38 protein-coding genes (1 of these 38 running past the window's edge) are annotated in these 57,671 nt (G+C 61.1%); 17 read left to right on the forward strand and 21 right to left on the reverse strand.

The features are described 5' to 3' along the window. Positions 1-1,366 precede the first annotated feature (1,366 nt). The 3 genes from JNK74_20130 to JNK74_20140 all read right to left on the reverse strand — a co-directional run bounded on the left by JNK74_20130 (position 1,367) and on the right by JNK74_20140 (position 6,657). Positions 1,367-3,247 (reverse strand): ATP-dependent helicase, encoded by a 1,881-nt coding sequence (locus JNK74_20130; protein ID MBL7648494.1) that lies wholly within the window; start codon positions 3,245-3,247, stop codon positions 1,367-1,369. Further along, positions 3,247-5,307 carry an AAA family ATPase gene (locus JNK74_20135; GenBank protein MBL7648495.1) on the reverse strand — a complete coding sequence of 687 codons (2,061 nt, stop codon included), beginning with the start codon at positions 5,305-5,307 and terminating at the stop codon, positions 3,247-3,249. The genes JNK74_20130 and JNK74_20135 overlap by 1 nt, the downstream gene beginning before the upstream one ends. Before the next feature lie 303 nt (positions 5,308-5,610). Then, positions 5,611-6,657 carry a Gfo/Idh/MocA family oxidoreductase gene (locus tag JNK74_20140; protein ID MBL7648496.1) on the reverse strand — a complete coding sequence of 349 codons (1,047 nt, stop codon included), beginning with the start codon at positions 6,655-6,657 and terminating at the stop codon, positions 5,611-5,613. A gap of 644 nt (positions 6,658-7,301) precedes the next feature. Here JNK74_20140 and eboE point away from each other — a divergent pair. The 4 genes from eboE to JNK74_20160 all read left to right on the forward strand — a co-directional run bounded on the left by eboE (position 7,302) and on the right by JNK74_20160 (position 12,366). Next, complete coding sequence (gene eboE / locus JNK74_20145; GenBank protein ID MBL7648497.1) at positions 7,302-8,474, forward strand: metabolite traffic protein EboE; 1,173 nt, start codon at positions 7,302-7,304, stop codon at positions 8,472-8,474. 128 nt (positions 8,475-8,602) lie between these two features. Continuing rightward, positions 8,603-9,517, forward strand: a complete 915-nt coding sequence (locus JNK74_20150; protein MBL7648498.1) for a UbiA family prenyltransferase — start codon at positions 8,603-8,605, stop codon at positions 9,515-9,517. Next, a complete protein-coding gene (locus JNK74_20155; GenBank protein ID MBL7648499.1) occupies positions 9,514-10,899 on the forward strand; it encodes an alkaline phosphatase family protein in 1,386 nt (461 codons plus the stop codon). The genes JNK74_20150 and JNK74_20155 overlap by 4 nt, the downstream gene beginning before the upstream one ends. Positions 10,900-11,139: 240 nt before the next feature. After that, entirely contained in the window at positions 11,140-12,366 is a 1,227-nt protein-coding gene (locus tag JNK74_20160) for a GGDEF domain-containing protein (GenBank protein ID MBL7648500.1), read from the forward strand. A 29-nt stretch (positions 12,367-12,395) separates the two neighbouring features. Here JNK74_20160 and JNK74_20165 read toward each other — a convergent pair whose 3' ends face one another. From JNK74_20165 to JNK74_20180, 4 genes are all read right to left on the reverse strand, one after another. Then, complete coding sequence (locus JNK74_20165; protein MBL7648501.1) at positions 12,396-12,998, reverse strand: response regulator; 603 nt, start codon at positions 12,996-12,998, stop codon at positions 12,396-12,398. A gap of 52 nt (positions 12,999-13,050) precedes the next feature. After that, a complete protein-coding gene (locus JNK74_20170; protein ID MBL7648502.1) occupies positions 13,051-13,479 on the reverse strand; it encodes a response regulator in 429 nt (142 codons plus the stop codon). A gap of 5 nt (positions 13,480-13,484) precedes the next feature. After that, entirely contained in the window at positions 13,485-16,601 is a 3,117-nt protein-coding gene (locus JNK74_20175; protein ID MBL7648503.1) for a CHASE domain-containing protein, read from the reverse strand. Positions 16,602-16,856: 255 nt separating this feature from the next. Continuing rightward, the gene (locus JNK74_20180; GenBank protein MBL7648504.1) at positions 16,857-17,198 is read right to left on the reverse strand and encodes a DMT family protein; all 342 of its coding nucleotides are present in this window, start codon (positions 17,196-17,198) and stop codon (positions 16,857-16,859) included. Positions 17,199-17,416: 218 nt separating this feature from the next. Here JNK74_20180 and JNK74_20185 point away from each other — a divergent pair, with 218 nt between their 5' ends. From JNK74_20185 to JNK74_20205, 5 genes are all read left to right on the forward strand, one after another. Next, positions 17,417-18,646 carry a GGDEF domain-containing protein gene (locus tag JNK74_20185; GenBank protein MBL7648505.1) on the forward strand — a complete coding sequence of 410 codons (1,230 nt, stop codon included), beginning with the start codon at positions 17,417-17,419 and terminating at the stop codon, positions 18,644-18,646. 41 nt (positions 18,647-18,687) lie between these two features. Further along, on the forward strand, positions 18,688-20,013 hold the full coding sequence (locus JNK74_20190; GenBank protein MBL7648506.1) for a hypothetical protein: 1,326 nt from the start codon (positions 18,688-18,690) through the stop codon (positions 20,011-20,013). A gap of 378 nt (positions 20,014-20,391) precedes the next feature. After that, on the forward strand, positions 20,392-21,750 hold the full coding sequence (locus tag JNK74_20195) for a hypothetical protein (GenBank protein MBL7648507.1): 1,359 nt from the start codon (positions 20,392-20,394) through the stop codon (positions 21,748-21,750). Positions 21,751-21,872: 122 nt separating this feature from the next. After that, on the forward strand, positions 21,873-23,897 hold the full coding sequence (locus JNK74_20200) for a potassium/proton antiporter (GenBank protein ID MBL7648508.1): 2,025 nt from the start codon (positions 21,873-21,875) through the stop codon (positions 23,895-23,897). A 38-nt stretch (positions 23,898-23,935) separates the two neighbouring features. Beyond that, entirely contained in the window at positions 23,936-25,744 is a 1,809-nt protein-coding gene (locus JNK74_20205; protein MBL7648509.1) for an acyl-CoA dehydrogenase, read from the forward strand. Between the two features lie 259 nt (positions 25,745-26,003). Here JNK74_20205 and JNK74_20210 read toward each other — a convergent pair whose 3' ends face one another. The 7 genes from JNK74_20210 to JNK74_20240 all read right to left on the reverse strand — a co-directional run bounded on the left by JNK74_20210 (position 26,004) and on the right by JNK74_20240 (position 34,229). Further along, a complete protein-coding gene (locus tag JNK74_20210) occupies positions 26,004-27,521 on the reverse strand; it encodes a metallophosphoesterase (protein ID MBL7648510.1) in 1,518 nt (505 codons plus the stop codon). A gap of 81 nt (positions 27,522-27,602) precedes the next feature. Then, complete coding sequence (locus tag JNK74_20215; GenBank protein MBL7648511.1) at positions 27,603-29,654, reverse strand: protein kinase; 2,052 nt, start codon at positions 29,652-29,654, stop codon at positions 27,603-27,605. Positions 29,655-29,794: 140 nt separating this feature from the next. After that, a complete protein-coding gene (locus tag JNK74_20220; protein ID MBL7648512.1) occupies positions 29,795-30,526 on the reverse strand; it encodes a prolipoprotein diacylglyceryl transferase in 732 nt (243 codons plus the stop codon). Next, positions 30,519-31,850 (reverse strand): radical SAM protein, encoded by a 1,332-nt coding sequence (locus tag JNK74_20225; protein MBL7648513.1) that lies wholly within the window; start codon positions 31,848-31,850, stop codon positions 30,519-30,521. The genes JNK74_20220 and JNK74_20225 overlap by 8 nt, the downstream gene beginning before the upstream one ends. Positions 31,851-32,060: 210 nt before the next feature. Further along, entirely contained in the window at positions 32,061-32,420 is a 360-nt protein-coding gene (locus JNK74_20230; GenBank protein MBL7648514.1) for a hypothetical protein, read from the reverse strand. 74 nt (positions 32,421-32,494) lie between these two features. Beyond that, positions 32,495-32,893 carry a hypothetical protein gene (locus JNK74_20235; GenBank protein MBL7648515.1) on the reverse strand — a complete coding sequence of 133 codons (399 nt, stop codon included), beginning with the start codon at positions 32,891-32,893 and terminating at the stop codon, positions 32,495-32,497. A gap of 4 nt (positions 32,894-32,897) precedes the next feature. Then, a complete protein-coding gene (locus JNK74_20240; GenBank protein ID MBL7648516.1) occupies positions 32,898-34,229 on the reverse strand; it encodes an SGNH/GDSL hydrolase family protein in 1,332 nt (443 codons plus the stop codon). 195 nt (positions 34,230-34,424) lie between these two features. On the opposite strand from JNK74_20240, the gene JNK74_20245 reads away from it, so the two are divergent. From JNK74_20245 to JNK74_20260, 4 genes are all read left to right on the forward strand, one after another. After that, positions 34,425-35,459, forward strand: a complete 1,035-nt coding sequence (locus JNK74_20245; GenBank protein MBL7648517.1) for an exo-alpha-sialidase — start codon at positions 34,425-34,427, stop codon at positions 35,457-35,459. 86 nt (positions 35,460-35,545) lie between these two features. Next, on the forward strand, positions 35,546-35,818 hold the full coding sequence (locus tag JNK74_20250; protein MBL7648518.1) for a CopG family ribbon-helix-helix protein: 273 nt from the start codon (positions 35,546-35,548) through the stop codon (positions 35,816-35,818). Further along, positions 35,806-36,102 (forward strand): type II toxin-antitoxin system RelE/ParE family toxin, encoded by a 297-nt coding sequence (locus JNK74_20255; protein ID MBL7648519.1) that lies wholly within the window; start codon positions 35,806-35,808, stop codon positions 36,100-36,102. Before JNK74_20250 ends, JNK74_20255 begins: the two co-directional genes overlap by 13 nt. A gap of 147 nt (positions 36,103-36,249) precedes the next feature. Continuing rightward, positions 36,250-36,729 (forward strand): cupin domain-containing protein, encoded by a 480-nt coding sequence (locus JNK74_20260; protein ID MBL7648520.1) that lies wholly within the window; start codon positions 36,250-36,252, stop codon positions 36,727-36,729. Positions 36,730-36,848: 119 nt separating this feature from the next. Here the strand turns inward: JNK74_20260 and JNK74_20265 are convergent, their stop codons facing one another. From JNK74_20265 to JNK74_20275, 3 genes are all read right to left on the reverse strand, one after another. Beyond that, on the reverse strand, positions 36,849-37,586 hold the full coding sequence (locus tag JNK74_20265; protein ID MBL7648521.1) for a DUF1080 domain-containing protein: 738 nt from the start codon (positions 37,584-37,586) through the stop codon (positions 36,849-36,851). A gap of 269 nt (positions 37,587-37,855) precedes the next feature. Further along, positions 37,856-38,239, reverse strand: coding sequence for a GxxExxY protein (locus JNK74_20270; protein MBL7648522.1), 384 nt, complete (start codon positions 38,237-38,239; stop codon positions 37,856-37,858). A gap of 394 nt (positions 38,240-38,633) precedes the next feature. Beyond that, positions 38,634-39,971, reverse strand: coding sequence for a Gfo/Idh/MocA family oxidoreductase (locus tag JNK74_20275; GenBank protein ID MBL7648523.1), 1,338 nt, complete (start codon positions 39,969-39,971; stop codon positions 38,634-38,636). 307 nt (positions 39,972-40,278) lie between these two features. Between JNK74_20275 and JNK74_20280 the strand changes: the two genes are divergently transcribed. The 3 genes from JNK74_20280 to JNK74_20290 all read left to right on the forward strand — a co-directional run bounded on the left by JNK74_20280 (position 40,279) and on the right by JNK74_20290 (position 48,212). Continuing rightward, positions 40,279-41,835, forward strand: coding sequence for a hypothetical protein (locus JNK74_20280; protein ID MBL7648524.1), 1,557 nt, complete (start codon positions 40,279-40,281; stop codon positions 41,833-41,835). Positions 41,836-42,066: 231 nt separating this feature from the next. Then, a complete protein-coding gene (locus JNK74_20285; protein ID MBL7648525.1) occupies positions 42,067-45,921 on the forward strand; it encodes a transporter substrate-binding domain-containing protein in 3,855 nt (1,284 codons plus the stop codon). Next, positions 45,918-48,212, forward strand: a complete 2,295-nt coding sequence (locus JNK74_20290) for a response regulator (GenBank protein MBL7648526.1) — start codon at positions 45,918-45,920, stop codon at positions 48,210-48,212. The genes JNK74_20285 and JNK74_20290 overlap by 4 nt, the downstream gene beginning before the upstream one ends. Positions 48,213-48,217: 5 nt before the next feature. Here JNK74_20290 and JNK74_20295 read toward each other — a convergent pair whose 3' ends face one another. The 4 genes from JNK74_20295 to JNK74_20310 form a co-directional block, all read right to left on the reverse strand. Beyond that, positions 48,218-49,663, reverse strand: coding sequence for a DUF1501 domain-containing protein (locus JNK74_20295; protein MBL7648527.1), 1,446 nt, complete (start codon positions 49,661-49,663; stop codon positions 48,218-48,220). A 176-nt stretch (positions 49,664-49,839) separates the two neighbouring features. Beyond that, the gene (locus tag JNK74_20300) at positions 49,840-52,293 is read right to left on the reverse strand and encodes a DUF1553 domain-containing protein (protein MBL7648528.1); all 2,454 of its coding nucleotides are present in this window, start codon (positions 52,291-52,293) and stop codon (positions 49,840-49,842) included. A 636-nt stretch (positions 52,294-52,929) separates the two neighbouring features. Then, complete coding sequence (gene fdhA / locus JNK74_20305) at positions 52,930-54,117, reverse strand: formaldehyde dehydrogenase, glutathione-independent (protein ID MBL7648529.1); 1,188 nt, start codon at positions 54,115-54,117, stop codon at positions 52,930-52,932. Positions 54,118-54,302: 185 nt separating this feature from the next. After that, positions 54,303-54,986 (reverse strand): aquaporin, encoded by a 684-nt coding sequence (locus JNK74_20310; GenBank protein ID MBL7648530.1) that lies wholly within the window; start codon positions 54,984-54,986, stop codon positions 54,303-54,305. A 131-nt stretch (positions 54,987-55,117) separates the two neighbouring features. On the opposite strand from JNK74_20310, the gene JNK74_20315 reads away from it, so the two are divergent. Next, on the forward strand, positions 55,118-57,671 hold the 5' portion of the coding sequence (locus tag JNK74_20315) for a DUF1553 domain-containing protein (protein ID MBL7648531.1). Its footprint extends 302 nt past the window's final position; only the first 2,554 of its 2,856 coding nucleotides appear in the window; it begins with the start codon at positions 55,118-55,120; its stop codon lies off the right edge, out of view.

The raw sequence follows: 57,671 nt of genomic DNA on the forward strand, positions 1-57,671 counted from the left end.
CTTACGTCCCTTACGTCCCTCCCGTCCCTGCCGCCCCGGTGAACACCACAACCGCCCAAAACCAACCACGCTCACCACGGGTGCCACCCATACGCGTAGGAGCCTGCGACGAAGCTTATGGGTGATGGGACGCCTGCGCGGAGAATGCCGTCCCCGGAACGCCGCTCCGACGCCATCCCCGACCAAATTCGACCAAACCGACCCAACCCGCAACTCTTAGCCACGAAGTGGCGACATAGCGTAGTCCGCCGTAGGCGGGTCGCAGACGCGCGCAGGCGGGTCGCAGACGCGCGCAGGCGGGTCGCAGACGCGCGCAGGCGGGTCGCAGACGCGCCGCAGGCGGGTCGCAGACGCGCCGCAGGCGGGTCGCAGATCCGCCTGGGCGGAAAATGCAGTCCCCGGAGCTCCGCTCCGACGCCCTCCCCGGCCAATCCGACCCGCTACTCGGGATTGTTGTGGTCCTCTGCGTTATCACCGTGGTCTTTTGCCTGTGGCTGCTGTGGAGGTGATAACGAGGAAATCGCTTCCTCGGCCTCCTTCTTCCGAAGTGCCACACGAGCGTTCGCTCTGATATATGTAACGTACTTCTCAGGCACGTTCCACGTTCGGTCATTTCCGTCGCAAAGTCGAATGGATTCTATTTCAGCGATTCCCTCATAGCCGAGAGGTGCACTCCATCGGCCTCTCGGCCCTCCCGATTCGAGAGTGTACTCCGGCCTACTGGGTGAGCCATCTTCAGGATCGTGTCTAAGAGCAAACACGTGTTTCTTTGGGAGTACCGCTTCAACCCTAGAAATCGTAATATCTTCGCCTCCCTTATTCGAGGCTACTACCGTGAGAACGATATGATTCCTCATTGGTCCACCAAGCTCAACGGAATTGGAAGCACTCCGCATCGCTCTTTGGGGGTTGGTTTCGTCAGACAATGCTGCCTTGATACTGAGCGCGCTTCGAATCGACCACCAACGATCCAGACGGTTGGCGACCACACTCACAAACGCACTCACCATGGTGACCCAGAGAAAAGTCATGATCAAATCCCCACCGTATATCCGATTCACACTCTTCGAGGCGCATGACCTCAAGCGGAAGCTGTGTCCGCGCACCCAAAGAATACGCCCCAACGGCACCCCAAACAACCAGGCAACCCTTCACCCCTCACCTCCAGAAAATGCAGCCCCCCCGGAGCCCCGCTTCTACATCATCGCGACCAACCCACCGCAATCCGCAAGTCCCAGTCCCGAAGTGACGGCACAGCGAACCTGGAAACCACTAGAATCAATTGGCGTGAATCTATGTAATGTCGGTTACGGCAGGTTTGAAAGTCGTCCCAATTGATGAATGTATCCTCTAGAATGGAAGTCCATCACCTACAGTCCACTGTAGGAACCCCAGCTCGTCTAAGAATTTCGTAAAGTTCATTAATACTGCTATTTCCCTGCGGCCTTCGTCCCCAGCGTTCATCTCGCACATCAGAGTAAGTGAAATACACTCGTTCAATGGCACGGGAGAACGCGACGAAAAAGCCCCGTTTCTCTTCGTCAGGTTGATTTCTGAAAGACCACCATTGACTGTCCTCCAATCCGAGGAAGATGACCGTGTGAAATTCCAGCCCCTTGCTCTTGTGAATGGTCATTGCCGGAACCACGTCAACGCCAACCAAATCATCGACAGCCTCACGAGCCGAAGCAAAAGCTCCCATCGAGACCTGCAATTCATCGGCAAAATTGTTGATTGTGGAATTCAGAAATGCACCCGTTCGATATTGTCCGTATACAGCTCGAAAGTGGGCTTCACCCACCATTTCAATCAATTTTGTCAGTAGCCCCTCGACATATTGCCCAGACGTCAAAGTTTCCCTGGCATGCTGTACGAGCGCCACGCATCTCTTCTCAATCTGCGCCGTGTCGGCATTTTCATCCAGACCAAGGAGCATTGAAATAGTACTTGTTAGGATGTCCCAGGCTTCTGCGTCCCGGTTTCTGGTGCTCAACCGGAGTACTGCAAGAAGGAAATGGACTACCGGTTCAATCAACAGATCTTGTAGTTGAGACTCATCACGAAGTCGAATATCACGTTTGGACAGCGCTTTCTTTAGCGTCTCAACCATTTCCCCTGTTCGTTGACGAACAATAATACAGAAATCCCGTGGTTTCATATCTTCATCGCGCAAGCCTGAAGCGATCAACTCAGCCACATATTCAGCCTCAGCCTTGGGGTTCTTAAACTCAAGGATAGAACAACTTCCACTCGCGTCCACTTTTGCAGCCTGAGCTTGGGGCGCATCCGCCTCTATTGCCATTGCTATGACTTGCTGCATCTGGACTAACTCAGGCGCAGACCTGTAGTTTCTAACCAATTCATGAGAAACCGCCTCAAAGTCAGTCATGTAAGTATCGAACACCTCTGTCATCGCCCCCGCCCATACCATGATGCGCTGCTTGCTATCCCCGACGGCGGTCAATACCGATTCCGACCCGAGAAAGGCAGCACGAACTAAGTCATACTGTGAAGCGGTGGTATCCTGAAACTCGTCAAGAAAAACATGCGTGTAGGTTGTCCGGAGAGCCTGCGTCAGCTTTGGGTTGCTCCTCAGAAGGTACGCCGCCAAACGATTCAACATCGGAAACATCAGGCTCTCTTGACCTGCGGGCCTAGTCAGTTGCTCTTGCCACCACAAGCGCCCGAAATGCGCGTCTAACGGATCCACATCGGGGCTGTCGTAAGGAAGCCTCGAACCGTAGGTAAAGGTCTCGAATCTACGTTTTAGCTCACCGTCAGGCAGATGACTTATGTCGGGTCCAGAATGGCCTGTGGGCAATCCGACGTTCTTCAGCCACGCGCGAATTCGGTTAACATCCGGCGAGCGGACCATTACCTCGTAATCGGCTTTCGGACGCCACTCCTTGGGCAAGGATAGCCTGAACCGGTCAACCAGGCCTTTGGCAAAGGCATCAAGAGTGAACGAATCAAAACGCTGGGCCCTGTCGCCGCACCGTGTTCGCACACGCTCGCTAAGGTTTTTTGCGGCATCTCGCTTGAAGGATATAGCAAGAATTCGATAAGGAGACTTGCAGGTACCCGTATCAAGCAGAAAACACGCCCGCTGGGCAAGAAGTTCCGTCTTTCCAGCGCCTGGCCCAGCCGTTACAAGGGCATTCTGGCATGATTGAACCACTCGACTGGCCGCTGGCTCTAAGGAATCAACGCCAGCGGGAACCCAGAGTTCAGGCTGAATGAGCGCCATCAGCCATCACCGTTGTTCTGGGCGACAAGAACCCGCGCCCGAGCGACAAGATTCTTCAGGGCGGCGGGCATCTTTTCTCGAAGTTCATGCTCCTTAATCTTTACGAGGGCTTGCATGTGGGTCACGGGCTTTGAGCCATCTATGAACAAATACTTGTACCACGCGAATAGCTTCTGCTGTTCCGGGCTATAAGTCTCACCGAGAGAATCTGGAGCTTTGTCGGCATCTGCCGAAAGAACCTGTTTCATCCTACGGTTGATGGCAACTTGGTATTCTGGGTCCTCTTTTTCGGGAAGTCGTGGCCCCCTACGAGCGGGAGCCAAGCTCACGTAAGCTTTGGTGAAAGCCTCCAGCATGGCGAAGTCCAAATCGAGTGGAGACGAGAAGAATATATCGAAGTGCTCTGCGAACATTCTGAGGCATTTTTCAAGATTATCGATTTCATTGGAAGGACGATCGGAAACCTTTTTCCACGTTTCATCCTCAAGATTTACTGTTTTTCCTTTTGCATTCGTATAGCGTAGGCGTTCGTGCCCCATGCCAAACTGCGCCACCAGTTGGTCACGAACGTACTGAATTCGCCCCCAACCGGCCCCCTCCTTTTCACGATCCAAGTCAAGTAAAGTCAGGAACGGAATATCCAGCCCATGCAGAAGCCTCCAAAAATGGTTGACGTGTTTCCCGCCGAGGGGAACCACCGAAATGAAATGCGTGTCAAGAGGTGATCCGCTCACCTCAAACAGCTTTTTAAGAACGATTTCTTCCGATGGTCCTTCGCCCAGAATGACGAGTCTGGCAAAGTAGAGTTCTGGAAAGCCGCGAACTGCTTCACGAACGTACTTGAAAGACTCATCAGATTTATCTGTCGGTAGTGGAATGGACATTACCCGTGTCGAACGGGACTGCTCATGCCCAAGGAAATACCGAACATCATCGGGTTCAATACGCCCAAGAATGGAAGGTGAATGGCTCGTTATGATTACCTGCGCTGAGTCTCCGGCACCGGTTTTCATCAACTCCGACACGATACGGCCCAGGTAGTGCGGTGATAGGTGATTTTCTGGCTCCTCGACGGCGAACAACGTTAGGACGGGTAGCTTTTCTGCCAATTCTGGGCTGAAGCCCTTTGTCTCCGCGTCAGTTCTTAATAACTCCTCTATACGGAAGAGTCCAAGTGATAGGGAGAGGGCAAACAACGACCGTAGGCCGTCGCTCAAGTCATCCGCCCCCATGGTTTGACCGTCTTCACCAGGATTGAAAACAGGAATCAAATGCCGAATTAGGGCGGCGGGAGTTTCCTCCAATATCTGAAACGACAGGCTCCGGGCAACACGGCCATCATAGAATCCCCGCCAAGATTTTTGGATCTCGGAATTCATAGTCTGGATGCCGAGAACTTCCCCTAGTTCTTCCTGAATATCTACGAGCTTGTTCTTCAGGGACTCCTCAGCCCCGTTCCAATCCAAAGCGTCAAGCAGTCTTCCGAACGTTGTTGCGGTTGTTGTCCGCATCAGCTGTTTAGGGTCACGAGCAGCCGGAACGTACACTACCCGCACCTTGCCACGATCTCCAGCCTGGACTCTACAACGGTTCTCGTCTTTCATCGTCACTGGGTCGTCCGAGTCGGTCAGAATCCACCAGATGGACTGCTCCACATCACCTTCTGCCGTACCGTCGTCTGTCCATGTCGCCTCCAGCCGAACGCGGCAATAGGGCGTGCCACCGATCTCTCCCACAATCATTTGATTGAACGTTTCGGGTACTGCCGTAGACGCCGTCACTCGGTCCTCTTCAAGTTCGGGGAACGCAAGGCGGCACTCTATGCTCAGGGCGCGGGACGGCTTGTCCTTGAGGCTTTCGCCAGACGAAAGGTGGAAGTCGGATGGAACAACTTGGCGCTGTCCCGTCGACTCGCCGAATAGCCGTGCCAAGGCCATCATTGCGGCTGTTTTTCCAGATGCATTCGGCCCAACGAAGCAAGTCAGGTTATCTAGGTGGATCGTCTGGCCCCCTTGGTCAAAGCACCGAAAACCGTTCATCGTTAGAGACTCTATTTTCATCGGACCTCTTTTTCGGCTCACCAAATGGTCGAACCCTCTTGTTGGACATACACCACGATGAGTATGACACGCCGTTCATTTCGACATCCCCATAACGGTTGAGTCATTCACTCGCTGCTCGAAATTATGGTCCCCGAAAATTCGTCCTCGTTGGCAGGTAGGGACTTACGACACGGTGGTTTCTGCCAGCTTCGGCACACGATTCCGCCCATCTTCCAACCTTGGCAGCACCGGATCTGGAACGAGAGAGCCCTTCGGGGCGGATTTCGATGCCCCGTTCTCCCACCGATTGCCATACCCCCCCTACACCGCCACCACCCCACATCCCCCCTCCGCCGATGCGAACAATGCCGCCATAACCCGGTGACACGCCAAAGTCCGCTCGGGCCATTGCCCATCAACCTTCCCGTTCAGCACGATCCCCGAATAGGTCTCCACCAACTTCACCACATGATCGCAGGGTTCGACCTTCACTTCCACATCCTTGCCCATGACATCGCCGAGGAAATAGTGTCCGCTGCCCACAAAGCGCCCTTCGTAGGCGGCGAAGTTGCCACTTCTTCCCTGGCCGCCGACCTGATCGTCCACGCGGATGAGCCCGGTCTCGCCGACGACTTCAAACTGGGAGCGGTGGGGCAAAATACAGCCGCTGTCGAAGGTGGCCATGCGCCCGTCGGAGAACCAGAGGGTGCCGCCGCAGCCGACGATAGTGTCCACGGTGTTTTTGGAGATGTAGTTCATCTGCACGCGCTCGGGCAGGGCGTAGCCATAGGCCCATAGAATGGCGCCGATGGGATACCAGCCCTGATCGCCGAAGCAACCCATGGGCTCGCGGGTTTTGTCGGTGCGGCCGTTGCCCCCTTCAAGCCAGGCTTTGTCGGGATACTTGAAGGTAAATGCGGCAGTGACGCGCCGCACCGCGCCAATGTCGCCCGCCGCGATGCGCCGCTCGATGTCGTGGGTGCGCGTGCTGTGGACCCACATGGTGCCGTCCATGAATTGCACGCCCTTGTCGCGACACACCGCAATGGCCTCTTCAATACCGTCGGCAAAGGGCTTCTCGGCGTAGACGTGCTTCCCCGCTTCGGCGACCTTCTTGATCCATTCATTGCGCAGGGCGCTGGGCAGGGGAATGTAGACGGCGTCGATGCTGTCGTCGGCCAGCAACTCATCGTAGGACCCATAGGCCTTGGGCACGCCGTGGGCCGTTGCCCAGGCCTGGGCCTTGTCCAAAGAGCGACTGGCCACAGCCACGACTTCGGCGTTGGCCGCGTCGTGAAAACCCGCGACGACTTTCGTGGCGATTTCGGCGGTGCTGAGGATGCCCCAGCGAACCTTGCGACTTTCCATGATTCAGTCCTCTTCCCCAACGAGTTAAATACCCGGTTGATTCCGCTCCGCAACCTGGTGAGCCTCGTCCCAAGTTGTTCAAAGAGAGTAACATCCCGCTCGCCCGCCACCCAAATAAGTGCAACGCGCCATTCATATATATAGAAGCAGTGGGTGGTGAGGTTCCGATCGGACACTCGCCCCTTCCACGCGTCCAACGCTCCTGCGGGAAGTGCGCTGGCGGACTCCACGGACAGGCATACCGGTTACCCTGTCCAGACACCGCCAGACACCCCGCAGCCGGTGAACGCACAAAGGGAAACCACCCATTGCTGGAAATAGTCCGGCGCCGGACGTGCATGTAGTACACCCCTCCCCCCGCAAGCGGGGGATTTCTCTCGCTCGGGTGGCCCCTCGGAACCCCAGAGCTTACGAGGCCGTCTTCACTCGCTGGAGCGAACTTCTTGGTCCCCCCCGCTTGCGGGGGGGCAGGGGGGGTAAGCCCGCTTACGGGGGGGCAGGGGGTAATCCCATAGCTGCCCTCCATCGCATCATCGCGCGACCCACTGCAAACCAAATCTCCCCGCCCACTTCGTGCAACGCACGGCCCCGCCCCACTATAATGGCCTACACATTTCATTTCCCGTCACCCCAGTCGAGATCACATGTTTACCAACGACAATCCCCTCAGCTACTGCACGAACATCCACGCGGGCACGGACTACGCCACCACGCTCGAAAACCTGGAGCGCTACGCCGTCGCCGTGAAGGCGCGCGTGTCGCCCGATAAGCCCATGGGCGTGGGGTTGTGGCTGCCCGCCTCGGCCGCGCGCGAGGTCGTGCAGCACGACCGCGCGGGCGCCCTGGCGGACTGGCTCGCGGAGCGCGGTCTGTGCGTGAATACGATGAACGGCTTCCCCTACGGCGATTTTCACCAGGCGGTGGTGAAGCATGCGGTCTACAAGCCCACCTGGGCCGACCTGGAGCGGCTGGACTATACGAAGGACTTGGTGCGCATTCTCGGGCGGCTGCTGCCGAAGGAGGCGGAGGGGAGCATTTCGAGCCTGCCCATCGGCTGGCCGGGCGAGGACGACGAACTAACCCTGCGCACGGCCGCGCGCCATCTGCTGGAGCTGGTGGATCACCTGGCGCGGGAAGAAGCCGCCACCGGCCACTGCATCCACCTCGACATCGAGCCCGAGCCCGGCTGCATGCTGGATACGAGCGAGGACATCATCCGCTTTTTTCACGAGCACCTGTTTAGTCACGGGAACGAGGCCCACATTACCCGCTACCTCCGCGTGTGCCACGACGTGTGCCATGCGGCCGTCATGGGCGAGGATCAGCTCGATGTTCTCCTGGCCTATCAGCATGCCGGCCTGCGTGTGGGCAAGGTGCAGATTTCATCCGCGGTGGAAGCGGATTTCTCCCGATTGGATTCGAGCCGAAATTCGGAGGCCCTTGCACAGCTCGCGGGCTTCCAGGAGCCGCGCTACCTCCACCAGACCGCCGTCACCAATGCGCTGCACCCCGGCGAAATGACGCTCTACGAAGACCTCCCCGAAGCGCTGGACGCTATCACCGGCGAATCCCTCGCGGAGCTGACCCTGCGCACCCACTTCCACGTGCCCCTCTTCCTCGAGCGCTTCGGCCACCTCCGCGCCACGCAGGACGAGGTGCGCAAGTGCCTCCAGCACGTGGCGGAGTTCACCGACTGCAAACACTTCGAAGTCGAGACCTACGCCTGGAACGTGCTGCCAGTGGAACTGCGCGTGGACGATCTCGCCGAGGGAATCGCGAAGGAAATGCAGTGGGTGATGGATACGACAGCGAAATGAAGATCTTTAACCACAAAGAACGCAAAGAGCACAAAGGATTTCTTTCTCTGTGTTCTTTGTGTTCTTTGTGGTTAAAAGCTGCACTCTCTGATGTCTTTCAGCGTTGCCCATGCACAGGGACCGTCTAAATGCCTCCGAAGTTCAAGGCCTATCTGCAACTTGCGCGGATCTCCAACCTCCCCACGGTGTTCTCAAATGTTCTGGTGGGTGCGGCGCTGGCAGTTGGGCCGACATCGCTGGATTGGGCGCTCGTATTCGCGGCCATATTCGCCGTGTCGCTTTTTTACATCGCCGGAATGGCCCTAAACGATTTACTGGATCGAAGTATTGACCGCGTCGAGCGCCCCCAGCGCCCCATACCATCGGGTACACTCAGTGTAGGTGACGTAAGGAGCTTCACCGCAATATGTTTTTCCGGCGGAATGCTGATCCTAATTCTATGGGTTCCATGGGCAATTCTGCCGGGGCTAGCGTTAATTGCATCAATCACACTTTATAACTACTTCCACAAGCGATGGTCTGGCTCCCTCGTGTTCATGGGCTTGTGTCGCGCCCTGGTTTACATTGCCGGTGCAGCCGCAGTAACGGCAACATCAAATGAGTACCTGAATGAAACCGAAAACTATGAAGTGATCTTTACAATAGGTTGGGCGTTGATGAATTGCGCCGCCCTCCTCGCCATCTACATCATCGCCCTAACCCTCGTCGCACAAAAGGAAGTCTCTGGCGGCCTGGGTTTCCGTCGCTGGCTCGCTGCGACGTTGGTGCTAATCCCCCTTCCCGCGCTGTGGTTCATGCCCACCCCCGACTGGCGCTGGACACTCCCCGCCATGCTTATCCTGAACCTGTGGCTCATTCGCTCCGCGCGCTTTATCTGGCAATCGCCGCCCCGGGTCGTCCCCGCCGTGCTGGGCTGGCTCGCGGGCATATCCCTGTTAGACGCTTTTTTCCTGACCTTGACCCCTTTTCCCTGGCTGTCGCTGGTTGCCCTCGCGTGCTTCGCCGTAACGGTCTGGGGACACCGGAGAATTGCCGGCACATGAACACGACCCACCACCCCACGGCGGTCATTCTGGCCGTCGGCCTGACCGAATCTCTCATCGGCGACGCCTGTCCGCGTATTCGCGATTTCGTGAAGGCGGGCGAGCTCCGACATTTGGAGCCCTCCTTCCCCGCCGTCACCACCACGGTGCAATCCTCCATGCTCACGGGCCTGCAACCGAATGAGCACGGTATCGTGGGCAATGGCTGGTACAACCGAGAGCTTTCGGAGGTCCAGTTCTGGAAGCAGTCCAATCCCCTCGTGCAAGGAAAGAAGGTCTGGGACATCGCCCGTGACCGCGATCCTTCCTGCACCACGCTGAACATGTTCTGGTGGTACAACATGTATTCCTCCGTGGACTATTCCGTCACGCCGCGCCCGATTTACAAGGCCGATGGACGCAAGATTCCCGATTGCTACTCGTCCCCGCAGAACCTGCGCGATGAACTCCAGGCGGAGCTGGGCACCTTCCCCCTCTTCAACTTCTGGGGCCCGGCCTCGTCCATCAAATCCACCCAGTGGATTGCCGACGCCACCATCTATTGCCACAAGAAGCAGCGCCCCGGTCTTACCCTGGTCTATCTCCCCCACTTGGACTATTGCCTGCAAAAGCTCGGGCCGGAGCACGCGGACATCCCGAAATACGTCCGCGAACTCGATGGCGTCGTGGGTCAGCTCCTGGACTACTTCCAGGGCGCGGGCGTGCGGCCCATCATCGTCAGCGAATATGGTATCGAGCCCGTGGACGACGCCGTCCACCCCAACCGCATCCTCCGCGAAGCGGGTGCTATCAGCATTCGCGAGGAAGAAGGTCTGGAACTCCTCGACGCGGGCGCGAGCGACGCCTTCGCGGTGTCGGATCACCAGCTCGCCCATGTCTACATCAAAGATCCGTCGCGCATCGGCTACTACCACGATCTCCTCCGCGCCGTCCCGGGCGTGGAGCAGGTGCTGGACCGCGCGGGCCAGGCCGCCATCCACCTCGACCACGAGCGCAGCGGCGATCTGGTGCTCGTCAGCGAGGCGCGGCGCTGGTTCAGTTACTACTATTGGCGGGACGACGCCCGCGCCCCCGATTTCGCCCGGTGCGTGGACATTCACCGCAAGCCGGGCTACGACCCCGTGGAGCTTTTCCTCGATCCAAAGCTGGCTTTTCCCCCCGCCCACATCGTCTGGCGTCTGCTCAAGAAAAAACTCGGCTTCCGCACGCTTATGGACGTGATCCCCCTGGATGCCTCCCTCGTGCGCGGCTCCCACGGCCGCGTGGGGCAAACCCGAAAGGAGATGCCCCTGCTGGTGTGCAAGTCTCCCGCGTCTGACCCGACACCGGTTCTTCCATGCACGGCAGTGCGGGACATCATACTAACGCATCTTTTCGATTAATCCAGTGGTTGGGCCCCGGTTTCGGCCGGGAGCGGCGTGCGCCCCCCTCGAAGACCGGGACTTTCCCGCACATAGCTTGCAAAGCTGCGGGATTTTCCCGTAGATTGTGCCCTTGACCGGGGTCAGGCATCTCAAACACGTATTCAAACAGTATCAGCGGGTGCCCTGCTGTCACTGTTGAGAAGAAACGGGACGTCCCAGGCCAGCCCTCCGGTGCATCCAGCGCAAGGGAAGAAAGTGATGACGGACAGCGACCAAAGCGACCCGAGGCTCAAAGAGTACAAAGAATACGTGCTCGCCATGCAGCGTCTCGAGTTCGGTGACCGAAATTTTGACGGTGGCGACGGGCCGCTGGGCGAGTTGGGGACCGCCCTGGTGGATCTCTCCCGCGTGATGGAGCGCCGCTACCACGAGCTTGCGCGGCTCCTGGAAATTGCGGAGCGGGTCAATCACGGTGTATTCATCGGGGAAGTGATGGACCACATTTACGATTCCTTCCGCCCGATCATTCCCTTCGATCGCATCGGACTGGCCCTCCTGGAGGAGGACGGCGCCGTTCTACGGTCACACTGGGCGCGCTCAGACTCCTCCGACGTGAAAATTGCAATCGGGTATGCCCAGAACATCGAGCACAGCAGCCTTCAGCAGATTCTTCAGAGCGGCAAGCCCCGTTTGCTCAACGATTTGGAGTCCTATTGCCGGGAGAATCCCTGCTCCGAGTCCAGCCGACTCGCCTATGCCGAGGGTATCCGTTCCAGCCTGACCTGTCCCCTGGTGGCCATGGGAAAGCCCGTTGGATTCCTCTTCTTCTCCAGCAGGAAGCCCCACACTTACGCAAACCTCCATCAGGACCTTTTCCTGCGCATCGCAACCCAGCTCAGCGTTATTCTGGAAAAGAGCCGGCTTTACGAAGAACTCTACCAGCTCAATGCGGAGCTGCGCGAGGCCCGGAACGCGCTGGAACATCAGGCGACCCACGATGTGTTGACCGGTCTGTGGAATCGGGGCACGATCCTCGAAATCCTGGACAAGGAACTTGCCCGATCGCAACGCGCAGGCCATCCCGCGGCGGCGTTGATGATCGACATTGACCACTTCAAGCAGGTCAACGACCGCCATGGTCACCTGGCGGGCGACGAAGTCCTCCGCGAGGTGTCGCGCAGGCTCGCCGAGGTTGTGCGCAAGGGCGATGCCCTGGGCCGCTACGGGGGAGAAGAGTTTCTGGTGGTCCTCGCGATGGACAACATCGCCGAAGCGGAAACCGCCGTGGATCGCCTTCGCCGGAGCATCGCGGCCGTGCCCGTTACGGCGGGGAACGAAGCCCTCAGCGTCTCGGTCAGCGTTGGCATGGGGATTGTGAAGTCGGGCGAATACGCGACGGGCGAAACGCTGCTGCGGCTGGCCGACGAGGCGCTCTACGCGGCCAAGGCATCAGGCCGCAACCGGGTGGTGGTTCACGCTCGCTGACCGGCCCCGGCGTGTCGGGCCGCCGCAGGCTAGCCGGATCGGGGATAGAGCGATTTCACGCACTCGGGACAGATGCCGTGGGAGAATTTCGTGTTTGAGTGGCGCGTGAAATATTCTTCCACCTGCTGCCAGTAGCCGTTGTCATTGCGGATGCGCTTGCAGGAGGAGCAAATGGGCAGGAGCCCCTGCAGAATCTGCACGTTCCTCAAGGCGTCCTGCAACTCACTTACCAGGCGATCCTTCTCCCGGAGCAGGCCGTGGCGCTGTATGGCGTAGCGTATGGTCTTCAGCATCAGCGGCGCGTTGATGGCGCTCTTCACCAGGTAGTCCTGCGCCCCCAGCTCCAGCGCGCGCATGCCGAGGGCCTCGTCGTCTTCCACGGTCTGGAGTACGATGGCCGGCGAGGTATCGGATTCCCGTTGCAGGGTCTCGATAAAGTCCATGCCGTCGCCATCGGGCAGGTGCAAATCCAGGAGAAGGCAATCGTAGGTATTGCAGGCGAGCTTGGCCATACCCTTCTGGAGTGAATCTGCCTCGTCGACCCGCGCCCAGGCCTCGGGCCCCTCGCTCAAATACCGCCGCACCCGAAGGCGGTCAACCTCGTCATCTTCAATCAATAGAATGCTCAGCATCGGCCGCCTCTGGTTCTAGTTCAACGCCTTATCGCCACTTCCGTAAAGATATTCAGGGTAATTCTACCACACGCCAGTAACACGCCAACATCTCCATGGCCTTGACGAACTCCCGCCCGGCCTCGTCTTTGAGCATGAACCCGGCCACGTTGTGCCGGTAGGCCTCCAGCCGGTCCTCGTCGTTCTTGGAGGTGGTCAGCACGAACACCACGGTGACCTTCAACGCTTCGTCCGCCCGAAGCGCCGCCAGAAACTCAAGCCCCGTCATCCGGGGGAGGTTGATGTCCAGCAGCACAAGAAAGGGGGTTTCAAGCCGGGCCTCGCTCCCCGCGCCGCGCAGGATTTCAAGCGCCTCGATGCCGTCCCGGGCGCGCACAATCTCATTGGCGATCCGCAACTGGTGGAAGCCGCGCTGGACCCGAATCACATCGACTTCGTCGTCCTCCACCAACAGAATCTTCACTTCTCTCGGTCTTGACATTGAAATCACGCTCCTTTGCCCGCTTTCGGCCAGGTGAATTCGACGGTCGTGCCCCGTCCCTCGGTTTCAAGCAATTGGACATGGCCGCCGTAGCGTTCCACAACTTTTCGGACCAGGGCCAGCCCCATGCCGCTGCCCTCCACCTCATCCCGCGGGCGAAGGGTCTGAAACATGCTGAACACCTTCTTGTGATACTGGCGCGGAATCCCGGGGCCGTCGTCCGCCACGCGGAATACATAAAACTCCCCCTGCTCGAAGGCGGCGATCTCGAGCACACATTCGTCCCCGTCATGGTGCTTGATCGCGTTCGAAATCAGATTGCGCAACACTTGATGGAGGGGCGTGCGGACCGTATCGAAAGCCGGCAGGCCCTGCGTCCGTATCGTCACGGGTGCGGCCCCCCGCACCAGATCGGTCACCTGGCTCACCATCTCGGCCGTGTCTACAAGCTCCGTCTCATTCGCCAGTCTGCCGGCGCGGGAGTAGTCGAGCAAGTCCTCCAGCAGCTTCCCCATGCGCACCACACGGTTTTTTATCAGCGCGAGATGCTTCGCGCTCCCCGGCGGGAGCAGGCCGGTGGTGTCCTCCTCGATCCAGTGCACGAGACTCGCGATGGCGGTCAGGGGGGCCCGAAGATCGTGGGAGGCCACATAGGCGAAGTCGTCCAAATCGCGGTTGGTGGACTCCAGTTCGCGCGTGTGGGCTTCGAGCTTGCGCCGCGCCTCATCCCGCTCGGTGGTATCGGTGACGAGCACCAGTACCTGGACCCCTTCTCGGGATTCAAAGGGCGCCAGGGCAATTTCCACGTGGAAGGTCTCGCCGTTCAGTTTGATGGCGGTTCGCTCCCGAACCTCGCCCGCAGGGCGAATCGCCCGGCCTGCCTCCTCCGGTCGGTCCTCCACCTGCGGCGCGGGCTCCATCGCGCCGGGAATAAAGCCGTGCAGGGGCCGTCCCACAATCGCTTCTCTTTCGCAGCCAAACTGCCCCAGGGCGACCGGATTCACATCGGAGATCGTCCCCGCCTGATCGACGGTGATCATCCCTGTGGGTGCGGAGTCGATAATCTGCCGGAGCCGCGTCTCGCTCCACTGAATTTCCTCATATTGCCGCTGAACAGCCTCCAATAGAAACAGGGCAATCGTCGTCGCCGCGGAAAGAAAAAGCCCGGAAAATAAAATCAGGATGGGGAGGTTCGAGCGCTGGCTGGCCAGCCATACCGGCTTGGGCAGCAGTTGAAGGGTCCACGCGCCGTCTCTCATGCTCGCCGTCACCGGCGTATCGCCACCGCCCCCCTCCGGCCAGGGCGCCTTTTCGCTCTCGAAGATGAGACTACTCCCTTCCCACACCCTGAACCGGTAGTTCTCCCGCGTGGCGGTGGAGAGCACATCGAAAAGACGGTCGAGCCGATAGAGTCCCACGAGATAACCCGCCGTCTCGCTTGCCCGATGCACCGGCGTAATCACGATGAAGCCCGGGCCAATCTGGGATACATTCAGGGTATCTGTGGAGGCGAGCTGTCCGGTTTCCCGTACCCGTTCGAGCACCGCCCGCCCCTGCGGGTGCGAGGCCAAATCAAAGCCGATAATCTCCTCGTTGCCTTCCAGTGGCTCCAGCCAGCGCAAGCGCGACGCTTCGTCGGCCCAGGCGATGGCGGCCACCGTCTGAAAATCGCGCAGGTGTGCGCGCGCATCCGAAGTCCAGGCGGCCTTGCTCGTGCCTCCGCTGATTTCCCAGCGGGCGGCCATGCGATTGAGCGCATGGTTGTGATAGGTGATTTCCATGCCGATGAGCCGCGTGATTTCTTCGGCCTGATTCCGCACGAGGTCGCGGATCTTGGTCTGTTCGTCGTGGTACACCGCCTGCCATACCCACAGCGAGGTGGCCGCCAGCGCCACCCCGGTTGGCAAGGGAGCGAGAGAAACCCGGCGGCGCAGTCCCTCCAACTGGACCACGTCGCGGGCGATCCCTCCCAGGCCGAGGACGAAGAACCCGGCCGCCGTATGGACGGCCATGGGGGTCATCTGGCCCCAACTGTAGGCGCTGTCGATTCCCGCAAGGTAGCTGACCAGGGTAACGAAGCCGAGCGAGGCCACGATCGAGCAGAGGGTGCTGGAGGTCGTTGCGCCCCAGCGGCCCAGGTGGGACTGGCAAAGGAAAACGCCAAAAAGGATGAAGCACAGGGCCGTGTTCGGGGCCATGCGGCCCGGAAAAGTGGTGTTCACCGTAATGAAGTGATCCACAAAAAGCTCGTCTATGCCCAGATTGACGCCGGTGAGATACTGGGAAAGGGTGAGGCACGCCGCCAGGAAAAGTATCAGTCCCAAGCCACTCGCGAGGCGCGGACAGCGGTTGATCAGCGCGAGGAGACCGCCACCGCAGAGGGTCAGGCACAAGGCGGTGTTGAACTGCATGGGCGTCAGCCCCGGTGCGACCTGAATCAGCACCGCATCTCGGGCGAACCATCCAAAAACGACCGCGCCGCCCAGGAGCACCGTGCCCGCGGCGGTCACCATGCTGAAGGGTATGAAAGGCCGGTGGGCGCGGCTGAGAAAGCCGAGGCAGAAGGTGGACAAGAGCAGTCCCGCGAATAGATCCAGCAACCACCAGGTCGCCCCGGCCATAACCACAAAGGGATAGGGCAGCCCAGAGCTTACGAGGGCCGACAACATGACCGGCGCCACGCCGACCGCGCTGCCGAAGGGGCCGGCGGCGAGAATAAACCGCGTGTAAACCCACGGCGCACCGGCGTCGAGCAGGGTCGGCGCAATGCGCGTTACCAGACCGTAGGTCGCCGCCGCCTGGAGCGAGGCGGCGAGGGGCAGTACCAGAAACCAGGTCGGGTGGACAAAGGCCGGCGGGTCCATCTCCGGGTATGCGCACCAGACGCCTGCGGCAACGGCCCCCAGAAGCACCCCGGGAAAGGCCCGCCACCCCAGGGCCATGAGCAACGACAGGGCGACACCGGAAGGAAGCAGGGGAAGCTGGGCCGCACCAATGCCGGGCGATATGGAAGCGAGCCAGGCGGCCGGAAGCCCGAAGGCGATCGCGGGAAGTATGAGGAGTAACGCTACCCCTCGTCCCCCCTTGATGGGAATCTCGAAGGCGGGCCCCAATCTCGTCATGGTATTCCATTCACCGGCGCACCACATCTCGCACGACCAATTGACCTCGGGGATCGGGCCCCACCGCACTCGTCACACCCTCCGGGGGCACGACACCGCTGCGATGAGAAGTCTACTCCGCACCCGGGCGGAAATCAATACATCCCCGTGATCGAGTGCGGGCAATGCGGTGATCGAAGGTAAGGCGGGGCCACGATCCCGACTCAATCCAGCTTCGCCCCACCAATTTTCGCCCGCGCGGTGAAATGCCCGGATTCACGACTGGCGGAACATGAAATAGACCGCGCCCACAAGACAGAAACCCGCCCAGAGGTAGTCCAGCGTAATTTTCTCTTTCATGTAGAGCATGCTGAAGGCCGCGAAGACGCACATGGTCACCACTTCTTGAATGATTTTGAGCTGGCCCAGGGAGTAGAACTGATGGCCGATTCGGTTGGCCGGGACCTGAAAACAATACTCCATGAAGGCCACGAGCCAGCTCGCGAGAATGGCCACGAGGATCGGTTTTCCCCGAAGATCCTTCAGGTGACCGTACCAGGCGTAGGTCATGAATACATTAGCTACAATCAAGAGCATGATAGGGAGAAACTTGTTCATAATCAGGGGTGGATACCACGGGGTTGAGGAATGGGCTCACGGAATAACGCGGGTCAAAGATTAACCTTGCATCGGGTGCCTCTGTCAAGAGAGAATAGCGCGCCTTACCAATACTGTTCCCTGCCCCGGCCCCGGCGGTTCGCCGCGGCCCATGTCCGGATTGTCCCGTGCCCGTAGCTAATTTTGTCAATAGTGAACGTTGAAATTGGGGAGGTTAGATGGAAGCTCGCAAGGAAGCCTGCGATCCCAGGGTGGAACGTTACACGGACTATGTGCAGTCCATGCAGCGCATGCAGTTCGAGACACGGGATTTCGGCGGCGCCGATGATCCGCTGGGAAGACTTGGCCGCGCTCTGGTGGAGCTCGCGGCGATCATGGAGCATTGCTACCAGGAGCAGGCGCACCTTCTGGAAATAACCGAGCGGGTCAATCAGGGCTATTTCATTGGCGAAGTGATGGACCACATCTACGCGACGTTTCGCCCCGTCATTCCTTATGACCGGATTGGCTTTGCCCTGCTGGAAGACGACGGGAAGGTGGTACGCGCCCATTGGGCGCGATCCGACGCCCGGAATATACGCCTCAAGAATGGATATGCCCAAAAGCTCGAAGGTAGTAGTCTGGTGCAGATCCTCCGGGATGGGAAGCCCCGTGTGCTTAACGATCTGGAAGCCCACTATGAGGCCAATCCCCACTCCCACTCCACCAAGCTGGTGCTCGAAGAGGGTATCCGTTCCAGTCTGACCTGCCCCCTGGTCGCCATGGGGAAGCCGGTGGGCTTTCTATTCTTTTCCAGCCGGGAAAAGCACACCTACGCGCATGCGCATTTGAACGTCTTCTCCCAGATAGCCAATCAACTCTCGGTGATCGTGGAGAAGAGCCGTCTCTACGAAGACCTCTATCAGCTCAACGCGGAGCTGGTGGACGCGCGGAACGCCCTGGAACACCAGGCGACCCATGACGGACTCACGGGCCTTTGGAATCGAAAGGCCATCGAAGAGTTGCTGGAGATCGAGATCGCCCGCGCAAAGCGCGCCAACCGCTCCGCCATGGCAATCATGATCGATATCGACAACTTCAAGCAGATCAACGACACCTATGGCCATCCCGTGGGCGATGCGGTGCTGCGCGAGGTCGCCCGGCGCCTCGAAGAGGTAGCCCGGCGCGGCGACATGGTGGGTCGCTACGGCGGCGAAGAGTTCCTGGTCGTACTCGCGCTGGACCACGTTCAAGGCGCGGAGATCGCGGCGGAACGGTACCGCAACCGGATCGACTCGGTGCCGGTCGATGCGGGTGCCCACCAGATCGTTGTCACCGTCAGTCTGGGCGTGGGCATCGGTCGCAACGCGGTGGAACTCGACGGCGAACGCCTGTTGAAACTGGCCGACGACGCACTCTACAAAGCCAAGGAAGCGGGGCGCAACCGGATCGAGGTGGGGCTGTATTAGCACCCCTTCCCGACGTGTTGCCGATTGAGGATTTACTTCGAATGGCCACAGGCTCGATAACGCGCCGTCAATTTGGCGCCCTGTCCGCAATCCTTGCGCTGCGCGGGGGGATCGCGGCCAACGCGGAAGCGCGCCACCGTCCCGAACTTATCGTCGATATCGATGTGAATGACGAAGTGTGGCTTCGCCCGGAGCCCATGACCGAAGCGGATGTGGACCGCCTCGTGGGCCAACTTCACCAGAATGGCTGCACGACGCTGCTGATTCGCGCGGGATGTCTGGGGCTGCTGCCCTATCGCACGGCGCTTTCGTACCCCATGACGTTCGACGCGAATCACGCCCGGGCCCACCCGTGCAACGATATACCGGACATGGAGGCCTATATCGCCCAGCGCGTGCCGTGGACCGAGAAGTATGCCGGCGTTATCGAGGCCTTTAATCCGCCGGAAGCTTTTATTCGCGCGGGTCACGCGCGGGGGATGAAGGTGCTGTGCTGGCTGGATATCTTTGATGATGGATTTCCGGGGTACCGCTCCAAGTTCCTGGAAGAAAATCCGCACTGTCAATGGACGGCGAAGGATGGTTCGTATTTTCATGGCCTGACGAGTTATGCCTGGCCAGAGGCGCGCGCCTTCCGCATCACCCAGGCGAGGGAGCTTCTGGACTGGGGCGCGGATGGCATCCACTGCTCTACGAGCGCCCACAGCCGCCACTTGCACATTCCAAAGAACGAGGATGGCTTTGGTTACGAGGCGCCGATTGCGGAAGCGTTTCTGGACAGACACGGCGTGGATATTCGCACGGCGCAGGAATTTGATCGAGACGCGTGGCACGATATTAAGGGCGATGCCATGGCAACGCTGTATCGCGAGTTGGCCGAGCTCTGTCACGGGCGCGAGAAGCTCCTTTGGATTGGCCTGCAACTGGGCCGTCACACGAACTTCGCCGTTGATCCCCACTTCGGCGCCAGCGTGGCCGCGCGCTATACCAACCACTGGGAAACGCTGGTGGACGAGGACATCGCGGACGCCTTCATCCTCGGCGATTTCGAGATTGTAGCGTCCCCGGATCACGAATACTGGTCGCCGAAGAAAGACATTAAGCGTAACGCGGGCGAAGACCTCTACGCCTGGGCGGCGCGGACCTATCAGCCCCACTGCAAGGACAAGACGAAGCTTTTTCTGTTTTCCGAATGGTTGCCAGGCGAGGCGAAGGGACTCGCCGAGCGCATGCGCTTCTTTGCCGATAAGACGCGTACCTATGGCTTCGATGGCATTGATGTACACGAAGCGTGGAACTTTGAGGCGGCGGAGGGTAATATGGCGGTGCTGGGTGAGTTTTCCCGGTGGCTGGCCGGTGAGGCTTGAACTTGCCGTCTCCGCACACGGGATACCATAGGGACTGACGCGCGCACGTCCACTGAGAGCGAGCGGCGCCCGCTCAGAACTTCTGGCACACCCGGAATCCGTTGAGACACTCCAGGGCGCGTGGCTGTCCCGTCGGCAGCGAAGCAGAGGTGATACGCCAATGGCGTAACCAGTCCACGACACTGACCCCGGATACGACTGTTTTGATTGTGTCGAGTATGCCTGGGCCGCGACGGGACAGCCACGGACCTTGACGACAAGGATGCTCGGTCACGGCACCATAGATTTGCTGGACAGGTGCGCGATCCTGGTTCGCTGGTCCGTGTCAGTCCCTATGCGAGCCTGCAAATCGTAGCTTGAACTAATGGAACAAGACTCATGACGCAGATTCTGAATCGGATCGCCCTGGTCACTATCTTTGCCTCCTCTGGCCTGGGTCAGAATGTGCCCGCAGAAGAAAAAGCCTTCGCGCTGTTTGATGTCGTGGACAATGGCCTGGCTGATCCCGCCGTGCCCGAGATTGCGCCGTGGAGAACGATCACGCTGGATCCCGAGTATGGCGGGCAGTGGGTCGTTGCGGGGGATGTAGACGGGGATGGCGCGGTGGAGATTGTCAGCGCGGAGAACTTCAACGAGGTCGATACCCATTACACGAGCGCCCTCGCCGTGCAGCGCCTGGATGGCACTGTCGTGTGGCGCTGGGGCAACCCTTCGATCGGACGGAAGAACTGGCACCACGACGTGGCCTGCCAGATCGTGGACTGGGATGGCGATGGGAAAAACGAGGTGGTGGTGAGCGATGAAACGGCCATTGTGGAGCTGGACGGTGCGACAGGCATGGAGAAGCGGCGCATCCCCATTGAGAAAGGGGCGGCGGACTGCCTGGTCTTCTGCGACTTGAGCGGCAAGGGACGACCTACCGATGTGCTGGCCAAAGATCGCTACGAGAACATCTGGGCCTACAACTACGCCGGCGAAATGCTCTGGCACGTGAATCGGCCCGGCGGCTACCGCACCGCCCACCAGCCCCGGCCCATGGATATCGACGGGGATGGCCGGGACGAACTCATGGCCGGGTTCGCCATGCTCAATCACGACGGAACGGTGCGCTGGATCTTTGAATCGAAGGCGACCGATCTCAGCCAGGGCCACCTGGACTGTGCCCGGGTGCTGAACGCGTCAGACAAGCTTGACGATGTGCGGATTGCCCTTACCTGTTGCGGGGCGAACAACATCGCCGTGGTCGATGGTCACGGCAAGGCCATCTGGGAACATGCCGGGCATCACTTTGAGTCGATTCAGTTGGCCGACATCGTGCCCGAGCATCCGGGACTGGAAATACTGGCCGACATCGATCACCGTCCACGCGGCGAAGGGCCGCTCTGGGTCTTTGGGGGTGACGGTGCGCGACTCGGCCAGGTCATGACGCCCTATGGCCGCCATCACCGCGTGGTGGACTGGACGGGCGACGGCTATGCCGAATTTTTGAACGGAGACAATCAGGCCCTCTATACTGGGACGGGGAAGCGTATCGGCACTTTCCTTATCCCCGGTTCTCAGGCGGGTGTTGAACGCCCCTTCGAAATGAGCATATTGAGCGGTGATTGCGACGGGGATGGACGGCAGGACGTGCTCCTCATCACGCTGGACGCGGTTTACCTCTACCGCAACGAGCGCGGCGCCCTTCCCCAGGTTCCCGTGGCTGCGGGCACCGGATTGAACGTCACGCTCTATTAGTCCGCAGGACAGCGGCTTACTCGCGACGCGATCATCCCGACGGGCCGCCCGGGCCATCGTGCGGAGCGCCGCGCAGGATGGGTTGTTCGTCCGCAGGCGCCGGATTACAGGAGTCGCCCCGAATGGACCAACCTTCACTCACCCTGCTCATCACGGGACTGCTCGTTTTTGCGAGTATTGTTGCCAGTCGTGTATCGGATCGGCTGGGTCTTCCGGCCCTCGTGGTGTTTCTGTGCATTGGCATGCTGGCCGGCTCGGACGGGCCCGGCGGCATTCACTTCGACAATGCGCAACTGGCCAACTTCGTCGGTACTATCGCGCTCGCGTTTATTCTGTTCTCGGGTGGCCTCGACACCAACTGGCGGCTGATCCGGCCCGTGCTTGGGCGGGGCATGGTCCTTTCCACGCTGGGGGTCATGGTCACCGCGCTGCTGGTGGGGCTCTTTGCGTGGCTGGCCCTGGGCTTTTCTCTGCCCGCTGGACTCCTGATGGGGGCGATTATCTCCTCTACAGATGCCGCGGCCGTATTCTCCGTCTTGCGCGGCAATGGCGTTGGGCTCAAGGGGAATCTGAAGCCCCTGCTGGAGTTTGAATCGGGCAGCAACGATCCGATGGCCATATTCCTGACCCTGGGGATGACGCAGATCCTCATGGTTCCCGACTTCTCGTGGACGAGCCTGCTGCCCGCTTTCGCCCTCAACATGGTGCTGGGTGTGGGTGTGGGGGTCGTGACTGGACGCTTAGCCGCAGTGGTGTTGAATCGAATCCGCATGGATTTTGAAGGGCTCTACCCCGTACTCAGCATGAGTCTGGTGCTGCTGACTTTCGGTGCGGCGGAATTCGTGAAAGGCAACGGATTCCTCGCGGTTTATGTCTGCGGGATCATCCTTAACGGCAGCGACTTTGCCCACAAACGCTACGTGGTCAAATTCCACGACGGGCTCGCGTGGCTGATGCAGATCGGCATGTTCCTGGTCCTCGGATTGCTGGTATTTCCGTCCCACTTACCGGGTGTGATCCTCACGGCCCTCGGGACTTCGGCCTTCCTCATGCTCGTGGCCCGGCCCGTCGCCGTCGCGGTGGGACTCTGGGGCAGCGGATTTTCGCGGGAAGAGCGCGTGCTGGTGGCCTGGACGGGGCTGCGCGGCGCGGTGCCCATCGTTCTCGCCACTTTTCCGCTCATGGCGGGCTATGAACACTCCATGCTGATCTTCAATGTGGTCTTTTTCATCGTACTCACGTCGGTGCTGATCCAGGGGACACTGCTCATGCCCGTTGCACGTTTCCTGAAGGTGGACGAGCCTTTGGCGTCTCGACCGGCCTTTTCGCTGGCGATCGAACGGCATGGCCAGGCCCAGGGCAACACGCGCGAAGTCGAGATACTGCCCAATATGGCCGCCGTAGGCCGCACCGTGGCCGATCTGGGCGTGCCGGCCGAAGTGCTGATCCTGCTCATCGGCCGCGGCGAGGGTTTCGTGGTGCCCCGAGGTCAGACCCGCATCGAGCCCTACGACACCCTGCTCATGCTGGGCGATGAAGACAAGCTGAAAGAGGCCAATGCCATCATTCTGTCGCCGCCCGCCGTTCCGAAACCCGTAAAAACGCCGACGGATCCCCTGGCGGCCCTGCCCTATACGACCAACGAAAAGTATCTCTCGAAGCAGGTCGTGCTGGTGGGTTACGGGCGCGTGGGGCGGCGCATCGCCGAGCAACTCGCACAAAAGGGTATTCCCTACGTGGTGACCGATCAGAACCGGGAGATCATTGAGCAACTGCGCGAATCGGGCGTGCCCGCCGTCGTGGGCGACGCCTCGGACGACATCGTGCTTGCGCAGGCCCACATCGCCAAAGCCGCCATGCTGATTGTGGCGACCCCCGACACGATGAAAGTTCGCAAGATGGTGGACACGGCCCGTAAGATCAATCCCGGCATTGATGTGGTCATCCGCACCCACAGCGAGATGGAGGCGAAATTGCTGGAGCAGGAGGAGACGGGCAAGATTTTCCTGGGCGAGCGGGAACTGGCGAACAGTATTTCCGCGTATGTGCTGGAACGGCTGCGGACGCCCGCCGAGAGTGTGGACAGCGTGGACGGAGCTGACGGAGTAGATGCAGCGGACGCACACGTGCCAATTCGTAATTCCTAATTCTTAATTCATAATTCTCTATTCACCGGAGTCCTTCGATGGCCGACATTTATTTCAGCATGCGCAATGTACAGTTTGTCCTTTACGAAGTCATGGAGGCCGAAGGTCTCTGCGCGTTGCCGCGCTTTGAGGAGCATTCGCGCGAGATCTTCGATATGGTGCTGGAGACCGGTAAGAAGCTTTGCGATGGCACGCTCTACCCTGCGCTGAAGGAGATGGATCAAATCGCGCCCGAGTTCAAAGATGGCCGGGTGACCGTTTCGCCCGTGGTGCGCGCGTTGATGCGGGAATGCGGGGAAGGTGGCTGGATTGGGGCCCATGCGGACTTCGAGCAGGGCGGCCAGCAACTGCCGGATACGGTGCTGGCGGCGCTGCGCTTCATGTTTTCCGCGTCGAACTACTCCGCAAGCGTCTATCCGTTCCTGAGCTCGGGTGCGGCCCAGTTGATCTTGTCTTTCGGTTCCCCCGAGCTCGCGGACACCTTTGTGCCGCCGATATTCGAAGGGCGCTGGCAGGGCACGATGGCCATGACCGAGCCCCACGCGGGCAGTTCGCTGGCCGACCTCCAGACGACGGCACGACGAACGGCGGAAGACTATTTCCTTCTCACGGGGCAGAAGATCTTCATTTCCTGTGGCGAACATGACGGCGTGGACAATATTGTTCACCTGATGCTGGCGCGCATCGAGGGGGCGCCCGCGGGTGTAAAAGGCATCTCCCTGTTTGTGGTGCCCAAGTTGCGTCCGGATGGGCAGGGCGGACTGGTCCCGAACGACGTAGTCTGCACGGGGATCTTCCACAAGCTCGGCTACCGGGGCTCCCCCATCACCCAATTGGAAATGGGCGAACATGGCGACTGCCGCGCCTGGCTCGTGGGCGAAGAACACCAGGGCCTGCGCTACATGTTTCAGATGATGAACGAGGCGCGGGTTGGCGTGGGCATGGGTGCAACGGCCATCGCGACCGCCGCGTACTACGCGTCACTGAAGTACTCGATGGAACGATGCCAAGGGCGCCCGATTGCGGGGAAAGACCTGAGCGCGCCGCAGGTGCCGATCATTGAGCATGCCGACGTGAGGCGCATGCTGCTCTTCCAGCGCTCGATTGTTGAAGGCTCTCTCTCGCTGATCGTTTACTGCTCCAAGTTGATCGATCTGATCCACGCCGGTCCTGTGGAGGAACGGGAGGGGCACGAACTACTCCTGGATTTCCTCACGCCCATTGCCAAGACCTATCCCTCGGAGATGGGTATTCTATCGGCCAGCGCGGGGCTTCAGTGCCTCGGCGGCTATGGCTATTGCGACGAGTTTCCGCTGGAGCAGTATTACCGGGACGCACGCATCCATCCGATCCACGAAGGCACCACGGGCATCCAGGGGCTGGACCTGCTGGGCCGCAAGGTGACGATGCGAAATGGAGTGGCCTATCGCGCGTTTATCGCGGCGGTGGAGGGTGCGCTGGCCGATGCGGAGGACGTGGAGGTGCTCGGGGAGGCCTGCGCGGCCCTGCGCGACGCGGTGGCTTTGTTGAACGAGGTAACGGAGGCGCTGCTGAAGGTCGCCGCGTCCGGCGAGACGGAGGCTTTTCTCGCGGATGCCACGCTCTATCTGGAGTTGACGTCGCTGGTGGCCATTGGCTGGCATTGGATACTCCAGGGAACGGTGGCGGAACGCGCCCTGGCCGCCGCGCCGGATTCACCGGACCGCCATTTCTACCTCGGCAAGCGAGACACGTGCACGTATTTCATGCGCTATGAATTGCCGAAGATGCATGGGCTCGCGGCACGGTTGAAGCAGTGCGATGGCTTCACAGCGCGGGTGGATGTGCGGAATTTTGAGGGCGCGTAGAAATGGGTTCCCACAGATCCACACAGATCTGCACAGATAATTTGGTTACATTCCGATACACAACGTTGTCGTTGATTGTTCGGAACTTACGTGCTCGTCCCATTCAACGCTGACCACGAAGCGCACGAAGGCACGGAGAAGAGATACAAGATAGTGAAATTGGAAAGACCTCTTTCGAACGTGTGCGGTATCCTGCCTCAGCACGGGTACTTTTGTACTCCTCTTTTTCTCCGCGTCTCCGTGGTCCACCCTTTTCTGGTCACCGTGCGAGGCGCAAATTGAAGTCTCGATCCAGCGAAGTTCCCCTCGGATCGCCGAGGCCCGATTCTCCATTCGACTTCGCTCGCGTCTTGGCGTCGCGGACGCCGAAGTCGATTTCCGCGAGGCGGTAGCTCTCGGCGGAATAGGTGGTGGGCGCTTCGGCGTGACTGAACATACGGCTTTCGATGCGAATGGCCGCGCCGTCGTCCGCGACGAAGCAATCGAGTATTCGGCCTTCCTGGGGATAGTCGATGATCGACCCGGTCTGAATTTCGATGTAGGGGAAGTCACCGGGGATGATTCGAGCGCGATTCCGATGGGTATGTCCCGTCAGGTGAAGGATGACGCCCGGATAGCGCGCGAGGGTGCGGCGGAATTCCGCGGTGGACACTTTGGGGCCGGGATAGGGAACGTTGAAGTCATCGGAGGGGTGGTGCGAGGCGACGATGACCCACTCCCCCGCTGCTTCGGCTGCTTCGAGTTCGGGGATGAGAAAGTCGTCAAAGTGCTCCCGGGTCAGCACGCCGTAGTAGAGGGGCAGTTTTTCGGGGCCTTCCGAGGCCACGGAGTTAAACACGATAAGCCGCAGCGGCACTTCGGGCAGGGGCCGCACGCTGTACCACACCTCTTCCCGCGCCAGCGAGCCCTCGGTGAAGCCATGGCCGCGTGGCGCGGAGCTGCTCTCCAGATGGCCCGCGACGAAGGACCTGCGGGAGAGGAAGCGCCTTCCGGCGTCGGGCTCGATGGGGCCGGCTTCCAGGGCGTCCAGATCGAGTATGGTCCCCTGCGCGAGGAGGGGTGGCCCGGCGCCGGTGATTCGTGCGGGGCTCTGATCGGCGGTGGGCAGCATGGCATTCCATGCCGGGTCGATATCGTGAAATCCGAGGGTATTCGCGACGAAGGGAAAGAGGGCCGCGAACCATTCGTCGGGATCGTCCGCGACGCGGTCAATCGGGAAGTTTCCCGTCGCGAGGCCGTCGTGGTTTCCATAGCAGGTGTACCATGGAATCTCGCTATCGAGGCCCTCGGCGGCATAGGGCAGTTTGGGATTGAGGGCATCCGGAACGTCGCGAAGGTCGCCATCCAGCGCGCCGGAATCGGCCGTGACATCGTTGCCGTCCATGGTATCCATGAACCACTGGAGTTCATTTTCCTGGGCCAGATCGCAGAGGTCGCCGGTCATGAGCACGAAATCCACGGGGCGGTCGAGGGGCTGGCCTGCCTCGTGAAGCCCGTTGATGCGCTGGAGCGTGGCGTCGAGGGTGTGAATCCCCAGGGCCTCCTGGGGCCGCCACGAGGGCGCGATGAGGGACTCGGTGCGGACGGCCCGGGCGGGACTCTCTTCGTCCACGATCTGGGGATCGGAGATGTGAATGAGACGAAGCAGGTGGGTGTCTGTGGCGTCGGGGCGGGGCACCAATTCGGGGTCGGCAGGTCGAGGACATCCGGCGAGGAGCACTCCACAGGCGATATAGATGGCCGGTTGGAGGACGCTGCGGAGGCTCCGACGTTTCATATCCCCTGACCCTCATGCCGGTACGCTCGAACAGCGTGGGGCAAACGGCAGACGGAGAGGCCTGGGAGCGGTCGCGCCACGTCAGTCGATCCACTCCTTAAACTTGTCCTTTGTCTTGCGTAGCAATTCCTTGGGCTTTGATTCCCGCTTGCCCATATCGAGGGCATTGGAATTTTCCACAATGGGCGGCAGCCCCGGACGTTCATAAAGATAGAGTACCTGGTCGGCCCGTAGATCATTGGGGTTGCTGATCTGGTTCCAGCGGGCCAGCTCCCCCACCGTGACCCCGAAACGGCGCGCAATAATGTCGAGGGTGTCGCCGGCCTGGACCGTGTAGGTCTTGGCAGGTGCGGGTGCTTCCGGCGCGGGGGCGGGCGCGGGTTCGGGAACCGCCGCCTTGGCGACCTCGACGGGTTCAAGCTCCACTTCCTCGTCGACGGGAGTGGTGGCGGGTTCGTCGAGCGTCACGACGTCGGTTGCTTCCATGGTGATGGGCAATTCAGCCGCTTCGAGGAGCACGCCCGTGCCCGCCTGGGGTTCCGGCGTCGAAGTGAGCTGGTAGGGGTCCTGAACTACAACCGACTCCAGCCCCGGAACGTTTTCTTCCGTCAGCGGGGCCACATCCACAACCGCTTCCGTCGTGGGAGGCACTGCGGGCGGGGTGATGGGTGGCGTAATCGGCGGGGTAATGGGCGGGGTAACGGGCGCTTCGGGCACAGGAGAACCCTCCACCGCAACGGGCGTCTCGACGGGCGCCTCCGGTGACCCCTGCGGTGCGACCTCCGCCACGGCTGGTGCGGGCGCGGGTGCAGGTGCGGGTGTAGCGGGTGCGGGTGCAGATGCAGCAGGAGACGCAGGAGCGGGTGCGGGCAACGGCGCGGGCTTCGTTGCGGGCTCGGCCTTTCGCGGGGTCGTTTTTGCCGGCTTAGGCACAATGCGATCCGGCTCACTCTCCTCGACCGACTCCGCCGTTTCGGCGGACTCGCCGCCTGGCACGGCAACCGGGGGTGTATTCTCGGACGCAGGGGCCGAGGCGATGCCATCGAGCATGTCCATCGCCAACTGAATGGGGACGTCGCGCAGCCCGACAAAGGCCACGGCGGCGATGGCCAGACCGGCAAGCCCGGCGATGGCCCAGCGCGTGAAGGAGCCGTGCCAGGCACTGGCCAGCATGGAGTCGTCTTCTTCACTCTCTTCGGTCATGTCGCCCGAAGTAATGAGGAAACGAATGGACTCCAGCTCGGCGGCAAACTCGGCGGCCGAGGCAAATCTCAGGTGTGAATGCTTCTCCAGTGCCCGGTCGATTGCATCGGTCAGCAGCGGATGGGGCACCCGCCCGCTGGGGCGGACGATGGGTTTCGGGTCCAGATTCAGATGCCCGTTAAATACATCGGTGAGGGAACCTGTGAAGGGCGTCTGCCCGGCCACGAGCTGATAAAGCATCACGCCGACCGCGTAAAGGTCGGAGGCGGGCACCACGGGGCCATAGGTGACGGAATCGATCTGCTCCGGCGCCATGTAGAGGGGCGTGCCGGGGCTGCGGCTTCCGGGATGGGTCAGGGTGGTGACATCGGGATCCTGCTCTTCCTGACGGGCCACACCGAAGTCCATGATCTTGGCGATGTAGCGCCCGGTACCGTCCTGCGTAAGAATAACGTTGGCCGGCTTGATGTCCCGATGGATAATCCCCCGGGCGTGGACATGGGCGAGGCCGTGGAGGCACTGGATGGCGATGTCCACGGCGTCGCCGATGGGAAAGCTTCTCGATTCCCGGCGATAGGCGGCGAGAACGTGATCGAGGGTATCACCATCGACGTACTCCATGACGAGGTGCAACTGATCGCCTTCGTCGTGGAGATCGAAGAGGGTTACGATGTGGGGATGGGCACCGATGCGGGCGTGGAGCAGACATTCGCGCTTGATGCGGCGCAGGATCTGGCCCGCGGCGGTGCGGTCCGCGCGGATCGACTTGATGGCGACGCGCCGGTGAAGCTTGGTGTCTTCGGCCAGATGCACCTCACCCATGGAGCCTGAGCCGAGCTTGCGGATGATCCGATAGCGGTGGCCTGGCAACTTGAGTGCGGGTGGCGGTGTGGCGCCCCCGACAAAATCTGTATCGATGTGATCCGACACGTGGAAACCTTGATAGCAGGGTCTTGACGGCGATCAGTAGCCGCGATCACGGAATGGATAACGGGACGAATTCGCTCGCGAGGCCTTTTGAAATTGTAGCATGGCGCGGGATCCCCGTCAAAGGACCGCTGCGCCGTAACTTAGACCAGGTTTCTACGGGGCGCCTGCGCGCGTTGCAGGTAACGCATGAGTCCTAACAAGAATATGCCCATGGCCAGGAGGTGGTACCCCGAGAGTCCGCCCACCAGACGGGGGGTATCCCTGAAATATTCATGGGCAAATCGAAAAATACCATAAAACATGAGATAAAGATGAAATAACTGTCCTTGAAAGCGGCCCAGCCGCCAGCACGCGAGGGCAAATCCCGCCATTATCAGGTTAAAGGCGCACTCCAGTGGCACGGCGGGCCAGCGCTCCATTCCCGAGCTGTCCGCAAGGGTGTACCACGCGGGGGCCATGGGCCGACCGAGGCAACAGCCACTCGCGAGGCACCCCACCCGGCCGAGGGCCAGTCCGAGGGGCGCGACCACGGCAAAGAGATCACCCGTTGCTTTGTTGTATCCCGTCAGGTGCTTCACAAGTTCCACGGCCCCATAGCCGCCGAGGAATGCGCCGGTGATGCTCTTGCCGGTCAGCCACTGGCGCCAGACCAGGGCGGGGTGCTCCGCGTAGTCCGGCCAGTGCATCCAGCCCTCCGCAAAGAGATAGGCCGCCTTTGCGCCGAGGAAGGCCCCGCCCAGCGCGGCGAGGTAGATGTAGACCATGCGGGGATCGCGGGCCTCGGGCTTGCGCCGGAGGAGTTGGCTCCAGATCAGGCTGGAGAGGAGGATCCCGACGATGGCGAGGACGGGATAGAGCCAAGCATTAGCCACAGCAGCTTCCACCGCCGCAACAGGCCTCCGCCGGGGCGTTCCACGTGCCGGGGAACTGGGAATAGTAGCGGCAAAAGGAATCGAGCTGGCCGTCGGGCCGGATCACGTGGGTGCAGCAACGGTCGATGCGATCCTGATCCCAGGTCCACGCGTCCATGAAGGGTTTAATGAAGAGTCGGAAGGTCTGGGACTCGTCGAGCTCGAAGTTCTTGAGCAGATCGCCCAGGGGCTCGGATTCGCAGCCGCAATGGGCCAGGTCGTCCAGGTTGTAGTTCATGCGGTTGGCGAGGAAGCTCTGGAACTGGGAGAAGTCGATGAAGTCGCTCACGGCGCGGATGCCTTCGGGCGTCTTGAGGAGATAGCCGATGGTGGCGCAGTTGGGATCGCCGCAGGGCAGGGGCGTGAAGTCCTCGGCCTTGAGTTGGCCTGCGGATTGATCGATTAGGCCGAGAATCACATCGGCGGTGTTAAGACGCTGGGTACGGCCTCGGTCCTCCCCCGCTGTGACCGACTGACGGCCCGAGAAGGTCATGGGCTGAAAAGCGACGCCACGGATATGGGGATATTGCAGGCCGAAGGCCACGGCCTCCCATACGTGATTCAGGTTGCCGGGCGTGACCGTCATCGCGAGGGTGATGGGCAGTCCGCCCCTCGTCATGGCGCCCGCCACTTCAATGGCGCGCTGGCGCGTCTTGCGGAGGTCCGCGCCGCGCAGGGCCTTCTGCTCCGCCTCTTGCGGACCATCAAACTGGAGATAGAGTTGGAGGCCGCCGCGACGGTACATGGCGTCGAGTTCGCGGGCGAAGTCGGGGTCGTTGGCGAGGCGCACGCCGTTGGTGTTCAGGAGCACGTAGTCGATGCGCGGGTGCGCCTGCGCCCAGGCGAGGAGGCGGAAGAACTCAGGGTGGAGCGTGGGCTCGCCGCCGGAGAGCTGGAGGATCTCTATCTTGCCCTTCCGCGCGATGACGCCATCGACGCGCTGCTGGAAGTCTTCGAAGGTGATGGCGTCGACTTCTTTGGATTGGGGCGAATTGGCGTAGCAGGCCGGACAGGCCAGGTTGCAGCTATCCACGATCTCGATGAGGGCCAGGCAGGTGGAAAGGGTCTCAAAGGGGTCGTTGCCGCAGCAGGCTCCGCCGTTGCAGCAGGAGGATGCGCCGCTGGAGACATTGTAGAAGCGTTCGTCGCTGCTGATGCAGAGGCTGTGATCGCCGTGGGTCGGGCAGGTGCGTTCGAGGTAGACCTTGCCTTCGGATGCGACGACCTGGCCGGGAACGGGATCGAGGCAGATGGGGCAGCGGGTGGTGGTTGATTTTAGAATCATCTTCGTCGAATCCAACTGAAGTCTCTCCGCACTGAGTATCGACCCATCGCCCTGTCAGCGAAATGCATCGGCGTGGGTTGGGCATCTTGCCTGACCGCTCGACCTCGGCGTTTTCCGGGGCGCGCGCTTTCCACCTGATTCCTGGGATGGTCAGGCTGGAAGCCTAACCCACGTTGGCGCGCCTCGCATGGACCGAATGCGCGCAATTCATCAAAAATATGATCCGACTTCATTTGCGAGGCTGACCACCGCGCAGCCACCAATGGCCAGGAACGTGTTCGACACCAATACGACGAGTGCGAGTGGAATGGCTAACAGCACTCTGTTGAGCGCGCGCTCGCCAAGCTCACCGACGAGCAAAACGCTCCACGGATAGAGTATGAGGAAGGACAGGGCAAGGATGCCTTTGAGTTGAGGGCCTGGAAAATCCACGCTGTCCAACCCGGGAATCCCCGATTGCCCCAGCCACAGCCCGGTCCCTGCGAGCAAGATGGCCGGACTCAGACCCCACGCGATGAAGAGCGGAAGTCCTATACGCTGAAATGGCTTCTGTGCCTCAAGGTCGCTCATGAGCACAATCTCCCTCATTGATGTCTGCCGAATGCTATCACACCAAAACACTTCTATCAATTGGCGTCGGGCGCCTACTGAATATGAAAGGGCGGGTCGATCACGGCGCAGGCGCCGAAAGCCAGGAAGAGGTTTACGGCGCACATGACGCCGAAGATGGGCAACACGGCGATGACTTTGGCGGGGGTGGTCCAGTTGGCCGGGTAGACCATCCAGATGCTCCAGGCGAAGAGGACGGGGATGCCGCCCATCACGCCGGTGAAGAGGAGGAGGCTTGGAAAGGCGTCGTCCATTTTGAGTTCCATGCAGAGGCCCGCGAGGATCATGAGCACGGCGGGCGCGAGAGCCCAGGCGATGACCAGGGGGAGGGGACGACGGCTCGGCACTGAGACCCCCGCTGTTTCGGCCGCTTCGACTGCTTCGGGGGCCTGTTCGGCTTGCGTCTCATTCACTTCGGGTTCTTGATCGCTCATGGGTTCACTCCTCGGGGAAAAGGGCCATCAGGGCATCGGCGAAGATGACCTGGCCACGTACATCGGGGTGGTTGATGGAATTGGCGAGCAGGGTCGTGTAGGGGATGCCCTTGCGCCAGAGACCGCACCAGGTGCGGGAGGCGTCGGCGACAGCGACGCCGTTGGCCTCGGCGAAGGTGTAGAGCCCTTGAACGTAGGGACGCGGATCTTCGTCGAACTTGACCGAGGTCATCTTCATCCAGTCGAGGCGGACGAGATGGGGCGTGATAATGACGGGCTCCGCGCCTGCGCCGCGGAGTTTGTCCATGATGAGCGTGTAGTGGGTGTTGAGCGCCTCGCCCTGGAGGTAGGCGTCGTTCACCCATTCCATGGTGACCAGATCGGGCTTGCGATCCAGTACGTCACGCTGAAAGTCGTGCTCTCCGCCCGCGGGCGCTTCGAGGTAGTTCTTGCTGCCGTAACCGGGCCAGGCGGCGGTGTGGAGGGTGATTTCCGACTTGGGATAGCGCTTGCGCAGTCGCTCCGCGAACTGGTTCTGATACCAGAGGGTGGTGTCCCCCCCCACGCCGCCGCCGGCCGTGCAACTGTCGCCCCAGGCCACGATGGTGACGGGTTCACCCGCTTCCAGCTTGGCCAGGGTCTTCGGGAGGAATTGCTCGGCCGGGTAGTACTCCGGCGGGGTGGCTTCCACGGCGATCTGCTCGACGGGAAGGAGGTTTTCCTCGGTGAGGGCGGCGAGGTTGCCGGGATTCCACACGGAGCCGACGTGGTGCTCGCCTTTTGCCAACGCGGGCGGCAGATCCACGCCGAGGCCGGCGGTGCCCACGACGAGCCGCACCTGGCCCGCTTCATTCATGGCGATGCTGTCGAGGCGCGCGGGGCCGTAGGTGTAATCGATGAGGACCTTTTCATCCGCAGCGATGGCGCCGAGTTCCAAGCGGCCGATGGAGCCCCAGAGGGGATCGAGGGCGTAGTCCTTGCCCAGCGCGCAGACGGTGCCGTCGATTTTTCGGACCACGACCGTTTCGGGGCGCAGCAGCCCGGTGGCGGTGCACTCCTGGGTAACGAGGGCCCTGAGGTTTACGCCCTTGGTCCAGCCGCTGGCCTTTTCATTGAAGAGGGGCAGGGCGTATTCCTCCCCTTTCACACTGATCGGTTCCGGCTCGGGAACGACCAGGCGGACTGGATCGGCCAGGGCGATTTCGACGCCGTCGATGGTGACGGAACCGGGCCCAACGTCCACGTGCCAGCCTTCGGCGGCGTGGAGGGGCATGGCGTTGAGTAGGTCGGGGTCTGCGGTGAGAAACGAAGCTGCAACGAGTAGCAGAGAGAGCATGGGGCAATTCCTATGGGTTCGAGTGGCGTAGTATAAGGGACGGCGACGGGCTTTTCGCAATGTTACGGGACGGGTGTGGTGGATGATCGGGCCGATCGGGCGGATCGGACCGATCTTAGTGTAGAGAAGTTGCAGCGTGTTGGGCGAATGTCCCATGATCGCGGTTGAACAATCACCAACGAGGAAATAGACCCCATGCGAATTCCCGGACCTTCTGTTGCCCTTCTGGCGCAAATCATGATCGCTTTTGCTACCTTCGCCGAGGCCCCCTTCCACCTCACAGTAGTCCCTTCGGGCCCGGAGAATCCGCGCAACAGCGAGGCGGCGATTATTCCCTTGAAGGATGGTTCACTGCTTCTGGGCTGGTCGGAGTTTTATGGTGCGAATGGCGAAGACCATGCGCCGGCGCGTCTTTCGGGAAAGGTGTCGAAGGACGGCGGCCGCACCTGGGGGGAGAAATACACGCTGGTGGAGAATGATGGTGGCTGCAATGTGATGGAGGTGAATTTCCTCCGGAGCACGACTGGCGGGATTCACCTGTTTTACTGTCAGAAGAACAGTGAGAGCACGGATTGCCGGGTGATGCTGCGTACTTCGGAAGATGAAGGCAAGACGTGGATCAACCCGGTGCAGATCAGCCCGGACGGCAAGTACACGGGCCTGACGAATGGGCGTTCCTTTCGCCTGGCTTCGGGGCGCATCGTGCTGGAGGCGTGGGAAGGGAATGACGGCTACTGTTATCTTTCCGACGACGACGGCAAGACCTGGCGCGAGTCGCAGCGCGTGCGGCCGGGGGATGGCTGCTGGGAGCCGGCGGCCATCGAGTTGAAGGACGGGCGGGTGCTGATGATGATGCGCACGGGCCTGGGCGGCCAGTATCAGAGCTTTTCCAGCGACGGCGGCGAGACGTGGAGTACGCCGGAGCCGTCGGCCTTGAAGGGCTCGGCCGCGCCGGTGTCCTTGAGTCGGATTCCTGGAACGGGCGAGATTCTGGCGGCTTGGAATCACAATCCGGGGCGCGACCTGCGGAATCCCTTTACGGCGGCGATCTCGAAGGACGAAGGCGCGACGTGGGAGAATTTCAAGAACATCGAAGAGAACGACACGGGCGCGTGGGCCTATCCGGCGGTGACGTGGGTGGGCGACGAGGCGCTGCTGACCTATTTCAGCTACGGGAGCGGGTTGTCTCTGGAGTTGAAGATTTTGCCGAAGGGCTGGTTTACCGGGTGAGAATACAGGGACAACGGTATGCAAGATCGCGTAGTTTGTGTTAAGGTATCCATAGGTACTACCTGTTAATATCGAGGTGTCTTGCCATGGCAACGTCGATTAAAATCGATGATGATCTCAAGTTCCGCATCCAGCAGCTTGCGGAACTTCGGCGACGTTCTCCTCACTGGATCATGCAGGAGGCTATTCGTGAATACGTTGCACGTGAAGAAAGCAGGGAAAGCTTTAAACAGGAAGCACTGGAATCCTGGGCAAGGTACCAGGAAACCGGACTTCACCTGACCGGCGAAGAGGCGCGCGAATGGTTGAGCCGTTGGGGTACCGACGATGAATCGGAAATCCCGGCGTGCCACGAGTAATAATCACTGCGGGTGCCGCCCGTGGCTTAGAGCGCTGTCGCCTGTTCCTGGCGGAAAAAAATTCTCAAGCCTCCCGACGGGCGGGCCAATCCATCGCGCAGAAATTTGAACTTCTTGAGACCACGCCCGAAATCGGAAGACCCTGGGAGGATTTGCCTGAACTGCGCGAACTAATCATCCCCTTTGGCAGCACCGGTTACGTTGCACTCTATCGCCACGACCGCGGCGCGGATACCGTATATATTCTCGCCTTTCGCCACCAGAAGGAAGCGGGCTATCAGTGAGTGTGGAATCGCCCGTCGAGAATGACTAGTCTCTGGGAATGTGATTCCTCAATATGATTTCTTACGGGTGCCGGAGTGTGCCCATTCGTGGTTCGATTGCTCCCTATTCTCCGACCTACCGCATCAAGCATGAGAGGACTTACTTTTATGGAATCCACAGCAAAAATGGGCGTCGTTGGAAAAGGTCAGGGCGAGGCCTATTGGGTCATGGGCGCGAAGTATACCTTCAAGGCCAACGGCGTGGACAATGGCGGGGCCTACATGATGTTTGAGGCCGAAGTGCCGCCCGCGCCGGGTCCCCCGCCCCATGTTCACACACGTGAGGACGAGATGTTTTATGTGATGGAGGGCGAACTGACGGTCATGCTGGATGGCCAGGTGTCGAAGGCCACGGCGGGCACGACGATCATCTTGCCGCGCAACATCAAGCACACCTTCTGGAACGAATCGGATGGCGTGGCCCGTGCGCTGGTGCTTGCGTCGCCCGCACCGATTGAGGAATTCTTCAAGGAAATCGGGCAGCGGGTGGTGAGCGAAGACGAGACGCCGCCGCCGGTGACGCCGGAGATGATCGCCCATGTTTATGCGACTGCGGAGCGCTACGGGATGGTGCTGGATCGCCCGTGAGGGACTGCCTCGCGGGGGGCCGTTGTCGGCGCGCGTGAATTTGGTGTGATAGGACCGATAGGGTGCATGTCCAATCCATCGGTCCTATCCGTCTTATTCGTCGAATAGCCCACGGCCATCTACTCTTTCTTCGCCGCCTCCACGACCGGCGCGGATTGCTCTGGCGTGGTCACTCCTGGGGGCAGTTCCATGATCTGGATTTTGCGGAAGTGGATTTCCGCGCCTTCGGATTCGAGGCAGAGGTAGCCTTTTTTCACGGAGGCTTTGCTGATGCCGTTCACGAATTTTCCGTTGACGGAGAGCTTCACGGTGCCATCCACCGCCACCACGTCGTAGTAGTTCCATTCGCCTTTGGGCAGGCAGCGGTTTTCGATGGACTTGCTGCGCTCGCCACGGGGATTGTCGGGCACGGTGGTCATGCCGTTGGCCCCGAAGAGTTCGCCGTGGACGTAGGCGATGGGCCGGGGCTCGCCGTTCTCTTCGCGGTTGAGGAAGGGCCATTCGAGTTCGAGCATCTGCACTTCCATGCCTTTGGGAAGCTGACGGCCCTCGGGGACGGTGCCCTCGCTCCAGAGAAAGACGCCGGAGTTACCGCCGGGCTCCATATGCCGCCATTCAACGTGGAGGATGAAGTTCTCGTACTGCTTCTCGCTGCGCATGACGCCGATGGGCAGGCCGGTGCAGATGAGGAGGCCATCCTCCACGCGCCAGGTTTCGGGGCTCGTGTTGACGTCGACCCAGCCCGTGAGATCTTTGCCGTTGAAGAGATCGACGAAGGCGCCGGCCTGGGTGGGCTCGGCGTGGGAACTCAGACAGATATTAAGAGTACACAGGACAATCGTTGCTAAACGCTTCATGGCTCGACTCCAGCATCAAGAAACATGGGTTGGGTGCGATTCACAGGCTTTCAGGTCGCGGCACCAATTCCGAGAAAATAAATTCTCACACAGATCTTCACAGATTTTCACGGATCTTACCAGCCCGAGATTATGCGAATTCGAACGAGTTAGGATTTACGCCCCGGCCCCGGCACCGCGACGTCCAAGTCTTATCTGTGCGGATCTGTGAAGATCTTCGAGGGGAAATATTAGTCTCCATCCAATATCGACATACTTTGCGTTGTCCTTCAGAGCACCACCCGCTTGTATTCCAACTCTGGGCGCTTAAAGTTCAAAATAAGCCCCACGGGCAACCGGGTAATCCGAAGATAGTTCAACATCTGGGCTATCTCGTTCTGACCAATCCTTTCGATCACTTTGAGGTCCACGATTACCTGCCCATAGGCGATCAGATCCGGCACGTATTTGCCAACATCAACGCCCTTGTAGTGGACGCGATAGGATGGTTGCTGCTGGAAGGGAATGCCTCTCAATTTAAACTCCACGATCATGGCGTTCTCGTAGGGTTTTTCCAGTAGACCGGACTTCAACTCACTCAGCACTTCCATGCCGCAACCGATTAGCTCATAGGTCTCTTTCCCGAGGGGAAATCGCTTGAAATCTTCGTGCATGTGAACAACCCCTTCTATCACCGTTCACCAATCCCATATCGAACCAAATCTCGGGCCAATACTGCCACGGAGTGTTCCAGAACTTCCATCCGACTACCCTGACGCATATAGGCAGGCCGATCAAATACTTGAGGCGAATGGACTTCCCACAGATCTTCACAGATGCGCACAGATCAAAATGGTCAAAGCTCACCTTGTGTTGCCAGGACAAGGCTCTACTCCGGGATCGGCCGAATATCCTTCTGTCCGGCTGCAGGATTGGACCGTAAAGAGCGGCCTGTGCCCTCTTTATCTGTGAGAATCTGTGAAGATCTGTGGGAAAATGAAAACCCCGAAGAGAAGTTCGCCGATCATGCCGGCCTTTCTTCCCTTCGGGGCATTTCTTTTCAGAGTACTATAATCCCTTTACCTCGAAGCCTTCGCGGTATTTGCGGCGGAGGAGTTTGTTGGCGTCGGCGTTGCCGTTGAATTTGCAGCGCTTGGCGTTCCATTCGAGGGTCTGGCCGGGCATGCGGTTGGCGATGTTGCCGAGGAGCACGGCTTCGGCCAAGGGGCCGGCGAAGTCGAAGTTGGAGCCGCAGATCACGCCCTCTTTGCCGAGGCACGCGTCCACGAATTCGTGGTAGTGGTTGCCGTCGGGCTGGTTGGGGACTTCGTACTTCTCATAGGCCGCGACGGGGTGGAGCTGGGGCCGGCCCACGTGGGGGATGATGAGCGTGCCGACTTCACCGACGAGCATGGAGCCGCTCGGGGGCAGTTCGTAGTCTTCGGCGAGGTGGGGCGACAGCTTGGTCTCGGGCTTGAGGTAGCCGTCGCGCCAGGTGCCGATGATGGTGTCGTAGGCGGTCATTTCCGTGCCGGGGAAGAGGTAGGTGGACACGGTCCATCCGGGGTGGACGATGTCGCTGTAGCTTTCGGCGTAGGCGCTGATGGAGATGGGGTTCGTCAGGCCGAGCGCGGAATAGATGGGATCAAAGATGTGGCAGCCAAAGTCGCCGACCGCGCCACCGCCATAGTCGCGGTAGCGGCGCCACCAGAAGGGGTGGTATTCCTTGTCCTTATAGGGAATGAGGGGCGCGGTGCCGCACCAGAGGTTCCAATCCACGTTGGGGGGAATGGGATCGCTGCCGGCGGGGAATTTCTTATCGGGCGTCGTGAAGATGGTGCCGACCCAGGAGTGCCATTCCTTGACCTTGCCAATGGCGCCGGTTTTCACGAGCTCGACGGCGGTGCGGTAGAACTCGTGGGAGTGGATCTGGTTGCCCATCTGGGTGACGACGCCGGCCTTGCGGGCGGCCTCGGTGACTTTGCGAGCTTCGTAGACTTCGTGGGTCAGGGGCTTTTCGCAGAAGACGTGGAGACCCTGGCGAATGGCGGAAATGGACGCCGGCGCGTGGGTGTGGTCGGGGGTGGAGACGTTGACGGAATCGATCTTGCCCTCTTCCTGGACCAGCATCTCGCGCCAGTCGCGGTAGAGGCGGGCCTTGGGATAGAGCTCGGCGGCGCGCTTGAGGTTGACCTCGTCAATGTCGCAGAGGGCCACGACGTCCACCATTTCATGGCTGGCGATGTTGCCGAGGTCGTGGGCGCCCTGGGCGGCGACACCGATACCGGCGTGCTGCAGCTTGCTGTTGGCGGGCTGGGCGAAGCTCAGCCGGGGCAGGATGAGGGGCGCCGCGCTCGCGAAAGCGGCCTGCTTGAGAAATGTTCTACGCGATTGGGGTTGTTTCATGGGCGTTGCTCCGCGTCTTGACGCTGTAGTGTCCGGGCCGCACCGGTATGGGAATCACCGATTGCCAGCGGCCCGCAGGAATGTCGGCGTGTAGTGTAACGAGCGGACGGGCGGAACGCAATCTTGGCGGCACTCGGCGTTTCGAACTGGAAATCGCCGTATCGGATTCATCCAAAGGGTGGGGTTAAACCCACAAGTCGGATCCGGCGCTTTAGTCCATACTGGAAGCTGGTCCTGTGGGCAGGGCCTGGTTGTCCACGCAAACATCGCGCTGCCGCGCCAGGGGCGGGCGAGGAGGAGCCCGGAAATGGAATCGATCAATCGTCGTGAGTTCATGCATTTGTCCACGGCCGCCGGGGCACTGGGGGCCAATCTGGTCCTGGGCGGGGCGACGGCGGCCCCGGTCGCGCGCGGAGTGGAGAAGGGCGCGGGCGGCTATGTGGATCGGATCGCCTTTGGCCCCTGGATGAACGACACGCGCACGTCTCCCCTGCCCTTCGCGTCGTGGCCGGTGGATGCCTTTGACGATGTGACGGTGCAGAGCCTGATCGACACCTTCGAGCTGAACGAGCAGTTCGGCTACAACATCTACGATATCTTCGGGCTTTTCTCGACGTGGGGCTGGCCGGTGGACATTGTGAGCGCCGCCACGCCGGAGCGGACGGCCCGGGTGCGGAAGGTGCTGAAGGCGGCCCACCGCCGGAATATCAAGGTTATCTGTGGGATGGGCATTTACAGTTGGGGCTTTGACGAGATCATCAAGGCGCATCCGGAGGTCACCTCGCCCAACCAGCAGTATCCGAACGAACACGTCATGTGCGCCTCGAAAGAGGCCTCGTGGGAGTGGCAGAAGAAAATCGTGGACTTCATGATGACGTGGGAGATTGACGGGTTCCACCTGGAGGCCGCCGATCTGGGTCGGTGCACGTGCCCGGAGTGCATGACGAAGTGGCCGCGAAACCCGGCCTATTTCTGCGATATCACGGCGCGTACCGCGCGGTACATCCGCGAGAAGATGCCGGACGCCTACATTATGCTGACCACGATAAGCTGGGCGGACTGGACCGTGGGCTTTCTGGAAGAGGACCGGGCTGCGCTGGCGGCGATCAGCGATACGGTGGATTGCGCCTTCGATCAGGGACACCACGCCTGCTATGTTCGCCCCCCGGCGCGAAAGCCTTTTATCGAGGAACTGAAGTGCCGTTTCGGCACTTCGGGCGGCATCTGGGTCTATCCCACGTGCACCTGGGATCGGCTCCAGTGGTTTCTCCCCTATCCGCGTCAGACGGGCACCCATATGAAGGAACTTTATGCCGATGGGGGCCGGGGAATGCTTTATTACCAGGGCCCGCCCAACAATCCGGGCGTGGAGATCAACATCGCCTTTGGCGGCGAGTGCATGCGACATCCCGAGCGGAGCATTGAAGAGAACCTGGGTGCTGTTCTGGAGGTCCTGTACAAGCCGAAGACCCCGGCGGCGCTTGATGCCCTCGTGGCGCTGGTGCTGGCGGCGGAAGACGCCTATTTCAACAACATGGACTGGGACGAGCAGCACATGTTCCTGAAGGGTCTGTCGCTGTTTCCCGGACCGGGCGAGCTGCACCTTTCCCGCCCGATCACGGGTATCTATGGCACGCCGGACTATCTTTTCGAGCCCCACATGACCTTTGACGGGCGCATGGCCTACAACCACGCGCTTTCCGCCGTGCTGGAGCAGGCCTACGCCATCGGGGAGCAGTTTGAGGCTCAGGACAAGATAGTTCGCCTGCAGACGTCGATTTTGAACGCCCAGATGATGCTTCGGGCGTCGATCACGACCCAGCAGTGGCAGGAACAACAGGCGGCGGCGCGAAAGCAGCCGTAGCACCACGCCGCCCCGGATTTGTCGCATCACGCGCTTGATTTTATAGAATTTCACCCCAGTCGCAGGCCTTCACATTGCAACTATATTGCGCTATGTGGTATAGCCTAGGAAGATTGAGTCTGCGGCGGATACCCTTTGATCGTGCCTTCCTCCATCCAGGAGAACGGCCGCGGCGGGCTCTTACAGGGGACGGTTCTATTGCTTAACTGGCTTCGTATGAAATCATGCGCCATGCGGCACGCCGGGCTGCCCCTTGCCACCTTGCTCGCTTGCCTTTGGGCGATACCTGCGGCGGCACAGATTCAGACTCCGGTGGACCTGAATTTGAGCGCGGAAGAACGCGCCTGGGTCGCGGCGCACCCGGTCCTTCGTACGGCGGCGGTGCCCGATTGGCCGCCCTTCGATTATGTCACGACGGAGGGCGCCTACGAGGGCATCAATGCCGACATGTTGCGCCGGATAGCGCGCATGGCGGGCTTCACGATAGAACCGGTAACGCGGAGCTGGCCGGAGCTGTACCGCATGCTCCGTGAGAAGGAGCTGGACCTGTGCCCCGGCATGCAGGCTTCGCCGGAGCGCGCGGAGCACCTGCTCTTCACCGAGCCGCTGGTGAATTTTCCTCTGGCCATTTACTCCCGAAGCGATGGCCCGACCTTTAACGCGATGGAGGAGCTCACGGGGCACGCGATTGTTGTGGAGCGTGACTATTACGAGGACGAGTATCTTCGCGATCATTTTCCCGACCTGAAGCGGATTCAGGTAGACAACTCGCTCCAGGCCCTGCTGAAGGTTTCGTCCGGGGAGGCCGACGCGTATATCGGCAATATTGCGGTAACCTCGTATTTAATCGAGAAGAACGTCCTGCCGAATCTGAAGATCGGGGGCTACGTGAACCTGGGCGATCACGCGCTTTCCATCGGGGTGCGATCGGACTATCCTATACTGGTGTCGATCCTGAACAAGGGGATCGCCGCCCTCTCCGCGACGGAGAAGCGGACGATTATTGATCGCTACGTGAGCGCGGGCGAGAGCGTGGCGCTTACGGTTGCGGAGCGGCAGTGGATAGCGGCCCATCCGGAGCTCCGGATGGGGATCGATCCTGAGTTCGCCCCTTTTGAGATTGTGGGCCCGGACGGCAGCTATCAGGGCATTGCGGCGGATGTCGTGGCCTTGCTGAACCAGCGCCTGGGGATCAATATGAGGGTGGTTCACAACACGTCCTGGAGCGATGCGCTTCAACTGGCGCGTGAAAAGTCTCTGGATGTGCTGCCGTGCATGAGCACGTCCGAGGAGCGCCAAAGCTATCTGGCATTCACGGAGCCCTATCTTACGTTTCACCGGGTTGTGGTCACGCGCCTGGACTCGCCGTTCTACGGCCGGCTGGACGATCTGGCGGGGCTGCGCGTGGCGGTTCAACAGAACACGTCGCACCATGCGTTCATCACGGAAGAGACGTCGCTTCAACCGGTGCTGTACCCGACCTTCGTGGACACGCTTTCGGCGGTGGCCCGGGGGGAAGTGGACTGCGCGGTCGGCAATGCCGCGACCACATCGTACTGGATCAAGAAGTTGAGTCTTTCCAGCTTGAAGCTTGCGGTACCTGTGGGCGATACGGCGGAGACCCTTCGCTTCGGCGTTCGGAAGGACTGGCCGGAGCTGGCGGGGATCCTGAACAAGGGGATTGCGAGCCTGACGGAGGCGGATATTCAATCGATCCGGAACCGGTGGGTTGACGTGAACGTGCAACCTTCGTTTGACGTGCGGCGGATCGGCGCGATCGCGGCGACCGTGGTGGCCCTGATCCTGCCGCTGGTGGCGCTTGTGGGGGTCCACAACCGGCGCCTGCGGCGGGAAATCAATTCCCGGCTGATGGCAGAGGCGGCGCTTCGGGAGAGCGAGGAGAATTACCGGAGTCTGGTGGAAGGGGCCAACAGCATAATCCTGCGCATGTCCACGGACGGGCGGGTGTTGTTCCTGAACAGTTTTGGCGAGCGCTTTCTGGGTTATACGTCGAGTGAGATTGTGGGGAAGAGCATTATCGGCACGATCGTTCCGGAGACCGAGACCAGCGGGCGCGATCTCCGCGGGCTTATGGAGGAGTTGGGGCACAATCCGGAGTACTACGAGGTCAACGAGAACGAGAACATGACGCGGGACGGGCGGCGGGTATGGGTGGCGTGGACGAACCGGCCCTTTCATGACAGCCGGGGCAAGTTGACCGAGGTCCTTTGCGTTGGGAATGACGTGACGGCGCACCGCCAGGCGGCGGAGATGTTGCGGCGCTACGAGTTCATCGTGAATACGGTGAGCAACATGATGAGCGTGATCAACGCGCGGGGCTGCTATGAAGCGGTGAACGACGCGTGGTGTTCGGCGACGGGCCGCTCCCGGGAGGAAGCGCTGGGCAAGTCGGTGGCTTCGGTGTGGCCGGAGCAGGTGGCGCACAATATCATCCTGCCGCGCCTTGAGCGCTGTTTTCAGGGCGAGCTGGTGGCCTATGAGGCGACCATCCCGCTGCCGACATCGGGGGAGCGCATCTGCGAAGTGGCCATGTACCCCTTCAAAGACGAGACCGATCATCAGGTGCGGGCGATTGTCGTGGCGCAGGATGTTACGGATCGCAAGCAGGTTGAGCTGGCGCTGCAGGAGGCGAAGCGGGCGGCCGAGGCGGGTAACCGGGCCAAGAGCGCTTTCCTGGCGAACATGTCGCACGAGATCCGCACGCCCATGAACGCGGTGCTCGGCTACACACAGTTGCTCCAACGATCGCCGAACCTCTCGCCGGAGCAGGAGCACGCCTTGAAGGCCATTCGCCGGAGCGGCGACCACCTGCTGGCGCTGATCAGCGACATTCTTGAACTTTCCCGGATTGAGGCCGGGCACGTGGAGCTCAGCCCCGAGACCTTCAGTCTCGCGGGTCTGCTCGGCGACCTCGACCTCATGTTTCGGGTTCGTACGGACGCCAAGGGGCTGGGGCTCACCTTTGACGTGGCGGAGGAGGTGCCGCCCCATCTGGTGGCGGACCGAGGCCGGGTCCAGCAAGTGCTGATCAATCTCATCGGCAATGCGGTGAAATTTACCGAGCGGGGTGGCATCGTGGTTCGGGTACGGAGCGAGTCGGCATTCCCTGACGATCTGGACGCCCCGCTGCTGGTCTGCATGGAAGTGGAAGACACGGGCCACGGCATGGATACGATGCACCTGGACGCGATATTTGGCAGCTTCGAGCAGGTGGATTCGTCGCCCGCGCGCAATGAAGGCGCGGGCCTGGGCCTGACCATCAGCCGCAATTTTGCGCGCCTGATGGGGGGCGATGTGGTGGTTTCCGCGCAACCCGGGCAGGGTAGCTGCTTCACGTTTACCTTTCGCTCGGTGGCGGGCGCGGCGGGCGACCTGCCCGCGCCGCCGGAGTACCGACAGGTGCTTGGAATCGAAACCGGAACGGGGCCCTGGCGGGTGCTGGTGGTGGATGATCGGGACACGAATCGCGACGTGCTGGTGCGCATGCTCCAGCCCCTTGGCTTTGAAACACGGGAAGCTTCCAACGGGCTTGAGGGATTGGAAGTATTCGAGTCGTGGCGGCCGCAGGTGGTGCTGGTGGACATCGTCATGCCGGTCATGGACGGGAAGGAAGCGATACGCCGGATGCGGGCCCTGCCGGACACGGACGGTGTGGCCATTGTCGCACTGACCGCGAGCACCCTGCAGGAAGAGCGCCAGACGGTGCTGGCGCTGGGCGCCAATGCGTTCCTGCGGAAGCCCTTTCGCGAGGAAGACCTGCTGGAGGCTATCCGGGTTCATGCCCATATCAATTATATCTACAGCGACGAGATGAGCGAGCCGAGCCCGATTGAGGGAGAACAGCTCTCGATCACCCAGGCGCGCGCGGCGCTGGGTGGCCTCCCCCCCGCGCTGATCGCCCGGCTTCGGTCGATTGTGATGCGCGGCGCAATCAACGAATCCAGGACCATCGTCGAAGAAATTCACCCCTATGACCCCCACCTGGCCGATCTGGTGCGGCAGCGCGCCGAGGGCTATGTGCTGGACGAACTCCATGCGCTTTGGGAAGAGGATCCAACCCCATGATGACGTCACCCGCCGAATTCAGTCCGGGCCGTACCGACATACTGATTGTCGACGACAACCCGGAAAACCTCAAGGTGCTGGGCGATTTCCTTGTCGAGCAGGGCTATCAGGTGCGCGCGGCGCGCGATGGGCGGCAGGCGCTGGCGAGTGTGCTCGCCCAGCCGCCGGCGCTGGTGCTGCTGGACATTCACATGCCTGTGCTCGACGGCTACGAGACGTGCAGGCAGATGAAGGCGATTGAAGGGTTCGAAGACACGCCGGTCATCTTCCTGAGTGCGCTGGGCGAGACCTTCAACAAGGTGAAAGCATTTGAGTGCGGCGGGTCCGACTACATGACCAAGCCCTTTGAGCTCGAAGAGGTGCGGGTGCGCGTGGCGAACCATCTCCAGTCGAGTCTGCTGCTGGCGGAGAGCAAGGCGGGCTTCCGGGCGAGCTTCGAGCAGTCGGCGGCGGGGATGGCCCATGTGCGGGTGGAGGGCGAACTGTTCGCGGTGAACCGCCGCCTGTGTGAAATGCTCGGCTACACGCGGGAAGAACTCCTGGCACGCGGGGTCGGCGAGTTGTTTGAGGATGCTTCGGCGGACTATATCCGGGGCTGCCTGAACGAACTACGGAACGGAGACTGCGAACGAACCGCCGCGGAAGTTCGCGCGCGCCGAAAGTCGGGCGAAGCGCTCTGGTGCAGGATTGCCATTTCTCTGGTTCAGATTTCGCCGGGTACGGCCCCCTATGTGGCCGCGCTTTTCGAGGATATTTCCGAGCGCAAGCGGGCGGAGGGCGATCGCTGGCGGCTGGCGGCCGCCCTTGAGCAGGCGCCGGACGCCATTGCTATTGTCGATCTGGACTGGAAAGTGGTGTATGCGAACGCCGCCTACCTGGGCGTCACGGGTCACGATCGCGATGAGGTACTTGGCGGCCTGCTACCCCTTGCGGACCCGCGGGCCAATGAGCATGCGGATGAAATTCGCGCCCTCGTCGGAACCGGAGGCGTCTGGCGGGGACGTGGACGGGGCGTCCGCAGGACGGGCGAGCGATTCACCGAAGAGCAGACCCTGGCGCCGCTTCGGGGGAGCGAGGGCGAGGTAATCAACTATGTGGCGATCCTCCGGGATATAACGCGGCAGGTCGGGCTGGAGGAGCAGCTCCGACAGTCGCAGAAGATGGAAGCGATTGGCACACTGGCGGCGGGCATCGCCCACGACTTCAACAATCTGCTGGCGGCGATCGGCGGGTTCACGGAGTTGGCCCTGGATGACGTTCCGGACGAGAGCGAGGCGGGTGTGTGTCTTCGCGAGGTGACCGGAGCCACGCGGCGGGCGACGGAACTGGTGCGGCAGATACTGGCGTTCGGGCGGCATTCGGAGTATACGATCCGGCCCGTGCTGATCCAGGATGTCGCCCGCGAAGTGCTCCGGCTGCTGCGGCGCACGATTCCGCCGCACATCGACATCCAGCCGGACGTGGACGACAGTTGCAGCCCGGTGCTGGCGGACGCGACGGCCATCCACCAGGTGATGATGAATCTGGGGACGAATGCTTTTCACGCGATGCAGGAATCGGGCGGTGTACTGGGGATTCGCGTGACCCAGGTGGACGTTGGCGCGGAAGCCATCCTGGGTAGTCCCGATCTCAACCCCGGACTTTATGTTCGCATCGATGTGAGCGACACGGGCCATGGCATGGACGAGCAGGTGCGCCAGCGGATCTTTGAACCTTACTTTACGACCAAGGAACGGGGCGACGGGACGGGTCTTGGTCTGGCGACGGTTCACGGGATTGTGGCGGAGCTCAGCGGCGCGATACATGTCTACAGCGAGCCCAACATGGGCTCCACTTTCTCCGTGTTGCTGCCCGCGAATCCCCAGGCGACCCACGGCGAGGGAGACGATTCCCGGAGCGGTCGCGAGATCGGCGGTGGCGAGCGCATCTTGTTTATTGACGACGAGCACACCATTTGCCGGTTCGCCGAGAAAGCACTGGGACGCCTGGGTTATCTCGCGACAACGCAATCGAATCCGCAGCAGGCGCTGGCGGCTTTTGCCGCGGCCCCCGAAGCTTTTGACCTGATTATTACGGACGAGATGATGCCGGGAATGCGCGGATCGGATATGCTGGCGCAGCTCCGGGCCATTCGCCCCGATATTCCGGTCATTCTCTACAGCGGCTTTGCGGAATCGCAACACAAACGGCCCGGCGCGGACTATTCTTTTGACGCCTTTGTGATGAAACCGATGGTCACATCGGAGCTGGCGGCGGCGATCCGGGAGGTGCTGGCGAAGCGGAAGGGATGATGGCGCTACGCCAGAATTGGCTCGACGACATTTCCGAAGACGTCGGTCAGGCGGAAATCCCTTCCCTGGAATCGGAAAGTGAGCCTTTTGTGGTCGATGCCCATCTGGTGGAGCAGGGTGGCGTGGAAGTCGTGGACGGTCACGATGTCCTTCACGGATTTGTAGCCCAGTTCGTCGGTCTCGCCGTGGGTGATGCCGCCTTTGATGCCACCGCCGGCCATCCAGATGGAGAAGCCGTTCATGTGGTGGTCGCGGCCGGGTCCACCTTTGTTGCCCTGTACCATGGGCGTGCGGCCGAATTCGCCGCCCCAGACAATGATGGTGTCTTCGAGCATGCCGCGCTGCTTCAGATCGTTGACGAGGGCGGCGGTAGCCTTGTCCACGTCATTCGCGCAGCCCTGCATGAAGTGCTTCAGGTCGTTGTGGTGATCCCAGTCGCGGTGGTAGAGCTGGATGAAGCGCACGCCCCGCTCGGCCATGCGCCGCGCGAGGAGGCAGTTGAAGGCGAAGGTGCCGTCAGCGCCTTGCGTTCCGTAGGCGTCGAGTATGTGCTGGGGCTCGTCGGAGATATCGACGAGATCGGGCACGCTCGTCTGCATGCGGAAGGCGAGTTCGTACTGGCTGATGCGCGTGGCGATCTCTCCCTCGTCCACATGGGCGTCGTGGATGGTGTTGAGGGCATTGACCGAATCGACGATATCGCGCTGTTGGCCGGGGGAGATACCGGGAGGGTTGCTGACGAAGTGAACGGGGTCGCCGGTGGACTGGAACTTCACGCCCTGGAATTTGCTGGGCAGGAAGCCGCTATGCCACTGGCGGGATGACAGCGGCTGGGGACTGCGGCCTTTGCCGAGGGAAGTCAGCACGATAAAGCCGGGGAGGTTTTCGCATTCGCTGCCGAGGCCATAGAGCAACCAGGAGCCCATGCTTGGGCGACCGGAGATGGCGGTACCGGAGTTCATGAAGGTGTGGGCGGGGTCGTGATTGATCTGATCGGTCTTCATGGAGCGGATGATGCACATGTCGTCCGCGAGCGTGGCGATGTTGGGCAGCAGGGTAGAGATTTCCTGGCCCGACTTGCCGTAGCGTGCGAACTCGAACTGGGAGCCCATGCACTTGAGTTCGGCGCCCTGCAACTGGGCCAGTTGCTCACCTTTGGTGAAAGACTCGGGCATAGGCTGGCCGTCGAGCTGCCGGAGCGCGGGTTTGTAGTCGAAGGTTTCGAGATGGGAGGGTCCACCGGCCATGTAGAGGTAGATGATGCGCTTGGCCTTCGCAGGATGGTGCGTCGGGTTGGTGACGCCCGTCCAGCGCTCTGGTGTGGACGCGCCTGCCGAAAGCAGGCCGGGGTCCAGGAGCGAGGCCAACGCCATGGTGCCGATGCCTTTGGCGGTGCGGCCGAGGAACTGGCGTCGGGTTTGCTGGAGGATGTAGGTCTGTAAAGGGTCCATGGTGGATCTCGCTGAGGACTATTGGGGGCACGGGTTATGGGTCTTATGGGTCGTATGGGTCGTATGGGTCTTATGGGTCTTATGGGTCTTGTGGGACCTTTGAGCGTTTGCGAAGCGGAGCTTCGGGGACCGCATTCCCAAGCGGAGCTTGGGAACGAGTGGAACGGGTGAAACATTCAATATCGATAAATCATCTCGTGGGTATTCAGTATTGTCCGGCTTACCGAACTCCAGGCGGCGAGCTGTATCGGGTCCATGCCTTCCGGGGTGGGCTTCTCCCCCACTTCCAGGAAGCTTGCGGCGGAGGCCGGGTCGCTGGCGAACTGGGCGAGATGCTTCTCATAGAGGTCGGCCAGAATCTGCGCCTCCTCCGGTCGCGGCGCGCGCGACAGGGCCTCGTTCCACGCCCAACGAACGCGATCAGCGGTGGTGTCGCCGCCCTCCGCCAGGATGCGCTCGGCGAAGACCCGCGCGGCTTCGACGTAGATGGGATCGTTCATGAGGGTCAGGGCCTGCTGGGGGGAATTGGAGATGGTGCGCTCGGCGGTGCACTCCTCCCGAGTCGGCGCGTCGAAGGCGAGCAGGCTCGGGTGCAGGTAGGTCCGTTGCCAGTGGGTGTAGACGCCGCGGCGGTACAAGTCCTGCCCCGTGCTGGGCTCGTATTCCCGCGTGGGGAAATTCAGTTCTTTGTAGTAACCTGCCGGCTGGTAGGGCTTCGCCGCCGGACCGCCCATGGCGGGCGAGAGCAGTCCGCTGACCTTGAGGGCGTTGTCGCGCACGAACTCGGCCTCAATCCGGAAGCGGGACTGTCGCGCGAGGAGACGATTGGCGGGGTCGCGCTCTTTGAGGACTGCGTCGGCCATGGAGGACTGTCGGTAGGCGCTGCTGGTCACCATCAGTCGTGCAAGGTGCTTGATATCCCAGCCGCTGTCCATGAACTCGATGGCGAGATAGTCCAGCAACTCCGGATGCTTCGGCCACTCGCCTTGCGAGCCCAGATCGTCCAGCACGCGGGAGATGCCGGTGCCGAAGTAGAGCTTCCACAGTCGATTCGCAAAGACTCGGGCCGTCAGGGGGTTCTCGCGATCGGTGAGCCAGTTGGCCAGATCGAGGCGCGTGGGTCGCGCGCCATTGAGCCAGAGTCCGCCGAGAAATTCGGGCACACCCGGCTCCACCACTTCGCCGGACTCATCCATCCAGTTGCCGCGAGGCAACACGCGGACGGTGCGCGGCTCCATGGTCTCGGTAATCACTGAAGTGTAGATGTTCTGCTCGAAGCTGAATTTCTTCTTTTCCGCTTCCTTGAGTTGCTTTTCCAGATCTTCGCGGCCTGGAGTCGGGGGTGCGCCTTCGGTGGAGACCGGAGGAGCCACGGCGGGAGGCGCCGTGGCAAGGGCGGTCTTCAGATCGGCGATGCGCTGCAGGATGGCGTCGTGCTCGGGTTTTTCCTGGGCATTGGGAAACACGAGGTAGGGCGGGAAGGGACCCTCGTTTCCGCCTTCATTCTGGACACCCATCTCCTTGATATCGGAAAAAAAGGCGCCGAAGCGATAGAAATCCCGAATGGTGAAGGGGTCGAACTTGTGGTCGTGGCACTGGGCGCAGCCGAGAGAGGAACCGAGCCAGACGGAGGCGGTGGTGCGCGTACGATCCGCCGCATAGCGCACGACGTAGTCCTGCTCCTGCGCGCCGCCCTCGCGGGTCACCATATTGAGGCGGTTGTAACCCGTGGCGATACGCTGGGCTTCCGTGGGCTCCGGCAGCAGATCGCCGGCGAGTTGCTCGCGGGTGAACTGATCGAAGGGCATGTTGTCGTTGAAGGCTTTAATCACATAATCGCGGTAGGGCGCAACGCCGCGCACCTGGTCGCCGTGATAGCCGACGGTGTCGGCGTAGCGCACGAGATCCAGCCAGTAGACGGCGAGGCGCTCTCCGAAGTGGGGCGAGGCGAGGAGCCGGTCCACCAGGGACTCATAGGCCTGGGGCGAGTTGTCGAGGAGAAAGGACTGGACCTCGGAAGGTGTGGGCGGTATACCGAGGAGGTCGAAATAGAGGCGGCGGATCAGGGTTTCGCGGGTGGCTTCAGGCGCGGGCTTGAGGCCTTCCTTTTCCAGGTTTGCGAGGATAAACGTGTCGATTGGGTTGCGCGACCATGCGGCGGCCTTGACGGTCGGGGTCGAAGCGGCTTTCGGCTTGATATAGGACCAGTGGGGCTCGTATTCCGCACCCTGGGCGATCCAGCGTTTGAGCAGTTCCAGTTCGCGGGGTGAAACGTGGCGGTTGGAATCTGCGGGCGGCATCTTGTCGTCGGGATCGTCGGTTATGATACGCGCAATGACCTCGCTGGCCCCTGTGTCGCCCGGCGCAATGGCACGGAGTCCCTCTCGATCCACGGTCGCTTCTGCGCGCAGGTCCAGTCGAAGCCCGGCCTTGCGCATGTTCCTATCCGGGCCGTGGCATTGGAAGCATTTATCGGAGAGGATGGGGCGAATATGGCGGTTGAATTCCACGCGTTCGGGCAGGGGATCTTCCGCGTGCGCGAGTGCCGAGAGCGCAAGCAGCGCGGCAATGAGAATGTTGGATCGTACAGCTTTCAAAACATGGGTTCCTCGACCTCGTGCCTGTAGCATTGTAAGCTGATTATACTACAACAGACTTTGGGAGGATGGGCAATTGTTTGTTCACCGCGATGGGGACAATCCCGAGTGGCACTAACTTAGGGTCTGCCGGCCCCAAAAGGGAGACTCGGGGTTGACCGGGGTAGGCTTTTGGTCGGCTGCAGTCCCTGCACCCACAATTTTCCCCCGCTGCGCTCCTCCGTTTGAAGGTGGCACCCGTGGGGCCCGAGGTTGGCCGGGGTGGGGCTTTGATCGGTTGCAGTCCAAACACCCACAAACTCCGTCGCAAGCTCCTCCGTGTGTGGGTGGCACCCGTGGGGCCTGAGGTTGGCCCGGTGGGCCTTTGACCTGTTGAAGTCCAAACACCCACAAACTCCGTCGCAAGCTCCTCCGTGTGTGGGTGGCACCCGTGGGGTCTGAAGGTAATCGGGGTGGGCCTTTGACCAGTTGAAGTCCCGTGCTTTCTTAGCTACTTCCCCCGCTGCACTACGCTGCCCGAGGATAGCACCCGACATGCGCTTGGTTTGAGTGCAAACTGCCTCGCTAACGTTAGTGCTTATCGGCTGCCGTCGCCCCCCACGAGGAAAAAATTGGCCGCCGGGACACGCGTCAACCATCCCGGCGGCCTGCTCAAACGGGGTATAGAAGTTATGCGATCATTTTGTGGGGATCGATCACGAATTTCGTGGCCGCGCCCTTGTCGAAGTCCTGGTAGCCTTTGGGGGCCTCATCCAGGGAAATGGTTTGTACATTGACGGCTTTGGCGATCTGAATCTTGTCGTACAGGATGCACTGCATGAGCTGACGGTGGTATTTCATGACGGGGCACTGGCCCGTGCAGAAGCAGTGGGATTTGGCCCAGCCGAGACCGATGCGAATGCTGAGGTTACCCACCTTGGCGTTGTCGTCGATGCCGCCGGGATCGCCGGTGACATAGAGGCCGGGGACGCCGATGGCGCCGCCGGCGCGGGTCACTTCCATCACGGCGTTCAAGACGGTGGCGGGTTGCTCTTTTACGTGGCCGGAGCCGTGGCCGCGCGCTTCGAAGCCCACGCAATCCACAGCGGCGTCCACTTCGGGCACACCGACGATCTGCTCGATTTGCTCCGCGAGGCTGGCGCTCTTCTTCAGATCGATCGTTTCGCATCCGAAGCTGCGGGCCTGGGCGAGGCGTTCATCAATCATGTCGCCAACGATAACCACCGCCGCACCGAGAAGATGACAGGAGGCGGCGCAGGCGAGACCCACGGGCCCCGCACCGGCGACATACACGATGGTGCCTGGTCCCACACCGGCGGTAACGGCGCCGTGGTAGCCGGTTGGGAAGATATCCGACAGGAGCGTCAAATCTCTGATCTTCGCCATGGCCTGGTCGCGGTCGGGGAATTTCAAGAGGTTGAAGTCGGCATAGGGCACCATGACGTATTCCGCCTGGCCTCCCACCCATCCGCCCATGTCCACATATCCGTAAGCCGCGCCGGGGCGCGCAGGGTTAACGTTAAGGCAGATGCCGGTCTTGCCTTCCTTGCAGTTGCGACAGCGCCCGCATGCGATGTTGAAGGGCACGGAGACGATATCGCCTTTCTTGATAAATTCCACATCACCACCGCATTCGATCACCTCGCCGGTGATCTCGTGACCAAGCACGAGGCCCTCCGGCGCGGTCGTGCGTCCGCGGACCATGTGCTGGTCGCTGCCGCAAATGTTGGTCGACACTATCTTGAGAATAACGCCGTGATTGCATTTTCTAGTGCCAATGGCCAGTGTGGGAAAGTCGATGCTCTGGACTTCCACGACCCCTGGCTTAATGTAGGCCACGCCTCTGTTGCTTGCCATATTTTCTCTCCGTCTGCGATGTTTGCCAATATCCTGCTCATCTCACAGGCGTCCACAGCCCAAGGCTGGGACGCCCAACTACCAGCGCGATACCGGGTATACTCATACCCCCGGTCAAGACCGACACTCGAAACGGTCTTATCGCGTTTACTGCCCGTACAAACTTCCGCGTCAACGTAGACCTGTCACGCGTACTCTTCCTCCGCCCCTTCCTCAGCCGCGTCTTCCGCCGCAGGATGCAGCGCTCGACCCACCAGCGCTGCGGCAGAGGCCCCCAGGCACGGCGCAAGGATATAGAGCCACAAGCTGCCCAGATTGAAGGCCGCGAGGGCGGGTCCCAGGGATCGGGCGGGATTCATGGAAGCGCCGGAAATGGGTCCGGCGATGATGATATCGAAGGTGACGACCGCCCCGATGACGAGGCCCGCCGTGATGCCTTTTTCCTTCGCGCCAACCGTGACGCAGAGGATCACGAGCATGAGGATGAAGGTGGTCACGCCCTCCATGGCGAAGGCCTGGAAGGCGGACTGGGACGGCGCGGTTGCGCCGAGTCCGTAGTCCATGCCGAATATGATGCGCAGGAGGAGGCTGGCCGCTATGGCGCCCAGGCACTGGCTGACGATGTAGGGCAGGACAATGGCGGGCGAAACCCGTCCGGCGAGCCATAGGCCGAGGGTGACGGCCGGATTGATGTGGGCTCCGGAGATATCGCCAAGGGCATAGACCATGGCGAGGACCACGAGGCCGAAGGCGACGGATATACCGAGGAGGGTCACCGCGCCGTCACTGTAGCCATTGGCAATCACGGCACCCGTGCCGACAAAAACCAGCACGAAAGTGCCCAGCGCTTCGGATAGATACGCTCTCACACACTACCCTCCCGTTTGCCCAGGAATACACACGGAATCGTTCACAGCTTGTTAACCCTAACACATCGGGCTCAATTGCACAAGACTGATTTTGGATTGAACTGACGCCCACGCTGCGGTATGCTCTAACGATGGTAGTGAGAGAGCAATACCACGATACCCCCCGCAGCCTTGCGTTGGCCTGTGGTACGTTTCGGACGGCGCTGTTGGCGGGCGCGATGTGCCTGGCCCCCTGGGGCGTGGTCCCCCATGCGGCGCCGATTGCGGAGCAGGCCGCGTCGGCGGAGAGCGAACGGTTCTTCGAGACGGAGATTCGTCCGGTGCTGTCTGAGCGGTGCTATGCCTGCCATGGCCCCGCCCAGGCTCTCGGTGGAATCCGCCTCGACGAATCGCCCGGTCCGTCCGCTGAATCGATGCGGGCGATGCTCCAACCAGGTGCGAATGCCGCCCATCCCCCGACGTCGCTTCCGACGGCGGAGCTGGAATTGCTGCTGGAGTGGACGAGTCGGGGCGCGCCTCGACCGGCGCCAGCCAAGCGCAGTTATCAACGTCTCTCCATGGATGAGCTCGTCGCGGTGACCCGGGAAAATCACTGGGCGTTTCGACCGGTGCAAAATGCCGCGCCGCCCGCCGTGGGGAACGGCGCCTGGGTCCAGTCTCCCGTGGACACCTTCATTCTCGCATCCCTCGAAAAGGTCGGCCTCGCGCCCTCGGCGGAAGCTTCCCGCGCCGCGTTAATCCGGAGGGCCTACCACGATCTTCTTGGACTGCCCCCGACACAGGCGGAAATTGTCGCCTTCGAGAGCGACCCCTCCCCAACGGCCTACGCGGATTTGATTGATCGGCTGCTCGCGTCACCGCGATTTGGCGAACGCTGGGGGCGTCACTGGCTCGATGTGGCGCGCTACAGCGACACCAAAGGGTCGGCCTTTGCCGAAGAGCGGCTCTTTCCCTTCGCGCACACCTATCGGGACTACGTGATCCGGGCCTTCAACGAGGATCTGCCCTACGACCGGTTTATTGTCGAGCAACTGGCCGCCGACAAGTTACCCCTTGGGGACGACAAGCGCGCGCTGGCCGCGCTTGGCTTCCTGACGCTGGGGCGGACCTTTGGCGGCCAGATACACGACCGAATGGACGACCGGATCGATGTGGTGACGCGGGGGCTGCTGGCGCTCACGGTAAGTTGCGCGCGCTGCCACGATCATAAGTTCGATCCCATCCCCACGGCGGACTACTACTCGCTCTATGGCATCTTCCGCAGTTCACGAGAGCCTGCGGAACTGCCACTGATCGGTGAACCGGACATGGAGTCGCCCTCCTATAAGGAGTACCTTCAGGGACTCGCCGAGCTTGAGACGGCGCTGGCGCGGGATGAAGCGGCCGCGGTCAATAATCCGGCATTGCAGGGCAAACTAGGGCAACGCCGCGCGGCGGTTGAAAAGTTCAAGAACACCCACCCGGGCCGTCCGGATCGGGCCATGGCCCTGGAAGACGCGCCGGCGTTGTTTGACCCCGCGATCTTTCTGCGGGGCGATCCCAATCGCCCCGGCGACGCGGTTCCCCGGCGCTTTCCGGCGGTGCTGGAGCGTGGTGAACGCAGCGCGTATACGGCTGACAGCGGCCGCCTGGACCTGGCCCGGGCGATTGCGAGCCGGGAGAATCCGTTGACCGCACGGGTCTTTGCGAACCGGGTTTGGATGCACCTTTTCGATAAGCCGCTGGCGGGCACGCCGAGTGATTTCGGCCTTCAGGGCGAAGCGCCGACCCACCCGGAGTTGCTGGACCATCTCGCGTGGAGTTTCATGGAGCATGGCTGGTCCGTGAAGCACCTGATTCGCTCCATCATGCTTTCCAGCACGTATCGGCAGTCCAGCGACGTGAACAAAGGCGGGCTGGCTCTGGATCCCGAAAACAAGCTTCTGTGGCGACAGAACCGGCGTCGTCTTGGCTTCGAAGCGATGCGAGATCACCTGCTGGCGGCTTCGGGAAATCTTGACTTGCGCATGGGGGGCATCGCGACGAATATCACGCTACCCCCGTACAGCAACCGGCGCACGATCTACGCGGAGGTTGATCGCGAAGCGCTCCCGGCGATGTTCCGGATCTTCGATTTCGCCACGCCCACGACCCACACCCCGGCGCGCTTCGAGACCACGGTACCCCAGCAGGCCCTGTATCTGATGAATAATCCCTTTGTAGCGGAGCAGGCGCGACATGCGGCGGCTCGCCCCGAAGTGCTAAAGGAGACTTCGCCCCCGGAGCGGGTGCGTGCGCTCTACCGCGCGCTGTTGAATCGAGAAGCCCTCGCCCGTGAGGTCGAGCTTGGCGTACAGTTTGTGGCGGGGCAGGACGTGGCGGAAACGCATGTGCCGGAACGCGAGGCCCCCCGGTGGCTCTATGGCTATGGAAGGCTGGACGAGACCCGGAGCCGTGTGGCCGCGTTTACGGAGCTGCCCCACTGGACGGGGGAGGCGTTTCAGGGCGATGCGAAGCTCCCCGGTGCGACACTGGGCTGGGCCATGCTGAACCGGCTCGGCGGCCGACCGGGCGACCCGCAGCACGCGGTGATCCGCCGATGGATTTCGCCGGTAGTTTCCAAGGTGGCGGTGGTGGGCGAACTTTATCACTACTCCTCCGCGGGGGATGGCGTGAAGGGCTATATCGTCTCCAGCAGGAGCGGAG

This window comes from Candidatus Hydrogenedentota bacterium (assembly GCA_016791475.1).
Lineage (GTDB): Bacteria > Hydrogenedentota > Hydrogenedentia > Hydrogenedentales > JAEUWI01 > JAEUWI01.

What these genes read in the sequence shown, in the direction of transcription:
- JNK74_20130 (MBL7648494.1), bottom strand. Translation starts at nt 3,247, where the DNA reads ATGGCGCTCATTCAGCCTGAACTCTGGGTTCCCGCTGGCGTTGATTCC.
- JNK74_20135 (MBL7648495.1), bottom strand. Translation starts at nt 5,307, where the DNA reads ATGAAAATAGAGTCTCTAACGATGAACGGTTTTCGGTGCTTTGACCAA.
- JNK74_20140 (MBL7648496.1), bottom strand. Translation starts at nt 6,657, where the DNA reads ATGGAAAGTCGCAAGGTTCGCTGGGGCATCCTCAGCACCGCCGAAATC.
- eboE (MBL7648497.1), top strand. Translation starts at nt 7,302, where the DNA reads ATGTTTACCAACGACAATCCCCTCAGCTACTGCACGAACATCCACGCG.
- JNK74_20150 (MBL7648498.1), top strand. Translation starts at nt 8,603, where the DNA reads ATGCCTCCGAAGTTCAAGGCCTATCTGCAACTTGCGCGGATCTCCAAC.
- JNK74_20155 (MBL7648499.1), top strand. Translation starts at nt 9,514, where the DNA reads ATGAACACGACCCACCACCCCACGGCGGTCATTCTGGCCGTCGGCCTG.
- JNK74_20160 (MBL7648500.1), top strand. Translation starts at nt 11,140, where the DNA reads ATGACGGACAGCGACCAAAGCGACCCGAGGCTCAAAGAGTACAAAGAA.
- JNK74_20165 (MBL7648501.1), bottom strand. Translation starts at nt 12,998, where the DNA reads ATGCTGAGCATTCTATTGATTGAAGATGACGAGGTTGACCGCCTTCGG.
- JNK74_20170 (MBL7648502.1), bottom strand. Translation starts at nt 13,479, where the DNA reads ATGTCAAGACCGAGAGAAGTGAAGATTCTGTTGGTGGAGGACGACGAA.
- JNK74_20175 (MBL7648503.1), bottom strand. Translation starts at nt 16,601, where the DNA reads ATGACGAGATTGGGGCCCGCCTTCGAGATTCCCATCAAGGGGGGACGA.
- JNK74_20180 (MBL7648504.1), bottom strand. Translation starts at nt 17,198, where the DNA reads ATGAACAAGTTTCTCCCTATCATGCTCTTGATTGTAGCTAATGTATTC.
- JNK74_20185 (MBL7648505.1), top strand. Translation starts at nt 17,417, where the DNA reads ATGGAAGCTCGCAAGGAAGCCTGCGATCCCAGGGTGGAACGTTACACG.
- JNK74_20190 (MBL7648506.1), top strand. Translation starts at nt 18,688, where the DNA reads ATGGCCACAGGCTCGATAACGCGCCGTCAATTTGGCGCCCTGTCCGCA.
- JNK74_20195 (MBL7648507.1), top strand. Translation starts at nt 20,392, where the DNA reads ATGACGCAGATTCTGAATCGGATCGCCCTGGTCACTATCTTTGCCTCC.
- JNK74_20200 (MBL7648508.1), top strand. Translation starts at nt 21,873, where the DNA reads ATGGACCAACCTTCACTCACCCTGCTCATCACGGGACTGCTCGTTTTT.
- JNK74_20205 (MBL7648509.1), top strand. Translation starts at nt 23,936, where the DNA reads ATGGCCGACATTTATTTCAGCATGCGCAATGTACAGTTTGTCCTTTAC.
- JNK74_20210 (MBL7648510.1), bottom strand. Translation starts at nt 27,521, where the DNA reads ATGAAACGTCGGAGCCTCCGCAGCGTCCTCCAACCGGCCATCTATATC.
- JNK74_20225 (MBL7648513.1), bottom strand. Translation starts at nt 31,850, where the DNA reads ATGATTCTAAAATCAACCACCACCCGCTGCCCCATCTGCCTCGATCCC.
- JNK74_20230 (MBL7648514.1), bottom strand. Translation starts at nt 32,420, where the DNA reads ATGAGCGACCTTGAGGCACAGAAGCCATTTCAGCGTATAGGACTTCCG.
- JNK74_20235 (MBL7648515.1), bottom strand. Translation starts at nt 32,893, where the DNA reads ATGAGCGATCAAGAACCCGAAGTGAATGAGACGCAAGCCGAACAGGCC.
- JNK74_20240 (MBL7648516.1), bottom strand. Translation starts at nt 34,229, where the DNA reads ATGCTCTCTCTGCTACTCGTTGCAGCTTCGTTTCTCACCGCAGACCCC.
- JNK74_20245 (MBL7648517.1), top strand. Translation starts at nt 34,425, where the DNA reads ATGCGAATTCCCGGACCTTCTGTTGCCCTTCTGGCGCAAATCATGATC.
- JNK74_20250 (MBL7648518.1), top strand. Translation starts at nt 35,546, where the DNA reads ATGGCAACGTCGATTAAAATCGATGATGATCTCAAGTTCCGCATCCAG.
- JNK74_20260 (MBL7648520.1), top strand. Translation starts at nt 36,250, where the DNA reads ATGGAATCCACAGCAAAAATGGGCGTCGTTGGAAAAGGTCAGGGCGAG.
- JNK74_20265 (MBL7648521.1), bottom strand. Translation starts at nt 37,586, where the DNA reads ATGAAGCGTTTAGCAACGATTGTCCTGTGTACTCTTAATATCTGTCTG.
- JNK74_20270 (MBL7648522.1), bottom strand. Translation starts at nt 38,239, where the DNA reads ATGCACGAAGATTTCAAGCGATTTCCCCTCGGGAAAGAGACCTATGAG.
- JNK74_20275 (MBL7648523.1), bottom strand. Translation starts at nt 39,971, where the DNA reads ATGAAACAACCCCAATCGCGTAGAACATTTCTCAAGCAGGCCGCTTTC.
- JNK74_20280 (MBL7648524.1), top strand. Translation starts at nt 40,279, where the DNA reads ATGGAATCGATCAATCGTCGTGAGTTCATGCATTTGTCCACGGCCGCC.
- JNK74_20285 (MBL7648525.1), top strand. Translation starts at nt 42,067, where the DNA reads ATGCGGCACGCCGGGCTGCCCCTTGCCACCTTGCTCGCTTGCCTTTGG.
- JNK74_20290 (MBL7648526.1), top strand. Translation starts at nt 45,918, where the DNA reads ATGATGACGTCACCCGCCGAATTCAGTCCGGGCCGTACCGACATACTG.
- JNK74_20295 (MBL7648527.1), bottom strand. Translation starts at nt 49,663, where the DNA reads ATGGACCCTTTACAGACCTACATCCTCCAGCAAACCCGACGCCAGTTC.
- JNK74_20300 (MBL7648528.1), bottom strand. Translation starts at nt 52,293, where the DNA reads ATGCTACAGGCACGAGGTCGAGGAACCCATGTTTTGAAAGCTGTACGA.
- fdhA (MBL7648529.1), bottom strand. Translation starts at nt 54,117, where the DNA reads ATGGCAAGCAACAGAGGCGTGGCCTACATTAAGCCAGGGGTCGTGGAA.